The sequence below is a fragment of the Echinicola shivajiensis genome (assembly GCF_018642165.1).
Lineage (GTDB): Bacteria > Bacteroidota > Bacteroidia > Cytophagales > Cyclobacteriaceae > Echinicola > Echinicola shivajiensis.
Genome location: NZ_JAHHZM010000006.1, coordinates 57,672 through 115,342, shown reverse-complemented (window position 1 = coordinate 115,342; position 57,671 = coordinate 57,672). Strand labels below are relative to the sequence as shown.

Genomic DNA, 57,671 nt, shown 5'->3' with positions numbered 1-57,671 from the left:
TTTACTAAGCCGCTAATAGCTATTTCTGGTGGAGAATAGTTTGTGGACGCTTCTGCCTTTCCTTCCTTAATTACTATTAAGGATAGGAACAAGCATAAACAAAAGACCTTTAAAACTGAAGCCGTTTTAAGGCCCAAATCATGAGTAAAGTTTTTCATAGATTCAGTATTATGTTTATCAAATAATTGGGTTCAAATGTAATACTGAACTAAACCTGAGATGGCTGTTTTTCCATTAGGCTTCTATTACAAATCTTGCGAGGCGATAACCAAATAATAACATCGAAATTGGTCAAAACACCTCATTTGTAATTAAAAACCGTAAAATGAAGAACTGGCTTCTATCATAATATCAATAGAATATCTTGGGCTTAATTGCAAAACCAATTTTCCATTTATTTATTTCATAAAAAAAGAAACAGAAGCTTTTTGCTATGCAAAGGTTTGCGCAAAATTCATTTTATAGAAATATTCCAAAAAATTGATATTATTCGCAATCAGATATTATCTGATTTGAATTTAAACCCTATAGAAATCAGGTAAAGGTTTGGAGGATTCTCGAATGATAAGCTCTGGTTTCAATACTTCAAACCGGTAGTTATTATCCTCAAAGTCTTTATCAAGTTGATTCATCAGAATTTTAGATGAGAGCATCCCCAAATCATACACTGGCTGCCAAACGGAACTAAGTGAAGGATGGAAATATTTACTGTAAGGCTCATCGTCAAAACCAACAATTGAAATATCTTCGGGAATTCGAAGCCCACGCTCAAAAATCACAGCCATAGCTCCAATAGCAACAGCATCATTAATCGCAAAAATAGCGTCAGGCGGATTAGGTAAATCCAAAAGCACTTTAGCCGCTTCTTCACCATACTCAGAGGTAAATCCTCCAACAGTTTGAATTAGATCTTCACAGATATCCAAATTATTATCCTCTAGAGCTTTTAAATAGCCAGCCTTCCTGTGTTGACTGGTAGTCAAATTAGTAGGGCCTGCAATATGGGCGAGGCGTTTACAACCTGTCTTTACTAAATAATCTACAGCCTGATAGGCTCCATCAAAATCATCTACCAATACCTTATCAGCTTCAAAATTCGGGCAGTCTCTATCAAACACCACTATTGGGATACCTGATGAACGAAGCTTTTCCAAATGCCCATAGCTCATGGTCTTTGAAGATGGGGAAATCAAAAAGCCATCTACCCTACCAAGTGAAAGCGTTTCAATCAATTTTTCTTCTTCTTCAAAAGATTCATTGGATTGACTTATTATCAATTTATAGCCTGCCTCATCCACCATATCCTGTACACCATTGATTACCATTGCAAAAAAATAACTTGTGATTTCAGGTACTATAACCCCAATGGTTTTAGTCCTTTTTTTCAATAAGCTCAAAGCCAGCATATTGGGCTGATAATTGAGCTCTCTTGCCAAGGTTAATACCTTTGATTTCGTTTCTAAACTTATAGAAGGGTTATCATGTAAGGCCCTTGAAACGGTAGAAGCGGAAATATTGAGGGCTTTAGCAATATCAGTAATGGTACTCGGTCTTTTTTTCATGCTTAAGGGCAATTTAGGAATAAATTCTAAATCCTAATTACGCCCAAATAATTTATTTACTAGAAAGAATAGAGGCATTATAGGGCATCTAATCTTATCATTTAAAATCTTTACAATCCCATAGTGAAGCATTAAACTTAGCCATTGAATCTTTTCGCTGAAATTATCAATAATCATTAAATAAAAAGAGCCGGTATAAACCGGCTCTTCCGTGATAAATCTACATCAAAAAATACTTGGTAATTATCTTAAAAGGCTTTTTCTATTATTAGTTTTTAAATTCACCATCTTTCAAGAATAAAGCCGATTCAATATTGGCCAAGAAGCTATTATAAGTTTCTTCGTTGCCATCTTCACCATTTGGACCAACTTCAATGGTACCATCACCATCTCCATCAGAAATAAGGCTTGGATCTACATCTTCGAAGAATTTATCCAAATAAAGACCAAATACGACTTCTTGAGCACCATCTACTTCTATTCCCTGTGGATATAAAATTTTAAAGGTTTCTTCCAAGTCAATGTACATGGTAGCTGGTGTATCAAACCAATTTCCTTTAACAAGTACCGATTTTCCATACATCTCATCATCCTCAGGTACATTCATAGCTTTTACCAGATCGAAATCCAGCTTTCCATAAACGCCATTGGCAGCACTCACGCTTCCCAGAGGACTTACCATTACCTCTCCATCTTCAACTAACTTAATAATTTTTTGTCCTTTGCTATTCACATTGACAATCGTTGGCTTTTTACTGTTGTCGCTAGTTGCTCTAAGATTGAGAAGTACCCTATCTACTGACATGGTAATATCTGAAATAACCAAATTACCATAACCCAAAGTAGCCATCCTAGCATTAGGGTCTGAACTGTTTGCCACGGTAGCTGAAACAGTCACCTGGCTCTCTTGTGTGTCTGGCATTTCATCATTTTGTGAACATGATGCCACAAATGCGGTGATTGAAAATGCCATCAATAAATGTTTAAAAGTGTTTCTACGCCTCATAGTTGTAAATTTTAGTTGATTTTTATAAAACTTGGTTGATGTATTACAATTTTGATACCTAATTTATCAATAATTACTAATTGACTATTAAATAACTATTTTCCCCATTTAACATTTTCAAACTGCCCCTCAGTCACATTGATATTGACTCCTGAGACATCATCCAATGCATCAAAAGAAAAAGTGCCAGAAAATGTCTTTGCTTCGTGATCTACTTCTGTTATTTCCAGGAATATTTTCTTAGTATGATTGGAACTGGCTTTATATATACTTTCATCACTCTGGACCGAAGGTCGCTCTTCCACAGCTCCCATTACACCTACAAAATCTCCAGGACTGTTTTCCAGTTCTTCCCATGTTTCGTAGGTATTTCCTGCTTGTAATTCTTCAATGGATAATCCGCCTATTTTAAAGCCTACAGCCTTAGCTCCGCCGTCATCTAGCAATTCAGCACCATATACAGTAAGAAGAAAGTATTGGTCCTTTTCTACTAGTTCAGCTTTTACCAAATCAAGTACAGATTCATTGTTGTCTGCTGCAAAATTCTCTCCGTTGAGCTTACATGTGATCTTCTCTTCGTTATTGTTTATTAAATCAATGTCAAATGATGGTATACAACTGGTGGTGCCAATTAAATATAACACAAAAAAACCAATTGAAAATCTTATGCTTCTTTTCATAATCGTATAATTAATTTTTAAGGCACTTTGTGTAATTCTATTTTCATTTTGTAGAATTCCACCACAGTTTATTCTACAAATGGTAAAATGGACATCTCTTTTAGGCAGAATCAGAGGTCATTATAAAAGATGAAGCCACCTTCCTGATAGAACACTATTATCTTTTCACATACCATGCCACCAAAAAAGTCAACTGGAAAAAGAAGTGGTAAACCATCAAGGCAATAAATGGGATCAACGCCCTGATTCTGGGGATCAATTGGAAATTAAATATTGAAATCCATGTTATAAAATTTTGATTTCTCCCTAATCTTGAGGTACTTAAAAGAAAAATAAAAATCAATTTATCTATAAAAGTTTTAGATTATATTTTTCCTGAGTTTTATAATATTTAGCAGTACCTATATGATATAGTAAAAATTTTAACTGAAATTATTTATAGATTAAAATACTTTTTAAATATATTGACATTTTAAAACCAAAAAAATCAACAAAAATGAGCAGATTTTCAGAAGCAAAAGAATTAGTAGAGGCTTTAGAAGCAGATTTCGCAAAGTTTTATGAGCAAGGTAACAAAGCAGCTGGAACGAGAATTAGAAAAGGCATGCAAGACCTTAAAAACCTAGCACAAGATGTTAGAAATGAGGTCAGCGCAATAAAGAACGGCGAAAAATAAGAATCAAAAAAAGGGGATAATATCCCCTTTTTTTGTAACAATTGGAATCTAACTTTTAACATTTATTCAATCCCAAGACATAATTAATACCTTGGATTCTCATAGGAATTTTAAAATCTAGCTTAATCGTTTTTTTGAACATCAATGGAAATACTTCTGAAGTAATCATTAAAATTATACTTGCTATACTTCGACAATGCAGCCTGCTCTTTTGGAATAAAGCTTTTTAACAATTTTATTTTCTCATCATACTTTGGATTACCAGCAATATTATCCCATTCATTTGGATCATTCTCAAGATCATAAAATTCAAATGAACCATCTGCATATTCTATCAATCTATACTGTTCATAAGTAACTGCCATGTTTCCCTTTCCATAAGATGTTAGGGCGGGATAATTCCATTCTTTCTCTGGTTCATTCATCAGAGGTACTAAAGACCTCCCATCAAGTTTTGGATTATTATCAAGCCCCGCTAATTCAATCAAACTTGGGTAGATATCCAATAACTGAACAGCCCTTGAGGAAACTTGACCAACCTCTTGGGCTTGCCTATGAATCATCAAAACCGAATGAGTGTCTCTATTCCATAAAGCCTGCTTGGCCATCCTGTTTTTCTCACCCAAATCATAACCATGGTCTGACCAAAGGACAATGATTGTATTATTGGCATAATCACTATCCTTCAAAGCATTCAACAACCTCCCCACCTGACTGTCCGCGAAACTAATGCAAGCTAAATAGGCCTGCACAGCATATTTCCATTGTCCAGAAGCTTTCAACCATTCAGTAGTGGGCATCATGGGGGCATCCGCCACTTTCTTCCCCATGTCTGGAATATCATCCATATCAGTTGGTAAATACGCAGGCATTACCAACGAATCCAATGGATATAGATCAAAATATTCTTTAGGCACATACCAAGGTACATGGGGTCTGTTTAATCCTACCGCAAGGAAAAATGGTTTATCGTGTCGGGCTTTTAAAATTTCACTGGCCCAACTAACAGATTTAAAATCCGGCATCTGCTGAACATCTGAAGGATAAGCCCCCCAATCAGTCTGGGTATTTCCCACTTTATCTTCGAACCAAGCTGGGTCATAATTGAAACGTTTATCTGGCTTTGGACCTGTAACGCCATTATCACCGCCATATAGATCAAATACATGTGCTGCATCCCCCATATGGAAAATCTTGCCAACTCCGAAAGTAGCATAACCATTTTCCTCAAAATAATCAGGCATAAATATGGCTTCCCCGGTCAGATCATTTGATTTTTTAATATCCTTATCATGCAATTGCAGGTAATTTCCAGATCGATGGGGATAGAGTCCTGTCAATATTGAAGCCCTAGATGGCCCACAAATAGGTGCTTGGCAATGGGCATTTGTAAATAAGGTAGAAACCGCTGCAAGGCGATCAATATTCGGCGTCTTTGCCTGATCATTTCCCATACATCCCAGCCAGTCATTCAGATCATCAACAGCTATAAACAAGATATTAGGTTTCTCCTGCCCATAATTAATCAATGGAAGGAAAACTAACAGCATCATTATCCAATATCTACGCATGGCCTATTGTCTTTTTAAAGTAAAAATTTCTGGCAATCCATCTACACATTTCAGACTAATAATAGTCAAATTTTCCTCAACTCTCTGCTCCACTGCTAGCGCATTAACATCAGTACATTCCCACACGCCATTTAAGCAAATACTTAATGGTACTTCTTGACTATAGTTATTAAATCCATTCTTCTTCTCAGGGTTCTCAGGAAAATTCAAATCAGGATTTACAACACTGAATTTCAACACATTACCATCATCATCTTTAACCATAATTAAAGAGGGTGATGATACAGACTTAATCAGCTTATCCCCTTCAAAGTTATTAGCTTCGAAGATGGCATACGCACTGATTCCTGAAGGATCATCCTTAACTATATGTGCATATTCATTAGCCTGCAAAACTTTAAAATCCTTGGGTTTTGACTTTCCAAATATCGCTAGCTCTTCTTTTGTCAAAAATGGATAAATCACATATTGGTAATTTCCTCCTTTTGGTGATATCCCATGGTCTATCCAAGCACTTGCAAAATCACCCTCTGTAACGGTTTCCCCCTTCCCTAGGCTATGCATTTTCCCCGTCTTAACAGAATATTTATTATGATAGGAAGTCTGATGTTCTTTGACAAAATGAATTTCTTGATCATCTAGTAAGTAATAGGCATTCCCATAATTATCTATGATCCATTTTTTACTTTTTCCATTAATTGGCAAACCCATTATTGGACCTTGATCATGGCTTACCAAATTTTGATGCTGGGATCTGATCTGGGCCTGAAAAAGGTTGGTTTGTACTGAATGTCCTGTATCCTTACTGGATATCCCTGTGCCAATACAGATTAATTTGTTCCCAAATGAAAACACTGACTTCCTAGCCATCAAACCTTCCGGTAAAGTAACTGTTCTATCATCCGCCAAGCCGTCCGCATTTTTACCTGAGCTAGAGTTTAATATCATTCCAAACAGCCCATTCCCATCTAAATAAGTCGCTCCAGCAAATGTCTCTTCTGAAAGAAACATCAATAAACTCATATCGGGTTCTAGTTCTTCAAAGGACATATTGAGCACTGTAGTCCCAGGAAAGCGATTCCAATCCCAGCCCTCTTCCACATATCCACTCTCCTTTTGTCCTCCGGACATCAATAGTTCAATACTTCCATTTGCTGGATATCTCCCGTACCTGTTACTGACTGGGTAGATTTCAGAAGACCAAACGTATTTGTTATAGCCCTTGATCAGGGCAGCCCAATCCCCATTTCTATGAATAGCTGTTGCGGCATAAGGCAAAGATTTATAAGCTGGCATTTTGGTGGCTTTGATACCTAACTTCTGAAATTCCTTGGCCTCTTGCACCGCTTCATCCGCCCATAAATATAAAAAGCTTCCCGCCACCTCATGGTCTATAGTCTGATCCCCTTTAGGATTGCCAGAAAGGGCCATTCGGTAAAAGGCTCTTTTTAAATTCCTGATATTATTAGGACCAAAGGGGTGACGCCCTGCATTCCCAAAACCCCAATCATACTTGTGGCTATATTCAGCAGTGGTTAAAAGTGCCCTTCTAAAATTAGCATGTCCCGCTTCACCAATTCTGAATGCTGTACCTGCCAAACAATAAAATATCTTAGGAACCTCACTAAGCGCTCCCATACCATAAGCAGGATAATGTCCACTGTGATGCCATGAGGTTCCATCAGCCTTGAAGCCCCACTCATTATCCTCTTGTGCCAATATCACAGTCATATAGTTGGAAAATGCTGTCAAAAGCGTTCCTATTTCGTCTCTATCTTCAGTTAAAAATATCTGAGCCAGATGGTAAAATGATTGGGTATTGAGATAGTCTATATTAACATTAAAGGCATCCTCATCAGCTAGAATCATCCCCAAATTGGTCAGCCATTTGATACTATTGCCGATCTCAACCAACAAGCCTGCATCCAAAAGTGGTTCACGCATCAAATAAAAAGCAGATATTAATTCCCGGGTTTGGTAGCCAATATGATGTCTGGTGCCACCGCTACTTCCTTTTTGCCAGCCTTGGTCCAAATAATACCTGGCTGATAAATTAAATTTCTCCTCAATAATCGACTTTTTAAGATCATCTTCTTCTAACTGATAGGCCTTGGCAAGACTTAGAATGACCTTACCAAATTCTCTTATAGTATTATGCACCTGGGGTCCTTGTTGTAAAGAATCATAATACACTTCATTCAAATTATAGGTTAAAGGTGGGCCAATTACGCTTTCTTCTTCCTGGGATATTTTCAGTTTTGAGAATTCCCCCTTCCAATCTATACTATTGTTAATTAGATCTTTGAGCTTAAATTCTTCATCCAAACGTTCTTTTACTTCCTCAATATCCCTCTTTTGTAGAGGACTAAAGTCCCCTATTTCCATACTTTCCAATAGTTCCCAGTTATGGATTAAGGGCATCCAATGGTCTAGGCTATGATCTTGATCTTTTTTGATAAAAGGGACCATAAAGTCAGGGTATTGATGCCTGTCATCCTGATATTCAGCAAAAACAATATCATCAATAAAAAGCTTACCATTTGGGGCAGTACTGCTCATTCTCATCCGGTCAAAATCCACCGCTGCAGTTTTGGAAGGTACATTTCCCTCCATTTCATAAAATGGCACTCTCAGTGTCCGCCATCCGTAAAAATTCAAGGGTATGGAAAACCAAAAGGCTTCTTTTTCTCCCAGGAAAAAGGAAATTTTCACCTTTCCTTCTTGAGGTTCTTCACTATAGACTGAAAGGTTGAAAGTTGGGCTTGCAGGGAATAGTTTAATGAAATCCTCCTTTTCAGGATCAGGTTCAAGCAGGGCCAAATTACTGGTTTGAAAATAGCTATCCCTTTTCTCCCAAATCCATTCAAGGGATTGCTTGCCAAACCTCCTTGCTTGATCGGAAATCTTTAGAAAAGAATTTTCAGAAGAATGATAATGAGAAAGCAGCTCTTTATCTTCAAAGGATTCTACAAATGGTTTTTTATTTTGTTGGCTTAAACATGAAAGACTGGTAAAGAGAAAAAATGAAACAAAATGAATTATAACTTTATTGATTTTCATACAAGAGGCAAACTTAGTATCCTATTTTATTTAAATTATCGGCAGCAATGAATGATTCTCAAACTTTAACTAATCATTACACAATCTATTCGATATACCCCCTTCCTCCCAAAGTTCCAGCCAAGGATCTTTCTTTTCCTCTAAGGCCTTAAAAAGGTTTTTACGATATGCGAATGCCAGTTCCTCATTAACTGAAGCAATATTGTGTATTTGGAATGGATCATTGATATTGTCATAAAGGAACTCATGTGACTTTCCTTCTTGATCAAAGGTAATGACATAAGTGGCCTCTTTGGAAGTAATACCCCGATGACCAGAGCTAGGCTGTCCTTGTTTGATATAATAGTAAAGCGCATAGTCACTTCCTGAAGGGGAATTCTCCAAAATCTGTCTGGAAAGGTCTTTTCCATCCAAATTATTGGGCAAACCTTCTGTTGCCCCCATCATATTTAGTACAGTTGGCATTACATCAGTAGCACTTAGGAATAATTCACTTTGCTGCCCTGCCTTTATCTTTTTTGGCCAGCGAATAATAAAGGGAACATTCATGGCTTCATCAAACCAAACATTTTTGGACATCAATCCATGGCTGCCCATCATCTCGCCGTGATCAGAAGTAATTACCACTATGGTGTTTTCTGCCAAGCCCTCATCTTCAAGAGTTTTTAATACCCTACCAATTTGCTCATCCACTCCTGTCACCATGGCAAAATAATCCTTCACATGGTTTTTAGCTAAAGCAGTCTTTCCACGTGTTCCCCCGGGATGGAAGGCCAATTCCTCAGGAGTGTCTCCTAAGATTACATTATCCCGCTGTAACAGATCTTGATAGGTTTTATCCTTGTATGTAGCAACATATTCCTCTGGGACTATCGGGTAAGGTGGATGAGGTGGATTGACTGACCAGAACAGTGCAAAGGGTTTTTCTTTGTTTCTATTATCATCCGTTTTGATATAATCTATAATTATATCAGCCTCATGCTTAGGGGACCATTCATTGATTTCTTTGAGCTCATTTTCAGCTGCATCATTGACCCAATAGTGCGGGCTATTATGCTCATCAAAGGTACCGTAAGCATACCAAAAATTGAATCCATGCCTTTCATCAATAGGTGTATAGGCATCCCAAATAATGGAATCAGATCCCGGAATTGGTGCCGGGGAAGTCAAATGGAGCTTTCCTACATAACCAGCGTCATAACCATTTCCCACCAAAACATCTGAAAAACTGGTATCTTCCTTTTGCCAATTATTGTCATACTGATACCTATTGGAATTACAATTGCTCAACACGGAATTATTATAGGGCAATTTTCCAGTCATCAGCATCGCACGGTAAGGACTACATAAAGGAAAATTGCTCATGGCATTTTGGATAACCATTCCTTCCCGTGCCAGTTGATCCATATTGGGCGTAATTACAGGATCCTCCCCATTAATGCCAATCGCCGCATTTCTAAGTTGGTCTGGAAATATAAAAATCAAATTGGGTTGCTTAGTGGATTCGCTTTGAGTCGTTTCCTGCTTTTTACCACAGGAAACAAAACTCAAAACTAAACCTACAATCACAATTCTTAAATAATATTTTGAAGCTCTCCTATTCATGAATTGGCTTTTTCCTTTAATTTTTTTAATCTATCCAAAGCCTCAATATAATAGTAATCTGCATATATTAACGCAACATCTATTTCATGTCCCAAGGGCTTGGCGCCTGTAGAATGTAATAAAAAGGCATCGGATTTTCCATAGCCTGAATATGAATCAGAGCTTAAAGATTCGAGCATTTTCACAGCCGCAGTAAGGTATTTTTCTTTTAATTCCTGTTCTTCTATCAAAGTACTTAATTCTATCAAGCCAGAAGCTACCACTGCCCCTGCAGAAGCATCCCTTTCTTGGTTTTGTAAATCAGGGGCATCAAAATCCCAATAAGGAATCATATCATCAGGTAAAAGACTTAAGTATTTATCCGTGATCTTTTTTGCAAAATCTAGAAATTTCTTGTCCCCAGTCTCTCTATAGACCATGGTATAACCATAAATACCCCAAGCTTGTCCCCTAGACCATCTACTATCATCTGCATAGCCTTGCTTTGTGTGTCTATTTAGTATTTCACCAGTAAGTGAGTCATACTCCAAAACATGCCAAGAAGTTAAATCATCCCTAAAATGGTTTTTCATTGTAGTTTCGGCATGAGAGACCGCAATATCATAGAATTGCTGGTCTCCCCCATTCTTTGCTGCCCAGAATAGTAATTCTAAATTTAGCATATTGTCAATGATGGTGATATGCTCTTTCCATCTTGGATGCATTTTATTTGACCATGATTTAATGGTTCCCACATTAGGGTTATAGCGGCTTGCAAGAGAAGCTGCGGAAGTCAGCAAAATGTCCTTATATTCTTTTTTATCTCCTAATATATACCCGTTCCCAAATGCAGGAAACATCATAAAGCCTATATCATGATGCTCAGTTATAAACTGAAAATCCTCAAATACCTCAGTCCGTTTAATGGCTTCCTCTTTCCATTTTTCATCAGCAGTAAGGTCATACATATACCATAATATGCCTGGATAAAACCCAGAAGTCCAGACCAATTTACCATTGGGTATTTGCTTCCATTCGCTTCCGCCAGTTTCTATCAACCTAGGGTGTTTTGAAAGGTCCGTGACCCTTGAAATCGTCCCCACCAGTTGTTCTTCACATTTCTCTATCGCCTTGCTTTCATTAAATGCTATTTCATCCACATAATTTAATGAATTTGGAGGCAATGCCCTTTCTCCCTTTCCTTCGCTACATGCCAATAAAGCAAAAAATATACTTGCAAATAGCATTCTAGTTGCAAAAGTTATTACAGCACTATTACACACCTGGACAGTCTTAAACAATTGATCGTACTTTTCCATAAATATTCTGATTTGGCTCTGATTAAAGCCGTATTAATTCCTTTTGATTTGACAGGGCTTGAATTTTGGGATTATTTAACTGCACAATACTTTCATTCTTTTACAATTAGCCTTATAGCTTAAAACCAGTCATTGATGGATATTGTCACATCAATGACTTCTAATTAATAATCAGCTATTTCCCTTCTATAATTATCCATAGAACTATTGCTAAATCTTTCAAATAGGGAGAAAGAAGGATTAACCAAATCCCCCCTTCTCCATGAGCATAGAAGATCTTTTAGATATAATGAGCTAAAACCTAGCTCACCCAACCCAATTTTTCCGTTTGACTATTCTCTTAACTGAGGGGCTTTCGTCAATTCTGCCTCAGGTATTTCTGCGAAATAATTGGCTGGACTTGTATCGCCAGCAATCGGTCCTACCAATTCTTCAGTAGACCTATTGGCCAGCGCATCCGCTACTCTTTCCATCCTGGTCAGGTCATCCCATCTTTTGAACTCCCCTGCCAATTCCCACTTTCTCTCTGTATAGGCCAGCTCAGCTAAATCACCACTTGATAAATCCACAGAAGGATCTGCCTGATCAAAAGGAAGGTCATTTGCTCTTCTTCTTACCATATTAAGGGCTTCCCAAGCTTCCGCACTATTTCCTCCTGACCTTCCCTCTGCTTCTGCATACATCAACAATAGGTCTGCATACCGCATGGAATAAGTAGTTATCATAGTCACTGAATTGGTAGTAGCTATTTCATCCTGATATCCCGTAACTTTCAGGAACAATGGGTGTCTTTCATCCTGAAAATCTTCCCAATGAATGGTATTTCCTTTAAATATCACCTCAGTACGATAGGTCTTATTCTTTCTTGGTCCTTCTGGGAATTCATTAAAAAAGCCAATTTCTGCGAAAATTTCAGCCCAACCTTGCACATCTCCAGGATATCCGCCTCTACCAGCATGTCTATTTGAAAAAGGATTTCCCAAATTCTGGCTATGTGCCAATCCGAAGACAATTTCTGTATTGAAACGATTTTCATCCGTGATGGACCAGAGCGTTGACATATCTGGAACAAGCCCAAAACCGTGTGCATCAGCATTATCAATTACCTGCTTTGCGCTACTTGCAGCCATGGCATATTTGGAGTTATCCTTCAAAGGCCATCCTGCCCAGTGCATGTAAAGTTTAGCCAGATAGGCCCTTGCAGAACCATTGTTTGGGCGAATAGCTGCTGGCGCACCTGGATATTTATCTGGCAATAGACTTTCCGCCATCAAGAAATCACTTTCTATTTGTTGGTAGATTTCTGTAATTTCAGCTCTTCCCTTATTTGCATTTTCAGTAATGTCCGTACTCAATACCAATGGAACCTTACCAAAAGTTCTTGTCAAATGGAAGTAGCAAAATGCTCTCAGAAAATAAGCTTCACCTATCAAGGCATCTAAAGTTGCTGGATCTCCAGTAGCAATATTTTCTTCATTATCGATGATATTATTGGCTTCTTTGATCGTAGCATAATAAGGATCGTAAGCCAACTGGATACCAGGTGTCAAAGAGGTCATTTCCATTCTGTCTGCTTCCCTAAAACCTTGTTTATTTTTACCACTATGTGTCGTAATATCATCGGCACCATAGTATCGCATCCAAGAGTGTGCCCATTGGTTTCCAGCTGTAAACTGGCGGTACATCCCCACAACAGCTGCCTCAAGGGCTTCTTGCGAATTCAATGATCCCGGGTCAAGTCTGGCTTCAGAGGGATCTTCTTCTAAGGTACATGCTGGAATGATTACCAAATTGGTAAGTAATAACAGCAGTGTAGCAAGCTTTATTCTTATATTTTTCATCGTCCAAATCTTTTAATTAAAATCCTATATTGACACCGAAGGTATAGGTACGTGCATTAGGATTAGCACCGTAGTCTATAGAAGATGCTGCACCGCTTCCTGCTCCAATCGAGCTGGCTTCAGGATCGTAGCCTGAATAATTTGTGATGGTAAACAAATTTTGGGCACTGGCATACACTCGGAAGTTCCTGAATAGATTTGTATTCTTTAGGGTATAACCTAAGGACAAATTGCTCAATCTCACAAAATCACCCTTTTCCATGAACCTAGTGGAATTCACTAATAGATTGCCAGATACAGGAACATCCGTCTCATTTTCAAGTGTCCAGTGGTTTCTATATTCTCCATACGTTGGAAGGGATTGTACACCTCCCGCCATAGAGATTTTAGCCCTAGTGAAGTTCATTACATCAAAGCCATGAACCCCACGAATCAAGAAGTTAAGATCAAAACTACCCCAAGTCATGGTATTGTTAATTGCCCAGTTATGCTTTGGATTGCCGTTTCCAATTACATCCAACACTACGTTTCCATCTCCGTCAGTAAGGTATTTTGCATTTCCAGGAGTACCTTCAGCCTCTCCTGTTTTATATGTTCCTAGGAAAGTAGCACCATAGAATTGCCCCATTGGCATGCCCTCTCGAAGTAGGACATAAGCTCCCGTGGTATTGGATACTCCTCCTACAGGGCTAATCAAGATCTCATTTTGATCAGCAGTAAGGCTTTTAATTTCATTATTGTTAAAGAAATAATTGGTATTGACATCCCATTGGAATTTAGGTGTATTGACCAAGTGGGTTTGAAGATTAAACTCCCATCCGCCATTAAATACCTCGCCTACGTTTTGGGTGATAGATCCACCACCAACAAATCCTGGAACCGGTACCGCTAACAATAGATCCACCGTATTTTTCCAATATTTATTGATGCTTAGGTTAAACTTTCCATATAAGAATGTAAGGTCTGCTCCTATATTGCTTTGTTTAGTTGTTTCCCATGTCAAATCCGGATTAGCAGTCGGCCCTACTATCAAGCCTCTTGAAAGTTCAGTTCCATTAATTGGGTAGTCCTGACCTGTAGAAAGTGTATTATAAGTAGAATAAGGAGAGATAGCCTGATTACCCGTTTCACCATATCCTGCCCTCAATTTCAAAGACTCGATCGTCTCCCCTAAAACATTCTCAAACTGGTAAGCTACAGATGCTGAAGGGAACACACCAACTTGATTTTCTGGTCTAAAACGAGAAGAAATATCAGTTCTCAGAGTTGCGGTCAAAAACAACTTTCTCAAGTAGTTGTATTCTCCCCTTCCCATATAGGACACTATCTGGCTCTTGCTGTAAGTAGCGCCTACAGAAGGTGTGGTACCTAAATCCAAAGAATAAAAATTTGCAGGTATTGAGTATTGGCCTGCACTGGCATTGAAGCCTTTGTTGACAAACTGCTGAAATTCAAACAAACCTGTCAATTTCAGATTATGATCTTTAAAGCTTTTTTTCCAAGTAAGTATATTACTGTTTTGTATAGTAGTATTCTGCCTGATAGAACCGCCACCTGTAGGGGCGCTCAATACGGTTCCTGCAGGGATTCCATAGTAACTTTCCCCTAAAATGTTTCTGTGGATCAAACCTCCAATTACCGTAAGCTTCAAATTATCATTAAATTGATAGGCCAAATTCAAATTTGAATTAACAGTAGATGTAGTTGCATATGCCTCTGATTCCAGCCTTTGAGCAATCGGGTTGATCAAACCTGAACCATTTGAGGAAAGCAAATTATAATTTCCGTTTTCATCTTTGATTGGTAAGGCTGGATCCCATCCTAATACTGCAACAATACCTGCCCTGTCATCAGGAGAAGAAGAACTACCTCCACTTACCAGGTTCAGGGTCTTTTCGCTGCTACCGTACATATTCAATTGAACCGAAAATTTATCAGTAATATCAGTATCAATATTCGCACGTAAAGAGTATCTCGAATAATCAGAATTAAGGGCGATACCACTTTGGTCCAAGACATTACCAGAAATAAAATAACCCACTTTATCACTTTTACCACTAACGGATAGCTGAACATTATTGGCTACCCCAGTTTGGAAGTATTGATCCTGATAAACAGTCCCTCCGTCAATCACGGGCAGATTATGAATACTGCCAAACTCCTGAGGAGAAAGCACATCGATTTTTCCAGTTATAGAAGAGACGGAAGTAAATGCACTCAAGTCAACCTTGGCTTTGCCTTCACCTCTTTTTGTGCTTACTAAAATCACCCCATTGGCACCTCGCGAGCCATAAATAGCAGTTGCAGAGGCATCCTTTAGTACTTCCATTGAGGCGATATCATTTGTATTAATGGACCGAAGATCAGCTCCAATCACACCATCAATTACTACTAAAGGCTGATTATTTCCATTGATGGAATTGGCACCACGAATCCTGATCTGCACATCAGAACCAGGAACACCAGAACCTTTGATTACCTGTACACCAGCAGCACGACCTTGCAAGGCATCCTCCACTCTAGTAACAGGTTGTTTTTCAAAGTCCTTAGCACTTACACTGGAGACAGCTCCTGTCAAATCACTCTTTTTTGTAGTACCATAACCAATTACTACCTGTTCTTCAATTGAAAAAATATCTTCTTCCATGTTCACTTCAATGAATTTGGAAGAAATAGGTAACTCTTTTGTTTTCATACCTATAAATGAAAAAATAAGCGTGCTGGCATCATCCGGTATATTGGAAATTGCAAAATTTCCATCCATATCTGTAACGACACCTATACTTGTACCTTTCACCAAGACAGCAACACCAACTAAAGGTGTACCCAACTCATCTATTACCTTTCCTTTAGCTTCCTTCTCAAGTTGATACTTTTCTATTAAGGTATTTGTATTTGCCAATGCAGGGGAAAATATCGCACTGCATATGGAAAGATTTAGCGCAGCTCCCAAACCTATATAATATAGGGGGCGGGTGCTTTGTAGTATTTTTAAAACTTTTACCATAAGAAGTTATTTTGTTTACTTTGATATGAACAAATCTTGGAAAAACAAAGAAAAAACTAGGGGGACAATGCGTTCTAAAAGAGGGGAATAATAGCCCAAAAGGTCCTGAAGAGCCTTTTTCACCTGTTTTTTCTAAAATTCTGATATTGCTATTGATGAAAGCCATATATTAAAAATCATTGCAAATTTTTCTTTGTTATTTTATTTGAAAAAAAGGATAAATAGGGATCGCTTATCACCCCCTTTGAAGTTTACTCCTATGGCAAATAAAGAAACAGGTTAAGAAGTGCAATAAACTTTCTTCCGTTTTACTTAACAATTGGACAACTGCATTGACTAATGGCTGAAAAGCTAATTGAAATTTTATAGTTGGGGTTGTAAATAAAAAAGCCCTGACAACTTACTTGTATCAGGGCTCCTATCAAATTAAAACAGCACTTATTCCTTAAAGAACCTTTCCGTCTCTGAATTGCCCCACTGATCAACTACTTTAAGGAAATAAATTCCTCTCTGTAGTTTGCTTACATCAACCTTCAATTGATCTAAACTTATATCATTTAGGAACAACTGTATATCACCGCGAGAATTATAGATATAGTAATCTCTAATTCCCTTTTTAAGAATATGAAGCTCGGAAACAACTGGATTTGGATAGAACTTCAATTCGCCACTTCTGTCCTCAACGAATACTTGAATAAAATCAGCCTTTCCACTCAAGTCATTCACAAAATACACTTTACTTTTACCCTTATTGATGGCTTTTAAATTACCATTCTGGTCAACTGTAACGATTTCAGGATCCTGGCTACTCCAATCTAAATTCCCTTCCATGGACTGATCCATTAAATTCTTAACTATTGAAAGTTCATCACCCGTTTCTAGGTATATTATTCTATTTTTCCTGACTTTAGCATCTTGTTTAGAGGCTTTAACCAAATCGACCTCTACAGGCATTGCATCAACAATATGGAATTGAAAAGAGGTTGTGCTATCAGTCATTTCCACTAAATTGATATTTGGTATGGATTCACTTAGAAGCCATTGACCTGCCAACTTTAGTTGAATATCTCTTTCCACATTAACCTCACTACCATTTAGTCCAAATCCTAAATCAGGATTATTAACGGAAATTTTCACCGTCTTTTTTCCTTTGCTTTGGTACATCACCAAACAAGGCAAATCATTGGCCTTCACTAAAGATCCAGGGATTTCAATATTCTCCGAGGACTCAAACAATGCCATTCCCCAAAGTCCTGCATCGTGGAAATTTACCACATGACGATCTGATGACTTTTCCATCACGGTATAAGGTTTTTCCATGGCTATTTCCTGCATATCTTCTGCTGTTGCATTTGGCTTAATCACATATTCATAACCCAAATCCTGAGGGGCTGTGCCATGATCCAAATAACCAATGATATAATCCCCCACAGGGTTATCCAAGTAAGCCGTTGGATCAATTTCATTATAGTTTGGAGTCTGCTGGCTTCCCTTCCAAAGCTTCAGCTCTCCACTTCCACTGTAGACATAGATACCGGTATTATAACTATTAACCAACCAATTATCCTGGCTACTTGAAAAGGTATTTTCACCATTACTAGTTAGACTAAGCCCGTTGATATTGGCACCGCTTTCGCTGTCTGCCATTCTTTGATAAAGCGTAGTCACCGTTGGATTATCATTATCATTATTACTTATTCCTGTGGCTAGGCAAACGATGATATCTTTATAGGTGAAATTAGATTTTTTCCATTTAAAACTATCATTATGGGTATTTGGCCCATAGGTAAGTCCGAAGCCCTGATTGGCTACTTCCTGAAAGTCCATGGCAAAAAGACCATATGTTCCATAGTTTTTCTCCAACACCCCCAAGTCTTTCCCTTTATTATCAAATGTCAAGGCCCCTGCAAAACGATAAGCCTGTTTCTCATCGATACGTCCCCTTTCTCCATGAAGCTTTTCCCAAGGCAACACTATAGTAGTCGTTCCAGGGTTATAATTCCAGTCCCAAGTATTTACATCATAACCATTATCATTTAGATCGGTGCCACCTGTATACATTATTTCCAAAGCACCATAAGACTGATATCGGCCATACCTGTTGGTAGTCACATAAAGTTCTGCCCCCCACATATTATCACTGAACCCCTTCATTACTGCTGTCCAGTTATTATGCCTATATGCCCCAGCATGGTAATGGTTAAACTGAATAAAGCCATTTTCATATGGAGTGACCGAGTCATAGTTAAACTCTGTCTCTGAACCCCAATTACGGTTATAAAATCCTGCAAGCAGTGGATCAGCTGTATTTAAGCCTAAAATCTTTCCACCGCTTATCGCCAAACGTTTGATATCATTTTGATTTGTAGACATATACCTAGATTGGGGATTTCTTCCCACTAAAGATAATGCCCGTACATTTCCATCATTTGAAACCATCCTTTGCAAGTAAATGGAATTTCTCAATACCTTATAATGCTCCAAATCAATCTGAAAGGATGTATCATCCATGGTCGATATTAAGAATGCAGCCCTACCGAATGCATACAAATAACCGTCATAGGCTGACTTATGATGAAATCCAGTACCATCAGCCTTGATACCATCGCCCACACCATCAGTTACTGTCAGAAAACGTTCTAGATACCTACTTGCACCTTTCATATAACGGACTTTCTCTTGCCCATCACTTGGAAATCTCCATTCCGCATACATAAATAAGCTTGGAGACAAATTTGAAATCCAATCAGTATTATAATTAGCACCAATTTCATATTGTCCCCAGAAATGCTTAAAGTTTTCAGAATGCGTATAGAGGACATAGCCAAACTGGTCTTTGACTTCATCAGATAAAAAATCCCTGAGGGTCATTACTGGTTGGGAGAAATTCCTAAAACCATATGAATTGTAATCTCTGCTGATCAAGCCACGACAAAAATCCTGGGCTACCTTAGTTATCAAGCGTGTTGCCATCATTTTGGTGGTACTATCCTCTGCATCTACAAAGTGTAAATATTTAGAAAACTGCATTACCATTTCCGCAGCTTCATCAAAGCTTGCAACCTCTCCAGCTATCTCACCATCTTCATCTACAAGATTAAGCAATTGGTAAGATTGGACTGCAGCATCATATTGTTCTTGAAAATCGCTAGGCAATGTGGTGCCAATAACATATTCCACAAGCTTCCCATAAATCTGCTCAACTTCCTGAACTTGATCAACAGTAACCGCTTCCAATGGAATATCAGGGGCAATATTTACCCCCAAAGCGCACTCAGGAGCCAGCGGTGGTGGAATAATATCTATATTTAAAGTTCCTTGGTTAATGGTGACATAATCTATATTGAAAAAGCGGACGGTATTCCCATCATCATTCCTCACCAATCGCAATTCCAATTCATCCCCATCATCGGTAGATTGAGTAAAATAATTTAAGCTTAAAATATCATTAGGGTTCTGGGTTGGGACAAGGGTTTTGGTTACTGAATTCAAGAACACACTGTCGGTTTTATTAAACAATTCCAGCTTTACTTTTACATAAGAGTTTGCCGAATTGTATACATAAGCTTTCACTTCAAGTTGCTGACCTCCAGTCATCAAACATTCAAAAGGATAATATACCCCTTGATAGGATTCATTGGCAGCTGATTTAACAGATAAGGCGCCATCTCCTGCCCCATCTCCATTATCAGGATCATTATTGACTTGGCTAAGATTGATACTACCAATAATACCCCAGCCTTTTTCTTCTCCTGCTTGATCAAAACAGCTTGGTTCAGGATCAGCTTCTGGATATAAATATGCCCCATTCAGAGAGGCATTATCAATGGCAAAAGTACGGGCAGAATTGCCATCATCAGTTCTAATATACCTCACCTCCAAAGCATCACCATCATCAGAAGCTTGAGGCACATAATCCAGCTCAAATTGATAGACAACACCAGAAGTGAGTGAAACTGCCCCTTCGGATACTAAAAGGACTTCATCGGTAATATTGTAAAGTTCTACTTTGAGCCTTACATATGAGATGTTTGGGTTAAAAACATAACTTTTAAAATTTAAACTTTGTCCCTCCTGCATACTGCCTCCAAAGGCATAGGACAAACCATTTCCAACTGTAGAAGCAAGGTTCTGACTTTTTTGCGCTCCGTCTCCTACTCCATCTCCATTATCACCATCTGAGTTAATTGTGACGATTTCACTATTGCCGATAGGCTCCCAATAATTAAGTCCTAGGCCTGTTATTTGAGCTAATAGTAAGTGCTGGGAGAAACAAAAGAAAAGCACTAGAAAAGTAAAGTGTTTCATAGTAAGATTTTTAGGTTATCAAATATGGTTAATCAACTTTCATGGATGTTTTGAATCCTCTCCTCAAGAGATCTAGCAGAAGAGATAATTCTTTCATCCTAATGAACACTTACTAAGTTCAATAGCTAAAAATAAATAAGGGAGGGCTATGGTTTTAATTGAAGGGGGCAAATGGTTCAAAGTGTATGAATTGGGGCCTTAACAGCTAAAAACCCAAAAAAGTTAGGTACAATTGAGTTGATAATTATTTAGGGTATTTCTCTTCTGTGTTTTCTGCAGCTGCATCATATATGGAGATAGTTTGTCGATATTCAGAAGGCAAACAATTAAAAAGTTGCTTAAAGCTTTCCCTAAAATACTTCTGATCATTGAAACCAAGTTCAAACGCGATCTCTGAGATATTTAAATCAGATTTTACTAGTAGCTGAGCAGCACGCTTCAATTTTATGGTCCGGATAAATTCAGAAATGGACTGATCAGTTAAATCCTTTAATTTCCTATATAAAACAGAACGGCTCATCCCCATTTCAGAAACAAGCATAGTAGCATTCAATTCAGGATTTCTCATATGCTGCTCCACTAGAGAAATCGCTTTCTTAAGGAACTCCTCATCTGCCGAACTTACCGTCACCTCTTGGGGCTGTAAAATCACATCCTTTTTGAATTTTTCGATAAGCAGCCTTCTGGACTGGATAAGGTTGCGGATTCTAATTTCCAAAATTTCTGCATCAAAAGGCTTGGTGATATAAGCATCGGCGCCAAATTTATAGCCAGAATTCTGATAATTCTCTGAGGTTTTTGCGGTAAGTAAGATTACCGGGATATGTGAAGTCCTGATATTTGTTTTCAGTTCCTGGCATAATTCCATACCATCCATTTCAGGCATCATCACATCACTGATGACCAAATCCAAGGATTGGCTCTTCGCTACTTTTAAGCCTTCTTTGCCATCAGCAGCTTCTAACACATTATAACTGGCCTGTAAGATATCACAAAGGTGCCTTCTCAATTCCTGGTTATCCTCTGTTACCAAAATAGTTTGCAAGTTAGGATCTAAAGCTTTCTTTTTATCTGTAGCAGCATGATCACCATCTGAGTCATGGTCCAGAATTAGCGGTAAATTAAATTCTGAATCAATTTTAACCTCCTCTTCCACCATTTCTTCTTTATTGAGGTGCTTTTTCCCTTTTGGTAGTACAATTTCAAAACTGCTCCCCTTACCTTCCTCACTTTTTACCTGGATACTTCCGTGGTGAAGCTCTACCATACTTTTACTTAATGCCAAACCTATTCCGGACCCCAACTTTTCGCCAATTTGGTAAAAACGGTCAAAAACATAAGGTAAATGATCTGGGGAAATTCCTGCACCAGAATCAGCTATAACAATTTTCACCCCTTTTGCTACCTTAACCACTTTCAATAATACATATCCCTCATCTTGGGTAAACTTAAAAGCATTGGAAAGTAAATTGAACAATACCTTTTGCAGCTTTACCCTATCAAACCAGAGTAAAATTTCTCCCTCACTATATTCAGTTTCTAAATGGATGTTTCTACGTTTGGCATATTCCAAAAAGGCTTCCTTCACCTCATCAACAAAGGCTATCAAATCATTTTTTGATGCTTTTAACTGAAGTTTTCCCGATTCATTTTTTCTAAAATCCAGTAACTCATTGATCAATTGCATCAACACACTTGCATTTCGGTACATGATCTGATGCTGTCCCTTGATAAACTCATCTCCTTTTTTCTCTTTTATCATCCGCTGAAGCGGCCCTAAAATCAATGTCAAGGGAGTTCTAAAATCATGGGAAATATTGGTAAAAAGCTGGAGTTTTAGCTGGTTGACTTCCTGAATCCTTTCTTTGGCTAATTTCTCCTGCTTTAGTTCTTCTTTTTCTTTGTTGCGGATTTTGTAATACTTATGAGCTAAGAATCCCAGCACTAAGGTTATCAGTGCATAAAGAGAATAGGCCCACCACGTGGCCCATGGAGCTGGATATACAGATATTGGCAACAGTGCTCCTTCTTCATTCCAAAGCCCATCGTTATTCGAAGCCTTTACCTTAAAAATATAATCGCCTGCATCCAAATTCGTATAAGTTGCCGAATGCTTATTACCAATATGATTCCAGTCCTTGTCGAACCCTTCAAGCATATATGCATATTGGTTCTTATTCGCCTGGGAATAGCTCAAGGCAACAAAATCAATATTAATCACATCCTGATCATAATTCAGGTTAATATGTTTGATGGAATCAGTGATATTCAAAAAAGGCTTATTGTGCACACTGATAGAAGTTATACTGATAGGTGGCACAAATGAATTTTCCTTTATCTCCTTTGGGTCAAAAATATTGAAGCCATTGGCCCCTCCAAAAAGTAATTCTCCATGCCTATTTTTTAAAAAAGCACCATAATTGAACTCATTACTTTGAAGACCATCCGACTGATCAAAAGTTTTGACTACATGACTCTCAAAGTTTAATCGAGCCAAGCCGCTATTTGTGCTAATCCATAAATTACCTTCATCATCAGGAACTATACCATAGATGATGTTATTCGGTAATCCACTCTCAATCCCAAAATGCTGGCTTTTTTTGGTCTCAAAATCATAACAAAACAAACCTTCACCTTGGGTTCCTACCCATAGTTTTCCATTTTCTTGTGGTTCCAAGTACAATGAAAGTACACTCTCCAATTTACCAGGCGCCCATCTACCGGAATACACCACAGGAACAATTTCCTTGGTTTTTGTATTTAACTGAACCAAACCTCTGTTACCACCAACTAAAATTATATCAGGATCATCTGTCTTGATCAACGTAAAGACAATCTTACTGATTCTATCGTAAGGATCTTTAATCCTTTGGATTTTTTGGCTTTTCCTCTCCCACAGGTTAAGCCCGCCACCAGATGTCCCTATCCAAATATTTTGTCCCTTTCCTTCCAATAAAGAAATTACACGATTATCACTTAAGCTGTTAGTATCATTAGGGTCTTTGAAATATTTCTTAAATCGATAAGGCTTTACAGAAGTGTCCAAAAAATTTAAACCTCCCTCATGCGTTCCAATCCAAAAATCCCCTTGGTGATCTTGAAGCAGAGCTTTGACATTATTGGTACTTATACTGCTCGGGTCATTTTCATCATGCATAAAATATTCAAAAGTCCCCTTATCGGCACTATAGTAATTTATACCTCCACCTTCTGTACCCACCCACAAATTATCCTCCTTATCTTGAACCAGGGAACTGACCACCTTATAATTTAACTTTGAAGAATTGGTACCTGATGTAAAATGGCGAAACAAGTCAAAACTTCTGTCATAATAACTAATACCTCCAGCATAGGTCCCAATCCATAAATCTCCCTTTTTATCCTCAAAAAGACTATACACAGAATTTTGGCTGAGACTGTTTGGGTTGTTTTCATCATGGACCATTAAACTGTAACCATCCTTATCTGCATGGATCTGATAAAGTCCCTTATAAGTACCAACCCATAAATTCCCTTGAAAATCTTCCTTAATGCTTCTTACTTCATTCCTTATCAAGGCTTGATCATTACCCTCTAAAATTAAAGGCACAAACTCTTTTGTTTGTTTATCCAATACACGTAGCCCCGTTTTATCTCCTAGCCAAACCTTTCCTGTTTTATCCTGATAAATAACACTCAAATGATTGTCATTGGGCTCTTCATCTGGAGAATAAACATATTCCTGAAGCCAATCTTTTTCAGGATCAAAAAAATAAATATGCTGTAAAGTCTTTATCCATATCCCACCTGAAGCAATTTGATGGATTGAACGGATTTTGGCTTGGCTCAATTTCAACTTTATTGAATCATCTGCCGAAACAGGCTTGTACTCCTTTTCTTTTTTATGGTATTTGGCCAATCCATAATTGGTCCCCAACCATAAACAATCCTCATTAGCAGCCAGTATTTGGTTGACATTATAATTACTGGAAAACTTGTCCGATACATGTGGTGTTATCCTTTCAAATGCATCTTTACCAGGAAGGTATTTATTGAGCCCATTTTGAACGCCCACCCATAATACTCCTTCACTATCTTCATGTAGGGATTTTACATAATTATTGCTAATGCTTGAATCATCCTCATAATTATATCTGTAAACTGTAAATGCGTTTCCATCAAAACGGTTTAAACCATCCCTGGTACCTAGCCACATAAATCCCTTATGATCTTGCAAAATGCACAATACCGAACTTTGCGATAGGCCCTCATCAATGCTGATATTTTTGAACTTTACTCGATTATCTGTTTCATATTCCCCCTGTCCGAAAATAGGCTCATTGACGATTGTCAAGATAAAAAACAATAATATGAAAGATCGAAACAACATTTAGAAACTAAAACTCTTTTATATAATTACTTATAAGAGATAAGCAAAGTAGCAAAATAATGAAGAGAACACAAATCGAATAAAGATACTATTTATGGTATTAATTGAATAATGCCTTATATAATATTATACTAATCATCATAAAAGCATATCAGCTCAAAAACAATTAATAGTTGAAAAAAAGAAGTTTTGACAGTATAAAGAAGCTGATAAAAAATACTGTTTATCAGCTGACAAGCATCAATTGTCAATGATACATCAGCTTGAAAATTTGAGAAGTGAAAAAGTTATGGTCCGAATTTATTTCATAAAAAGCAGACCATTAAGGGCAACAGCATTTCTTAAAGGGAAAATCTAACTGAAAAACAAAGTATGTTTAAGTTAACCAGCTATCTTGACCAAATTGAATTGTTCAGATCTTTCATAATATCCAACCAGTTCGCCATAGCCAATGATATGATACCTTATGCCTTCTTCAACATCCAATCGGGAAACATTTTCATGATAGAAATATAAAAAATCATCTAGGGCATAAATTCTAAACAAGTATTTATGCAGTCCATGATCAGGGCAAGGGCCAGTATAACCTTTTTTGTTAAAATCATTCAAACCGCATATACAGTTCTTCTCATTTTCTTTTATTATTCCTACAGCTGGGATATTATAAGCAAGCCAATGAACTGATTCACCTTGAGACATTTCTATATCTTCCATGATCACTGCTATAGACTTGGTATTTTTGGGCAGATTACCTGTCTTAAAGGGAGGATTTACATTATTACCATCACAAGTATAAATGGTTGGAATTCTGTTGTCCTTTAAAATTTTTGAGCATGAAATGTTTAGGGCATGTCTTTTCATGGTTAGTAGGGTTTACATATTGTGTACGAAATAAAGATAAGCAATGAAAAAAATTATAAAATGATGAATGTCATGTAATTAACACATTCTAATTTAGGATTTTATTTCATTTATACAAATGAGTTCGATTTGTTCTCAATCCCTTTATCGATTTACCTAATAGAAAATGATTAAAAAAAATTACATTTATTTACATGAATTCTCTTTTTACCCTCGAAACACCTAGGTATACCTACTAAACTCATTCCTTTTTAGACAATTTTCTCCAAACCAGGGCATTTTAAAAGCTTATTTGAGCCCTATAGTTGCGCATCAAATTCCAATATTTTAATAACAAATCTTCCTCCATAACACACAATGATTTTGGTATTAATTGCTTGACCCTAAGACCGTGAACTTTGGCCCTAATATTTGCTCTAAGACATTTGTAATAAACAAAAAGTGACTGGTCATTAGCTCCCTCTATGATAGGGATATATCGCTTATATTCTTCCAAAAAAGAACGAGATAAATCTTCTCTACCTGCCGATTCCAAATCCATGCAAACAAAGGCGATTTCATACAAAAGATCTATTTTTCTAAACTCATCATTATATTCAATACAATCGAAAATGATCGGTTCGTGATCTATAAATATATTACCTAAATGTAAATCTCCGTGAACATCCCTAAAAAGGCCTTTGTTTACCCTACTTTGAATATCATCCCCATGTTGTAGAAGGAACTCATCGCTCCAATCCGAGAAATCGTAGATCTCTTTCTCCGAGATAATGGTATTGGGAATCAATTGCTCTATATCATTAAAGGTTCCTTTGGTCTTTTCTATATCAAATGGAGGCTTTGCCACTTTGGCAGTCTGATGGAACTGGGCAATCCGAGCTGCCAACTGAATAATATGTTCAACTTTTAATTCATCCTCTGATAAAAGATAATCCATTTTCCTTTCTTCATCTATCCGGATCATCTTTACCGCATAATCTATCAATTGGCCTTTTTGCTCTTCCAAATACCATTTTCCATCATGAAAATACACCGGACATACAGCAAGGTAAATATCAGAATAGCGACTGTTTAAATTGATTTCTTTTTCCGCATTTTCTCTCCGCTTTTCCAGACTGGAATAATCCAAAAAAGATGTTTTTAGGGGTTTCTTAACCTTAAAAGCATATCCATCTGACAGGATAACCCATGAAATATGGGTCTCTATCAGATCTCCATTCAGGGCTTTTCCGTGAAAAATCCCTTCCCTTGCCAATAATTCTATTTCATCTTCACTCATTCTGACTTTATAATGTTTTATTCCGATTTATAATGCATTTATTTAAAATTTAATCTCCCCCATACAAAATGCATGACATAAGCCTAAACTGACTTAATATCAACAATATTGAAAGATTCAACCACACAAAATCGAGTGATTACAATCATAATATCCCTATGATATATAACATCTTAATTTAAAGAATTTATAGGTATTATAGCCTTATGGAAACGATGGAAAATAAAATCCAGCTTAAAAATGAATTACTGGAAGCGTGCCGAAAAAAACAGCAATCATTGATTGATGACTTTCAGCTTAGGCTGCATGAACTTAAGGGCGTTAGAGATTTGGATGATGAAGACATCAATAGCGGTAATAGAAGGGTCTTTGACCAGTCTGAATACAATTCTCTTTTCCAAGCACTCGATTTTGCAGAAGCTGAAATGGGAATTTTATCTTACTTATCATCAAAAGGAGAAAAGCTCAATGAAACAGTTGAACTTGGTTCAGTGGTGATTACCAACCTAGCCACATTTTTTGTATCCGTCAGTATTGAACAGTTTTCTTCACAAGGCAAGGACTATCTGGGCATCTCAACCCACAGTCCTTTGTTTATAGTTATGCGCGGTTTAAAAAGAGGTGACAACTTCCAATATGATGGAAAAGAATACACCATCAAAGATGTATTTTAGAATTATTTAAGCTATGATAGGAATATTGACAAACGACCAAATAAGCCACGTCCTGTATGGACAGAACATTGGCCGCATTGCCTGTCAAAACGATGGAAAAATATATATGGTGCCAATTTCCTTTGCCTTTGATAAAGGATTTATTTACGGACATTCTAAATTGGGAATGAAAATAAAGATGATGCGCAAGGAACCAAGGGTCTGCTTTCAGGTAGACTCCATAGACAATATGACCAATTGGCGAAGCGTGCTCATATGGGGAGAATATGAAGAGCTAACGGATGAAGCCGATTACCAATTTGGCTATAAAATCCTTGAAGATAAACTCGCCCCATTCATACCAAGTACAGCTGTTCAATCACTACCGGAAAAAGAACACAGCCAGCCAGAATTTGTAGAGAAAAGTACTCGCCCCATTGTTTTTAGAATAAGAATACTTGAACAAACAGGCAGGTATGAAAAACACTTTCATTAAGTCATAATAAAATGCACATCATTGGTATTGAATACGAATCAACTTTTCTCTTTCCACTACCTCCAATCCATCCACGCTTATATCAATTAACTTTTCTTCCTTAAAATCTGCCAAAGTTCGATTTAGTGTTTCTGTAGTCGTTCCTACAATATTGGCAATATCTTTTCTGGCAATCTTAATGATACGCTCCTGCACACTTTTCTCCTCCTGAGGACTAAGTTTGAGCAGAACACTTGCCACTCTTTGTCTGACGGAATGATATGCAATTTCCAATAAGCGCTTCTCCAGTTCATCAATTCTATATGAAAGCATTTTGAAAAACTTTTGCGCTACTCCTTTGTTACCGTAAACCATATTTAAAAAATCATCTTTGAGAATAATTGCCAACTCCACTTCTTCCAAAGCTTCCGCGTTTTCAACATAACTGCCGCTTTCCAATAATGCTATGTATCCCAAGAAATCACCAGGTTGGTGAAAACCAGTAATTAACTCTTTCCCAAAAGAATTGATTTTGAATGTCTTTACTCGGCCTTTACGAATCTGAAAAAGCACATTGGGGTTTTGACCTTCCATATAAATAAGATCTTTCTTCCTAAACTTCCTTGATTGCTGTTTTGCCGTTATATTTTCGATCTTTAGCCCTTCATAGTTTATTTTGTCTTCTGCTTTCTGTTGAGTTGCGTGTTGATGACTTTTAGCTAATAATACTTCCCTTTTTTTTAACCTCATTTCTACTACTTTCAACAAATCCAAGCCTTCAAAAGGTTTGGTGATATAATCATCAGCGCCTAAATTCATTCCCTCCCTAATATTCTTTTTATCCGCCTTGGCTGTAAGGAAAATAAAAGGTATATCTGCCGTTTTTGGATTATGAGATAGAATATGCAATACGCTATAACCGTCCAATTCTGGCATCATTATATCACATAGGATCAAATCTGGAGGAGAACTTTGTGCCATCTCCACCCCCTCTTTCCCGTTCTTTGCAAGTTCAACCTGATATTGGGCAAACTTTAGGATGCTTATTATGTTTTCAGCCATCTCCAAATGGTCTTCTATCAAAAGAATCTTGTGGCTCATATTTGATGAATTTTTGACTTAGCGATAAGTTAACCAGTATTTAACTAATAAATCATGACTTTGGTCAGCTATTCCCTTACTCATTTAACCAGTCCATTTAAATGACTTCCATGCTAATTAGGATATTTATAATTTAATGAATCCGGCTGATCAATCACAGCTTAAACTACTTATATTCAGTATTTTAATAAATCGATGAGGAAAATCATCAATTCAAAAAGTCCAAGGCATGGAGAATTGGTGTAAAAGGAATTAGCTTGAAATTAAAAATGAATAATATACTCGTTCCTACAGATTTTTCAGAAGCTAGCAAGGAAGCCCTTCGCTTTGCTGTGCAGATAGCTTCTGTCAATAATGCTATGATAACTTTGGTTCATGTTATCTATACCTCGCCACTTTATAAAAGTGTATATTTCGATGAAATGACCGTCACTCCTTCGGGGCCGAGCATTACACAGCAACTAAAATTAGATGCCTGTAAAGAGCTGGATAAACTCAAAAATGGGTTTGTTCCTTTACCAATTCATATTGAAATTGAAACAAGCACTGGTGACATAGCACCAGCTATATTAATGGTAGCCCAAGAAACCAGAGCTGATATAATCATCATGGGCAGGGCAAGCTCAAGTGGAATTGAAGACTTTTTCCTAGGCTCCATAACAGAAAAAGTTATCCGCAAGTCGAATATACCTGTTTTCGCTATTGAGAAAACGACAGCACTTTCCAAAATTCGTAAAATTTTATGCCCTTCCAACCTTAGAGAAGAGAGGGTGGAATACTTTCAGCAACTTAAGAGTCTACAGAGTTTTTTTAATGCTGAACTACACCTTCTGTTGGTCAATACACCTCAGCACTTTCAAACTGATGAGCAGGCACAGAAAAAGTTTGAAGAATATATACAAGGACATAGCCTGAAGAACTGTACCTCTCACTTTATCAACCACTTTACAGAAGAAAAAGGAATAATTGAATTCCAGTCAAAACATAAAATGGATATGATTGCCATGTCAACTCATGGTAATAAGGGGATTAAACATTGGTTTCATTTGGGTATCACTGAAGAGGTAATCAAACATTTGAATTGTCCCATTTGGACTTTTAATGCGCTTAAAAATTGATGTGAAATATAGTCTTTAAACTAAGTTTTCTGAGCAACATGTAATATATGTCCTAATCATCCAAATATAAAGAGAAAGCTACATACACCCAGAAAAGTAAAACTTAATCTGTCTGAGGAATAGCCCTTACCTCTAAATCATTCACTATGGACGCTATTCCAGGAATACTTCTGGCTGAATCCTCAATATTGTCTCTATCCATCCAAGACTGCACATATCCTCTTAGGAAAAGATTTCCTTCATTGATTTCTATGTGTATATAATTTGGTTCAGCTAAGCCCAACGTTCCCAACATTTGGGATACTTGTCTTTTGGTTACTGCATTTTCCATTTTTTATCTGAATAAAGTATTGATATCTATAAACTAATCCACGTGAGAAAGTCAAAAAAGGACCAGCTCTCATTTTTTAGGATGACTGATCCTTTTTTCAATTTCATCATAATTCAGCTTATTTCACCTCGATCTTATGAACCGGCTTAGCTGGAGTTTCTTTAACTTTTGGAATGATAATTTTCAAAACACCCCTAGTGTACTTCGCCTCGATTTTTCCTTCATCTATATTTTCGGGCAAACCAAAGGTTCTTGAAAAAGAATTAAATGAATATTCTTTGCGAGAAAATTCATCTTCGCTTGCATCTTTTTCTTCTTCCCTTTCTGCACTGACACGCAAAGTGCCATTCTCAATTTCAATATTGAAGTCTTTTTGCTCTAAACCTGGTACGGCTAAGTCAATTTTATATTCTTTTGGGCCCTCTGTTATATTTGCCGTAGGCATGTTGATTCCCAACCTTGATGGCATTAAATCAGAGTCAAAATCAAACAGGTCCCTATTGAACCAAGACATAGGTTTTAGCAGGTCAGAGAAAACGGAGTGACTTCCATTATTTTTTTTAAGTGAAAGAGACATGATTACCTCCTTTTTAACTTTTTAGAATTTGATTAATAATAATGATTGTTTAGATGTGAAATGGACAAAGCCAAATTTCACCTACTTTCTGTACCCCTATTATGGCAGGTAGAAATACCTAAAACGGAATAAAGGGGACAATATGCAAACGCTCCGGTAAGTAATAATATACCACCAAGAATAATCAGAATGGTGCTCCAAAATCCAACTACAAATCCTCCTGATGCAAGAATTATAAGTACAATGGCTAATGACATCCTGATTGCTCTATCTAATATTCCCATATTCGCTTTCATGACTTTTTTCTTCAATCTAAGCCATAAGCTAGATAAAATCAGTGATCGCCAACATGTTCAATTGATGATTCTAATCAAATAAAAAATAAAGTAATAGGATGTTTAAAAATATAAGGTGCTTATGCCATTAAACTGAAATTAAAGTTGTTTGGCATTTTGTAGAGGGATTTGAACTTTAATAACTGTCCCTTTATTTAGTTGACTGTCAACTATAATGTGACCTTTCAATATTTCAACATATCTTTTTACTATGCTAAGTCCGAGGCCTGTACCCTCGATATTAATTGCATTTTTAGCCCTAAAAAATCTTTCGAACAAATGCTTCTTATCCTCTTCTGGAATTCCAATTCCGGCATCTTTCACCTCCAAATCCAGATAATCATCTCGGCAATACACCTTTAATTTTATCTGAGTGTTTTCATCAGAAAACTTAATCGCATTTGCTAGTAAATTTAATATGATATGTCTTATACATTGTTGATCTACAAATTGAAAGCTATCTAAGCCCCTATCATCAACAATAATTTCTTGTCCAGCTTTCTTTAAGATTTCAACATCATCCAAAATACCATCCAAAAATTCCCTCATATTGGTTTCAGTAAAATTGAGAACCACACCTCCTTCATCCAGTTTGCCCAATGAGAAAAAGTCATTAAGTATGGCTGTCATATTGTTTACCGCTCTCCTTATTCGTTGTAAATGGATAATTTTATCATTCGGGTTTTCTTCTTCAACAAAATTCTCCAAGAGAAATACTGAAGACAAAATAGTGCTTAAGGGAGTACGAAATTCGTGTGAAGCCATCGTCAAGAACCTAGATTTCAGCTCACCTAGTTCCCGCTCGTTTTCCAAAGACTTTATTAATTCTGATTCCATCTTTTTGAGGTTTTCATTGTTCCTCTCCAAATCTTCCAAGGCATCCTCAAGATCTGCTGTTCTTTCCAAAACCTTTGATTCAAGTTGGGCATTTAACTTCTGTAATTTAATCTCTGCTTTTTTCCTGGCGGTTATATCAATAATGAATGCGATAACCTTCGTTCTTTGACCATCTTTGAAATATCCTAAGCTGACTTCTACAGGAAATTCAATCCCCTCTTTATCTAGCCCAAAAAGCTCTAATCCTTTTCCCATTGGTCGATTTTTGGGAGATTTAAAATATTCCCGTCTAACACTTGCATGACTTTTAGAAAAATTCTCTGGTATTAGTATTTCCACTGGTTTTCTTAATAACTCCTCCTCGTGGTATTTGAATAACTGCAGACCATGCTTATTGACCATCTCTATTTCCCCTTCTTCATTTACCATTACAATTGCCTCTGAAGCATTCTCAAACATGGCAAAAAGCCTCTTCCTCTCCTTCCGTATATTTCGTATTTCCTTTTTGTGTCTATAATGAAAACAGAGAAAAATTAATATTAATATTATCCATATAAATGCTGGATAAAAGTTGATTAATTCTAAACCATCATCGGCAAATATCCACAAATAAGATAATAAGATAACAAGGCTAGACCCTAACGCATAAATAATTAAATGGCCTTTCTTAGCACCCATCCAATATGGGTAGATCACCATTAAAAGAAAAAGTGCATACCAAGGCTGCTCAGGCTTCCCAAAAAGTATAATGACAAACAATATCAATAAGTTGAACAACAGCCCAACAAAAATATTTTGATAAAAAGGGGTCCTGTATTTATCCATTTCTATCCCTTATACTAAAATAAAAAGAATAGGTTTAAATGCTGATATTGACCTAAATAGTCATAAGGAATTTAACAAAATTATCCTTGGTATAAAAATCTATAGCTAATCACAAAAGACCAGATTAATCGGACAATTAAGGATAAAAGTATCAAACTGGTTTTAATAGGCGGCCAAACTTGACGCCTTTGAATTGATCCCAACCCAAAATGCTGGTAAATCGGTCTGCACCATATTAGCTCCCATGCTGATCCAAATTTTTGCTTTTTCCTTATCCTTGGATTTATCTAATTCCTTATCCAAATCTCCCAAAGCATTGATCCAAATCCTGAGCTTATACTTTTCGGCTAAAGCAATGGTCTTAGGGCTATAAAAAGTCGGGTCTATATGAACAATACTTGGCTTAAGCAGTTTGACCATTTTCTTTATATCCTTGGGCTTATGTGCTCTGGGCATTAATATAGCTTCCGGAATGGAAGCCTTTATGGCTGCCAATACTTCCCAATCTGAATCAAAAAATATCAAATCCTCTTCCATTTCCAATTCTCTGACCACTTCCAGCACAGCTTCTACCTGATCAGTTTTCATATCCATATCAACCATTATTTTCCCTTTACACACCAATAGTGCTTCTCTTAAAGTTGGGATTTTTGAAGAGCTTGGTGTTCCTTCAAATTTCAGGTTAAGGCTCTTTAAATAATCCCATTCCAAAGACGCTACATCCCCACTTCCTGTAGTGGTCCTATCAACAGTTTGGTCATGCATGATCAAAGGCATTCCGTCCTTACTCACCCTAATATCCAATTCCACTATATCAACACCCAGCCGGATAGCCTCCTGAATTGCTCCCAAACTATTTTCAGGATAAAATTGATGCGCAGCCCTATGCGCAGCCACCATTAGTTCGTCTGACCTATGAAAACGATCCTTAATAGCCTCAACTTGGGCTTGGCTTGACATTACAATTAAACACGCAAAAAAAGATAGCGTCAGTCCTTTTAAAATTCTAAGGTTGATCATAACAAAATTATTTTACTGCTTGAATTCTTTCCGTTGTTCTCGGTATATGATTGACCAATTGGTTTTTCCCTGAAGCTTCTTTTTCCAAATCAAAAGCATCATAAAGTTCCCCAGTAGCCGTAAAAGCTTTAAACTCTAATTTATTTCCGCTCACCTCTACCCAGTGAAAAAGTTGGGTATTATAAGCTTTCCTATCCATCCATGCCTCATCTCCTATGTCATACATTTTGGGCCCACTTACAGAAACCACATACATTGGCCCTTCTCCTAAAATTTCATTGCCTCCATTGTAAAGCATTCGTCCCCGGGCATAGGCATGATCATGACCTTGTAGTACCAAATCTACATTAAATTCTTCAATAATCGGACGTATAAAATCCTGCATATCTTCATTATTTCTATTAGGTTTGGTAGAATATATAGGGTAATGAAAAGTAATTACCGTCCATTTCTTAGGATCATTTTTTAATACCTTCCTTAGCCATTGCACCTGCTTAGTTCTCTTATCTGGAATTTCATCTATCAACTCAGCATCTAGAGAGATTACCTTCAGGTCCTTATAGTTCACTTCATATACTACTTCCTCCATGCCCTCAGGGCCATTCTTGGGAAGATTAAATTGGGGATTCCAATGCTTGGAGAGCGTCACTGGAGCTTTTGCATATTCATGGTTTCCTGGGCTCATTAATATTGGAGTAGACGAATGTATAAAACCTCCCGCCTCAAACCAGCCACCCCATTCGAAATCAGCCTCTTCTCTATTGATCAAATCACCAGCATAAATCATGAAATCGACCCTGGGAAACTGAAAATAAGTTTCCCTGATTACCCTGCTCCACATTGATAAAACATCATTTTGGGCGTCTCCAAAGAAAACAAACTGGACTGGTTCTTCTTGCTTGGGCATCTCAAACTGGAACCATTCACTCCAAGCTTTCTCTGTTCCCACACGATAAACATAATCCTCTCCAGGTTTCAACCCTTCAATATTTACCTCATGGTAATGCGCCTCGATTTCGGGTTCTCCATCATGCTTAGTTTTCAAATAACTGGTTTCTGCTCCAATCCTTCTTGTTTTTGACCTAAACTCAGGCCCTGCGCTGGCTATTGCAAATTCTAAAAAAGCTTCCTTTACTTCTACAGATGTTCTAAAGTTCACTCCTACTGACACGTAGGGGGTTTCGCTTGGGTGCAAAATTATCCTGTCTGGCTTAACTGAAGGTAGCATATGAACATTGTTTTCATTTATTAAGCTGTCCATATGTGGATCCCAGCTGAAATCATACGCAAAAAGCCCTTTCTGACAATTTATCCCTAAAAATAGGCCGAATGTTAACAAAATATAATATTTCATAACAGATGTTTTACATTATTTAAAGGAGTTATTCCTATATTTATCAAAGTCTTTTATTTGATTCACCCAAATATAAATAAAGACTTAAATTCCCTTCGAATGGGCTATTGTACCATATTAACTCATTAAAAAAATGTTTAGATCTACTTTTAAGTTAACTATTGTCGTTCTTTTTATATTTATTTTAAGATCAAACGCTCAGGGAAACTCCGAGGCAATCGATAATTACCTCAACAAATCCACCCCGGAATTTTATGTGGAGTGTATGGAAAAAATGGTGTATAAAAAACATACACAGTATGAATTGACACTCACCTCTCAAAAGTGGATGGATTACACTTGGAAACACCGGCTCGTTATCCTTACCCCCTCCAAAATCAATTATGACAAATCTCTTCTCTATATTGGTGGAGGTAAGCTTGAAAATGGAGAACCGGTAAAAAGAGATAAGGATAATCAAATTGTTGAGGAGCTCGGAAAAATGGCCATCAACAATAATTGTTTGGTAGCAGCCCTCTTTCAAGTTCCAAACCAACCTCTATTTGATGGAAGGACAGAGGATGAAATTATTTCCCACACCTTACATCAATTTCAAGAAACCGGAAATGAGGAATGGCCTTTATTATTTCCTATGGTTAAATCCGTACAAAAGGCCATGGATGTAGTCTCAAAATTCTCCCTTTATCAGCTGGATATTGAAATAAATAATTTTGTTCTCACTGGACGCTCAAAAAGAGGTTGGACCACTTGGCTCACAGGAGCAAAGGACAAAAGGGTTAGCGGTATAGCTCCTATGGTAATAGATGTACTTAATATGCCAAAGAGCTTACAATATCAAATCGAGATGTGGCAAGATTATAGCCCCGAAATACAGGACTATGTAGATTTGGGCATTCCGCAACAAGCAAGCACTAAAGCCGGTAAAGCTATCACAAATATGGTCGACCCATTCACATACAGAAAGCTCTTAACCATGCCAAAAATGGTATTCATGGGTACCAATGATCCATATTGGCCCATAGACGCAGCCAAAAACTATTGGGATGAAATCCCTGGAGATAATAGACTAATCTATATTCCAAATGTTGAACATAGTTTAGGAGATGGATTAGCAGCCTTCCAAAACCTAAGCGCATTTCTTGAATTGCAATTAATCGGTGTAAATCTACCTAAACCTATTTTGTCACTGGAAAAATCGGGTGATAAGGAGATTTTATTAACAAATATTGAAGAAACAAAAAAAGCCGATTTCATTGAATTATGGGAAGCTTATTCTCCAGAAGACATGGATTTCCGAGAAGAGAAATGGAACTCGATTAAAATAAAAGAAAGTAATCTGATAGTTCCCCTACCAAATTCCGGCCAAAAAGCATTTTACCTAGCTTATCACTATACCAGCCCAAAAGGTAAATCCTATTATATTTCAAGCAAGATAATTCGCTGTGACCAATATGGTATTGTACATTAAAACAGCTTATTGACAAAAGAGGTTATCATTAACCTTAGCATATTATCCTATCATAAAAAACACTTACCCGCAAAGGAAAATCTCAGAACTTTCCTTGAAAAGTCAATACGCTTTTAAAGCTATCCAACCAAAAAAATATTTATATTTCTCTATATAACTTAGATTTTAGTATGCTTATTTTATATCAGAAAAAAACTAAAAAATAGCATAAATCACTCAAGTTTTCGTTTGACACTATAACTTAAATAAAATTTTTTAAACACATTTAAAGTTATTTTTTATACAGTTTATTTAAATTTTAACACATTTAAAACATATATTTAATTTATTTTTTTATTATATTTAACAACCTATAATAATTTATCATATATCATCTTATAAACTGCCGATGTACCAAATCGGGCTATTATTTTACATAAAATTTAACAAGATGATACGAACAAGAATTACAATACTTATATCATTTTTCCTGCTACCTTGGTGCTTTAGCCTTGAAGCACAATCCACCAAATACGCACTGAAAAATTATCTTAACCAAGAAAGCCCTGAATACAGTTTCAAACTTCAGGAAAAAGTACAACTGAAAGGTCTTACCCAATATGAATTTCAATTGACTTCACAGAAATGGAAGGATTATATCTGGGAACATCGCTTGGTGATTTTGGTACCAAAAGAAGTTAAATACAACCAGGCACTTCTTTATATAGGCGGTGGTAAATTGGAAAATGGCTTGCCGGCCAACAGAAATATTGACAACGAAGTAATCAAATCATTTGAAAAGCTAGCTGTGGAAAACAAGGCAATAGTGGCCTTGATTTTCCAAGTCCCAAATCAGCCGATTTTCGATGGTAGGACGGAAGATGAAATCATATCCTATACCTTACATCAATATCAGGAAACTGGTGATGAGACTTGGCCCCTACTCTTTCCTATGGTGAAATCCGTTCAAAGAGGCATGGATGCCATCATTACATTTTCTTCACAAGACCTCGGCCTGAACATTAACAATTTCATGCTTACTGGCCTTTCTAAAAGGGGTTGGACAACTTGGCTTACAGCTAGCCAAGACAACCGAGTCAATGCCATAGCCCCAATGGTAATAGATGTATTGAATATGCCTGTAAGTCTACAGTATCAAATAGAAATGTGGAATGCCTACAGTCCTGAAATCCAAGACTACGTTGATTTAGGAATACCACAGCAGGCCAATACACCAGCTGGAAAAGCAACCATTGAAATGGTAGATCCTTATTCTTACAGGGATGATCTAACCATTCCAAAATTAGTATTTATAGGAACCAATGATCCTTATTGGCCGATAGATGCTGCAAAGAACTACTGGGATCATCTTCCCGGAGAAAACAACTTGGTTTATATTCCTAATGTCGAACATGATCTTGGAGATAGAAAAGCTGCCCTTGCTAATCTTAGTGCCTTTTTTGAGCTTCAGTGCAAGGGACTAAAAATGCCAAATGTAAATCTTGCTATTCTAAAAACCTCACAGGAAGCATTAAAAATCAAGCTTTCTGCAAGTGAATTAAAACCAAAGAGTATTTCAGTATGGGAATCGTATTCTGAGGAAGACATGGATTTCAGGGATGAATTATGGAATGAAAAGGTTTTGGAAGGAAATACAGCAAAAATTTCACTCCCTAAAAAGGGACAAAAATCTGTTTATTTCGCCTTCCATTTCATTACACCTGAAGGGAAGTCATTTTATATCTCAAGCAGAATAATAAGATGCGATAGGAATGGAGTGATAAAATAATCAACTCCAAAATATATATTCTCAAAGCTTCTTCTAATAGCTAACTATTGGAAGAAACTATACTGTAGGATAGAAACCTCCAGACACGTACAATATGAGCACTTTGAAGTTACTTCTTTTTGTCTGTGACAGCATAGCCTGTCAAGCCAAGTTCTTTATAAATGAGCTGGTTGAATCACATAAACTCTGGAAATGAATTTTTTAATCAACTAGCATTGTTTCTTAATCTTAATAGTTTATCTCCTAATTGAAATAAAATAAGGCCATCATTTGATGGCCTTATAATTAGTTGGAGTTTAAAAAGTCAGTTATATTCTATCCAAATCCACCTAAAACTACCAAGGTTTACCAGTACCTTGAAGTAACCAGAATTTAGACCAAGCACTATTTTCTTCTTCTGCCTGGGAATATGGTGTAGTTTCAATTTTGCTCAAAGCAGAACTCGCATTTGAACCATTGATATCCAATTCTTCTTGCATATAATAGAACCTAACAGGTAAAACATTTCTTCGAGCATAGGGCCCAGCGACCAAAGTTGGAAAGCCTGTCCTTCTGAAATCACACCATGATTCCGCAGCTGCAGTCCATGATGCAATCCATTTTTGCTCCATAATTTTCTCCAAACTGCCATCATAGGCAGCGCTCCCTGCAATGTAGCTATCATAGCTATCTTCCACTCCCCAAGCCTTCAAAGACTCCATTACGCCAGAGTTATAGGCCTCCGCAGCACCTATGCCTGAAACCAGTCCTTTTAACGCGGATTCAGCTAAGATAAAATTAACCTCAGCAGCACTTATCAAACGAACTTGCAGCATATCTCCTAAAGGTTCAGTATACATTTCATTCAAGAAAGAAACATGTGGATTATAAGACAATTGCCCAGGTGTCGGATTGAGGTTATATTCACTAGGAATGGGTGAAACCGAAGGTGGGATACCTACAAACTCAGGATCAGTATCCACATCTTTCCCTTCTGCTACATCTGGAGCAATATATCGAACTCCATCTACAATTTGGTCTGTACCACTGGGTAAATTCGGATCAATCTCGATTGGAATTTGAACCTTTGAAGCCCAAACGCCCAGCCTTTCATCTCCTAAACCCTGAAGCTTTTCTACCAAAATAGAGCACATTTTAATCCTTCTATAGTTGCTACCATTGGTGCCATCAAATTCAGTGTTAGAGGGCCAAGAAGTATCAGCTGAAGTTCCTGCAAATCCAAGATTGGCATCATCTGCCTGGTCAAGAATCAATGGATATTGACTTGGATTATCCAGTATAGCTTGAATTCCCTGAGAGGCGAATTGAGGCATTTTTTCCGAAACCCTCAAGTAGTACCTCAGCTGAAGGGAATTAGCAAATTTCCTCCATTTCATGGTATTGCCATTGAACAACAAATCCTGTGGAATATTATCACCGCCAGAAATCCCTGCAAACAATTGGTTGGCATCCATCAACAAAGAAATGATCCCTTCATAAATTTCCTGTTGGGAATCAAATTTAGGCAAAAGGTATTGCTCTCCTCCCAAATCACCTTTCAATGCGTCATTAAAAGGTGCATCCCCCCATAGATCGGCAATTCTACCAAAGTTGTAGGCTTTAATTACTTTAGCAACGGCCTGGTAAAAAGGTAAATCTAATTCCATTGCCCTTTCTTCCATCAACCTACTATCTTCCAAGATATTGTAGTATCCGCTCCAACTTTGGTTGGACCAATCATAATCATTATGAGCACTAAACCATGCATCCTTTTGGGTATGCTGCATTACACCCGCTATTTCCCCAAATCCTAAACCTAACTCCTCATTGGATGTTTCAGAGATTACCGAAGCAATCAACAGGTTCGGGTGAACAGTCTCTGGATCAATACCATTTGGGTTGACATTCAAGTCTGTAAGGTCTTGACAGGACGTGAAAGTGAGTGCAACTAAGACTACCAAAAATGATAATCGACTATATATTCGAGAATGTATCTTTTTCATAATTTCCATACTTTTTTCAGGTTCCACATGATTAGAATTTAGCATTCAATCTAAACCCGATTGGGATCACCCATGGATTTACATTGTACCTTTCTATACCTTGCTTGAAGGATCCACCAGATGGCTGGAACGCATTTTCTGGATCCACGTTGATTTTGGCCTTGGTCCATAAAATAAGGTTGCTGGTATAGAGTCCCAGATTAATGGCCTGTATTTTCAACTTGCTGACCACAGAATAGGGGATATCATAGTTGATAGAAGCATCTCTAAGCTTAACATATGAAGCATCAAACATTGCAGCCTTGGTAAAGTCCCACGGATAATTGTCTGCATAAGGAATAATCCTGGTTCCTTCTCCTCCCAAATTCTCTTCATAGCCGGTAATTTCTCCTTGATCGTTATATATGGCCACTACTCCTGGATTGAAAACACCATCATTTACAGTTACCCCATATTCAAATGGAAATCCTCCACTTTCCGCAGTTGGTCCACCCACGACATTAATTCCATCCTTGATATATATATCCTCATTTGCTACCAAATAATCTCTCAGCGCTTGACCGCTCATACCATTTGGATTGATGATCTGATCCAACCAACGTTGGGTCTTCAAGTCCGATTCAGAATACCTGAAAGTTTGGGAAACAAAATCGCCACCATTTCTCCAATCAAGTGTCAGGTTCAAACTCCAGTTTTTATAAGAAAGGCTTGCAGACATGCCCGCTATGAAATCAGGGTTAAAGTTGCCAATTTGATTTCTAGCGCTTGATTCATTGATGGCCTGCCAACTACCATTTTCATCAAGTATAGGATAGCCATAATAAGGTGACTCCTTGTCCTCAACAGTTACCAACTTACGATCGTAAATTGCTCCAATCTGGTCACCTACATAAGTCCAGGAACCTCCTTTGGCATCAGTCCAGAGGGTGTATCTTTCCACTTCATCAGTAAGTTCTACGACAGTACTTCTATATCTGGAAAGATTGAAATTCAAGTCCAAAGTAAATTCCTTATCGATCGGTGTCACACCCAAAACCATCTCCCAACCTTTACTGTTAACCAAACCTGCATTAACGAATTTGCTTGTAAAACCTGAAGAAGGAGGCAAAGTCACTGGAAGTATTTGGTTCTTGTTGTCTGTATTGAAATAAGTCAAGTCAAAACGTAACCTGTTTTGGAATGCGGCCGCTTGCAGACCAAATTCATAAGATGTGGCGATTTCCGGCTTCAAATCCGGGGTTTTCAAATTATTAGGTACTGTCAAACGCGTTTGACCGTCCCATTCTCCCATATTGGACAAAGTTTGCAATAAATTATAGGGGTCTGTATCATTACCTACCTGAGCCCAGCCTCCTCTAATTTTCAACAAGTCAATCTTATTGCCCATTGGAATGATATCACTAATGATGGCACTCAAAGATGCTGATGGATAAAAATAAGACCTATTTGACGCTGGCAAGGTGCTAGACCAATCATTTCTGGCAGTAATATCCAAGTACAATAAATCCTTATAACCTAAGTTAGCCAAGCCATAAACACTGTACACAGCTTTTTCTGACATGCTGCTGGAATAAACCAAATTATCAGAACGTGTATTGCTCAAGGTATAAACACCTGGTACAATCAGACCGGATCCTCTCCCCTTTGTGGCAGTTGTGGTATTATAATTCTTATTATAACGTAGGTTACCACCAGCTGAGTAGGTCATGCTAAAGTCCGTCAAATCCTTTTGATATGTAGCCAAAAACTCAATATTCCTTTCTGAAAGATCCATATTGGTAATCCCATAACCACCATTGGGATCTCTGGTATAGCTCAATGGCAGTTTAGTTTCTCTTCGCTCGGAATAGGTATCCAACAAGTATTTTCCAGATAGGGAAAAGTTCTCATTGATTTGATAATTAAGCCCCAAATTCCCAAACACCCTATCTCTACTAAAGCTATTGATAACTTCATATGCTAAAAAATAAGGATTGTTATAGTCGCCAATGGCCTGTGATTTTTGTTGGATACCTTCCTGTCCAGGCAACCAATAATCTCTCAATTCATTAATGTCAATATGCGGTGATACTTTTATTGCTGCCTCTAATGGGTTAGTCCCTCTATCTCCTGCGGGTCTATTATCTGAACCACTTCTGGTAAAGTTAAGATTGGTACTTAATGTCAATTTTTCAGACACGTTTAGATTTGAGCTTAAAGAAAGATTATTTCTTTTAAGATCAGAGTTGGGTATTACGCCCCTATTGGACATATTGGTATAACCTATTCTGTAATTCATTTTTTCATTGCTGTTGGCTACTGAAACCCCATTAGTAGTGGTAATTCCAGTTCTAACGAAGTCAGCAAAGTTGTTAGGATGGGAAACCAGGGGAAGCGGAACCAAATTGCCATTGGCATCTCTAGGACTGTTCCATTGAATAGCATTATAACCTTTGTCCAACTCCGGTCCGGCACCAGCAGCAGACCCTTCCTCAATAATGAGTACACCTCCATCATAAGGATTGTTGTCCGGAGTATAAGGCCTTACACCAGTTGCAAAGCGGCTGTGCATTGGTAAATACTTAAATGGTACCTCCGCCAAAGTATTGCTGGTTATACCTACTGTAACTTTATCGACATTTTTTCCTGTTTTGGTGGTGATCAAAACCACACCATTTCCAGCACGTGAACCATAAAGCGCAGCCGCACTAGGGCCTTTTAAAACAGAAATACTTTCTATATTCTCAGGATTGATATCAGAAAGTGCATTACCATAATCCACATTATTTCTATCTCCTATTTGACTCACATTATTCAGGGTGTTGATTACAGGCACCCCATCAACCACAAACAAAGGCTGATTATCTCCACTTAAGGAATTCATACCTCGGATAACCATGCTGACTGATGACCCAGCCCCGCCAGTAGAGTTAATACTTACACCTGGAACACGGCCTGCCAATGACTTTAGCATATTATCCTGGCCACCTCTTTCAAAAGACTCTCCTTTTATTTCAGATACAGCATAGCCCAATGACCTCTCTTCCCTTGTGATTCCCAAGGCAGTAACTACAGCTCCTTCCAAGTTTTGATAAGCGGATTCCAAAACAATTTTCAATTCACTTTGATTGCCTACAATAATCTCTTTGCTATGAAAACCTACATAACTAACTACAATGACCGTATTGTTATCAGGTACTTTTAAGCTGAACTTACCATCTAGATCAGTGATTGTTCCAGATGAAGCCCCTTTAATTTTTACAGTGGCCCCCGCAAGCCCCACTCCTTCTTCATCTAATACGGTACCTGAAATTTCAATAGCTACATTCGCTTCTTTTAATTCTTGATAACTTAGTCCAATTTTCTCGGTTAAAGGATCGTTTTCCTTATCTGTTAAGGCCAATAGCTCACCTGAGAGCTGCATGCTACACAGGAGTACAAATACCCGCCTGAGCCAGAGGCCAAGTGGAATTCCATTTGTAATTTTAATTTTCATATTGTTTAAGTTTTAAGTGGTTATAATTATTTGGTTATTTATGGACATGCATCAATCATTATAATGGGTGCTTATCACATGTCCGTTATTTATCATCTCTCAAAACCATATTCATTTGAAATCAAACTCAATTTTTCATTGAACGGAATTCAATTATTACCCCTCGATTTTCATACCTTTCCTTCATTCCCACATGTATATTCTTTCTTAAAAAAATCTAAAGGATCTATTATACTCAATTAACTAAAACTCATTAAACACCTGAAACAGAAGATGATGCTTATTTTATTAAAGACTCAGAAAAGTTAAAATCAGGCTATTGGCTAAAGATGAACTTTATGTGAAGAGAGCGAAAAATTTACAAAACCCACAAAATGACTTTTCTAGGCTGAATTATTGATAAAAAAATATTTTAATCTCTATATTTTGCAACATATCAATCATAATTTGCAATTTCGGGACTTGATATTACACCTAAATATCTTCCCATCCAGTAAGGCAAGAGCCAAATATCTCCCGCGCTACTCTCTTGCCTTCCATCAGATCCACCATCCAGATTAAAGCGATTGGCATTATGTCGACGGATCATCAATTCATCTGGGGGAAGTACTGATGCTGTACTTTGCTGTCTAAAATTATTTTCCAGCATTTTTATATCCTTTCTATGACTATTGACCATTGTCCAGTTGATTAAATCAAGAGGATATTCTTTTAAATACCAGATAGCCTCTTCCCTATCAAAATCCTCTGGGCTAACCATAGCAGTAAAAATATTCCACAAACCTTCCTTTTCCGGTCTCTCAGCTCCCCAATGGTCTTTGATTGCCAGTTTGTATTTTGTTTTTAAACTATCATTAAAAGCATACCTATATAATCCCCAATATCCCAAAAAGTACATTTCATCATCAGAATGGTTCCAGGCTTCTGAAAGCATGGCAGCCCATTTGTCCGCATCTTCTGGCACCTTACCAATATTTTCCATAGGAACCATTAAGTTCTCCAAATACCCATGCTTTTCCATTAATTCAAATGCTTTTTCTTTATAGATTTCCTTATTGGTAAAATGATAAGCAGTTTGAAGCATGGCAATAATATTGGAAGAATTCAGTTTTCTATCTCCCACTATATTTGGGAAATTGTTGACATAATCTGGATGCCATTTTCCCCATAAGGTAGGCTTTCCATCATAGTCAATCAAGTAAAAATCATTATCAACAATATGTTGCATCAATGCATCCAATAAACTAATGGCCTGCTTTTTAATATCCGGATCATCCACCAGTTCAGCCAAAACGCCAAAAGCAAATACATGACCGATAGCCTCATCACTACTGGTTGTGGCCTTCCAGTCCCATTCAGGATGATCTGTATGTTGCCACCTTTCGGGATCTGAAAGTACATCTATATAGCCTGATCGGTTAAAGGACCTGGAGGGAAACCCTTTGACAGGGTTTATGGTATAGAGCCTCTCCATAGCATCTAACGATTCTTTACAGTTTTGCAGAGCTTCAAGATCTCCTGTCACCGCGTAGCGAAAGCCCTGACCTCCCAAATACATCGCCGTCCAAAGTCCATCATTATCAGAATCCTTCAACATGCCAGAGTCTATATTCCCTTTTTCCATACTGGAAAGTGATGAGTTAAACCCATATCGGATATGTCGCTTCCTCACTTGTTGCTCATAATACATGGCCTTATCATACAATGTCAAAGGCTCAAATACCAACTTGCTTAGTCCCTTCTCCGTCAATACCAAAACCTCCTCATGATTCCCTTTAGCAATATCAATAACTTCATCCCCTAACAACCATCGCTCTCCAAAATAATAATCATAAGTACCATCTGACTTAAGCCTGAATGCACCCTTAGTTGTACCAAACCATATATTGCCTTTGATCTCTTTAACACAAGTTATATCGGTCCAAGGCAAGTCTTTCTTTATATTACTTGCCTTATTACTCCTCAGATCAAATTCAAAATATCCATTTGTAGTACCTATCATAGCTTTCTCTCCACCGGTCAAAACCACCAAACTGGTAAAACCTTGTCCTTCCAAGAGCTGTCTTAACTTTTCAGATTTAACATCAAACGAATAGAGCCCTTTCGAGCTAGCAATGAAATACTTTCCCTGATCATCAGAATAAGTGATATCATTGATATCTTCTCCAAGGTGGTTACTCCATACTTTCTTTGAATCCTTAATATAACTTAAGGATTTGCCATTGCTTATTAAATAAGCATAGCGGGATTCAGCCACAAATCCCTGTACTTTATTCATTCCATGCTCTACGTAAAGAGCACCAGCCCAAGCATTGGAAAGCACTGCCTTTGTGTCCAAAAACATAAATTGCTCCTCTTCGACCTGCATATCTTTTAATGATTTATCCGTAATTCCCCTATAGCTATGGTCAGGGACCAATGTTCCTGGGTACAAAAAGTCCCCTGCATGAGGTTGGTATAATCCTTCTTTTGTCAAAACTTTAATCACACCGTTTCGGTCACTGCCAACTTTCAATGGTTCTACATCCGCTTTGAGGAAATATTTGATACTATAATCCTGCATGAAGACCTCATCGATATAAACATTGGTCGACACGGTGCTTTCAGTGCTTCCTTCACTCGTGCAGGACCACTCAGAAAGAGAAATAGCCAATAAGGTGAGTATAAATATATTCTTTTGCATATGATGAAATTTTACATGGTAAGTGGGTTTGTATGCATAATACTTTAGTATATCGGAAAAGGGCTACCTATGTCTACTTCAAAAGCACTTCTGGATCCAGTATTTGATATTTAATGGACTTCTCGCCTCCGCTTAAATGGCTGGAGTAGGTAATATGTAATTTACCGTCCCTTCCTTTTATCATACAAGGATAGGAGTATCGATCTTTCTTATTCTCATCATTTTCTAAAAAGCAGATTCTGGACCAAGTATCCCCTTCATCTCCCGACATAAATAGACTCAACTGATACCTACCATCCGAAATATCATTTCCCAGGAACAACCAGTGCTCCTTATCCCATTTCAATAGTTCTACACTGGCTGTATTGGGCATATCAGTCTTTAAGGATGCTGTCCAGGATTTCCCTCCATCGCTAGAAATGCTTTTTTGCACCCTACTCGGAGCACCACCACTATCCCTCATTAAAGCCACCAAATCTCCATTTTCCTTTTGTGCTAATGCTGGTTGTATGGGACCTCTACCAACTAAGGGGAGGCTTGGTCTCCATGTATCACCATCATCTTCTGAAATAGCCATCAAAGAAAAATTAAATCCGTCCGAATACAGGGGAAGAATAATTTTCCCATTTTCCATCAATAATGGCTTGATTCGTGTCATCCATCCAGTACTCCGCTTACCCTTATCCTCACTCGCAGATGCAATATGCTCATCATAGGGGCGGGCATATTCCGACCATCCTGAGTGGTCCTTGGGCAAATCTTTTGTTTTTTCTCTCACCTCCTCGGCAAATTCATCTCCTGGTTTTAATAGGATATTATCTTGCCATTCCCACTTAGGAGCACCTGGCTCACTATAGTCCAGAGAAGTCCTAAACCTTAAAATAGATTCCTCCCATTGATTGGCTTGTACGGCTATCCAAACCAAAAACAATTTGTTATTATTATTCAAGAATAACACTGGATTACAATCAGGCAAACCAGGAGTATCGGCCATTAAAAAAGGGATTGACCATTTATTCTTTCCCTTTTCTAACCTTGCCCCCATGATCCTGACATCATCTGACTTTCGTTCCCCTGAACCTTGAAACCAAACAGCCAGCATGTCTCCATTAGGTAAAGACACTATGCTGCTACCATGTACATGCTGGGATTGCAACGGAAATATGAGTTGTTCCTTTAATTGAATTTTGTTCAATGCCAATTCTTGAGCAATTGCAAAATCCATCAAACTGAAAATCAAAATGATGACCACAATAAATAGTCTTAACTCTATTAAGGAGAATCTTTTAAACATAAATTTTGGGATTAAAACCTACCCCCGCTAAACAATATGCGGGTTTCGTTATAAATTACTATTTTATGTTCAATAAGGCTATTGGGCAAAATTGAACTTGATTCAGTTGAAGTCTTTAAGATACATGACTCATCAGCTAAAATTCGATTACTCCAATTTATCAATAGCCCAAAAATGTAAAACCAAGTATTTCTAAAAATAATATCAAGACCACTATTACCTAATTAACTTTCACATATGAATATAGGCGTTGATTTAGGCGGAACCAAAATCCAAGTTGGGCTGGAAAACAATGGTATCATTTCCAACCAAACCAAGGCTCTCCTGACTAATAAAGACTCTCTTTCTTCTACTCTGGATCAAGTAAAAACTCTTATCCATCCCTTTGTGAATTCTGATGTCACTGGAATAGGGATAGGAGTTCCATCCGTGGTCGATACAGAAAAAGGCATAGTTTATAATGTAACCAACATTCCTTCGTGGGAAAAAGTCAACTTAAAGGATATACTTGAAGCGGAGTTCAAGCTACCTGTTAAGGTCAATAACGATGTAAACTGTTTTGTACTTGGAGAACACCAGTTTGGTCAGGCAAAAGGGTTCAGTTCAGTAGTGGGAATGTCGGCTGGAACAGGATTAGGAGCAGGGCTAATCATGAACAATCAATTATTGACAGGGCATAATTGTGGTGCCGGAGAAATTGGACTATTACCTTATTTGGACCAGAATATTGAGTACTACGCTAGTGGGAATTTCTTTAGTACTTTTCACGGGACAAGTGCTTTATTAGCTTTTGAGGCTGCCCAAAAAGGAGACCCACAAGCTTTAGCACAATGGCAGGAATTTGGGAAACACTTCGGGAAAGCAGTGACCTGTGTACTTTATGGCTACGATCCAGAAGCAATTGTCATAGGCGGATCCCTTTCCAAGGCTTTTTCCTTCTTTGAGGAGAGTATGTATGAAAGTCTCAAGGATTTTATATTTCCCAAGTCGCTCAATAGATTACAAATCAAAGTCAGCAATAACGAAAACATAGCCCTTTTGGGAGCTGCAGCATTGATCAACCAAAAACCACACAATTAAAATGTCAAAAAAACCACTACTTGTACTACTCATAATGCTGATTTTCTTCGTCATTTCATTTCTGACAAACATCTTAGGCCCTATCATTCCTGACATTATTGATAGTTTTTCCTTAAGCATTGGTCTAGCGGGTTTTCTACCCTTTTCATTTTTTGTGGCTTATGGAGTAATGTCAATTCCTTCTGGCCTTTTGGTCGAAAAATACAAGGAAAAAAAAATTTTAGTGGCTGCTTTTCTAATGGCTTTTATTGGAGCCCTTAGCTTTGCCTTGTTTCCGAGCTTTAAGATTGCCCTGTTGTCCTTGTTTATTATCGGAATAGGAATGGCTATGCTTCAGGTGGTAATCAATCCACTATTAAGAACCGCTGGAGGGGAAGAGCACTTTGCCTTTAATTCAGTTATGGGACAATTAGCATTTGGTGCTGCATCATTCCTCAGCCCAATGCTTTACAGCTATTTGGTCACCAATATTCATTCAGGGCATACCCATGGAATAATTGTTTTTTTGGAAGGTCTTGTTCCTGAAAACTTAAAATGGGTTTCCTTATATTGGGTATTTGCTGGCATTTCCCTGTTGATGTGTCTGGCTATTTTCTTTATAAAATTCCCCAAGGTAGAGCTGAAAGAAGATGAAAAAATGGACATTAAGGGCTCTTTCAAATCCCTCCTGACCAATAAATACGTCCTGCTCTACTTCTTAGGAATTTTTTGCTATGTAGGATCTGAGCAAGGCATTGCCAATTGGATCTCAAAATTCCTTCAAACTTATCACGGCATAGATCCCGCCAAAGAGGGAGCCCAAGTCATTTCCTATTTTTGGGGACTACTGACCGTAGGCTGCCTTTTAGGACTGGTATTATTAAAATTCCTTGACAGTAATAAGGTCCTAGTGGCATTTAGCACTGCGGCCATCATTAGCCTTTTATTCGGCCTGTTTGGGACAGCAGAAATCTCATTAATTGCTTTTCCTTTGACAGGTTTTTTCGCATCAGTCATGTGGTCAATCATCTTTTCATTGGCACTAAATTCCGTTCCGAAAAATCATGGCACATTCTCAGGCATATTATGTTCTGCCATTGCGGGTGGGGCTATAGTTCCACTGATCATAGGAGGAATCGCAGAACTATTGGGACTGCAATTGGCCATGCTTTTTTTATTAATTACTTTGGGATATGTCCTAAGCATTGGTATTTGGGCCAAGCCGCTGGTCAAAAATGCCACTGTAAAAAGTGTCAAAGAGTTGTTTCAAACTGCAGGCTGATTAAATGTATAAAGTAATCCTACTATTAGATTTCGCTGAAGAATACAGTAAAAGTCTCCTTAAAGGTGTTTCTAAGTATTCATTAGAACATGGTCCTTGGACTTTTTGCAGGATGCCTTTATACTATAGGGAGACCATAGGCATTGAAGGCATCTTGGATTGGGCCAAAGACTGGGGCGCTGACGGTATCATTGGACAGCTGTACAACGATATGGATCTTCAGAAAATTAAAGACTCAGGTATTCCTGTTATTGCACAAGACTTTAAAGAACGATTTGATGAACTTCCCAATATTACTGGTGATTATAGGAAAGCCGGTAAGTTAGGGGCAGACTATTTCCTAAAAAAGGGCTTTAAACAATTTGCTTTTTATGGATTTAACAATATCGTTTGGTCTAGGGAAAGAGCCGAGGGATTTGAAGAAAGGTTAAATGAACAAGGTTATAAGGTACATTATTTTGAACACCGAAAGGCCCGTTCAACTGACATTTGGCATTATAAAAGTATTTCTCTGAGCCGATGGTTACTCTCTCTCCCCAAGCCCATTGCACTTATGACCTGCGATGACAACCAAGGGCTTCATATCACCGAGGCCTGTCAACAAAATAATATCAGGATTCCTGAAGATATTGCCGTGCTGGGTGTGGACAATGATGTAATGCTCTGTGAACTGTCTGTTCCTCCCCTTTCAAGTATCGCCATGGATATCGAAAAAGGAGGTTATGATACGGCTAAATTATTGGAACATATGATAAAAAACGGTAATCAATCATTCTACGATATTATTGTGGAAGCTACCCAGATTATTACCAGACAGTCTACCGACATTTACGCCACTAATGACGAATACATCGCTTCTACCCTTAAGTATATTCACCAGAATATTGAGAACAATCTACAGGTTAATGAGGTAGTCAGACAAGTTCCCCTATCCAGAAGATCCTTAGAAAAGCGCTTCCTTCAGATCACAGGCTATCCAATATACAAATACATCTATAATTTGCGAATAGAAAAGTTCACCCAGAAACTGTTAGAAACAGATTTGACAATTTTCGAAATTGCCTTAGATCTTGGACTAAATGACAGTAAGAATATTGCAAGGCAATTCAGGCAAGTAAAAGGCTGCAACCCTATTGAATACCGGAAAAAGTACCTTGCGGGAAAATAGTTTATGTTTCTTTCTTTTTAACATTCAAGCTATTTTCCTCTTTTTCCTTGCCCATCCACTCCTCCATAAACTTATCGAAATGCTCTCTCAAAGGTTCTTCAAACTGGCCTTGTTTATCCTCTTCACTCATCCCTTCAATTAGCTGGTCAAATTCCTCCCTGCTGATTTTATTATCTATCAATTTTTGGAGCAATTTTTCCGGACTCTGCTCTTTTTTCATATCTTCCCTACTCTATTTTACAATGAATTCAATCCACAAAAGACCTTTCAAAACTAAATATCGTTCATTATCTAAAACCAAATTGGTTTATAATTTGATGAATATCTTCTTTTTATACAACCAATAAACAGGGATATAATTTATACCCACGAAGATGATGGCATAAAACATACTGGCCATATTTGCAGCCATCCCCAATCCAATCATAATGGACATAAAATGCCCACTTAAGGTATCTCCACCTATGTTTATGCCATAAAAAGGTAAAGATAACAAATCCGCAAGGACATATGCTGTTATTGCATTAGAACCAAAAACTATCCAGGGTTTGGTGCCTTTAGAATGCCCCTTTAAATCCACCCAGTAATAGGAGGCCCCCAAGAAACTAAATCCTGCTCCACCAGTTACCAAGACAAATGAACTTGTCCATAGATTTTTGTTAATGGGGAAGAACAAATGCCAAAACATGCCTAACATCACTAGAACCAATCCCTGAACCAATAACTTATTAGCTTTTTCATTTCCATCCAGATCCGAAAGTAGGGTTCTACCAGCCAACATGCCCAAAATCCCGGTAGAAATAGCAGGGATGGTACTGAAAAGCCCTTCTGGATCCCAACTTCCTTGCCACATCATACCCGGCAATAATATCTGATCGATCCATGCAGCAAGGTTCTTCCCAGGTTCCAACATTACCATCCCCTCACCTGGCGTAGGTATTAGAGTCATGGCCAACCAATAGCCAATCAAAAGCCCAAATGCCAAGTAGCCCTGTTTCTTCCATTCTATATTGATATAAATGAAGGTACAAAGCACAAAAACTATTGCAATCCGCTGAAGCACCCCAGCTACCCTAATATCACTAAAGTCAAAATCGGGAAACATCCCCAAGAAAATTCCCAAAAGAAATATTTTAAGCCCTCTGAAAAGTACCTTTTTATAAATATCCTTTTTGGATGCTCCTCTATCCAACCTCTTAGAATACGCAAGACTAATAGACACCCCCACAATGAATAAAAAGAAGGGAAAAATGAAATCCGTAGGAGTGATCCCATGCCAATCTGCATGTAATAATGGGCCAAATACATGGTCCCAACTTGCTGGATTATTTACTAAAATCATGAAGGCAATGGTCAGCCCTCGAAGGGCATCCAAAGAAATTAAGCGTTTACTTTTTAAGGTCATCCTCTATTTTTTTCATCTTGTTGTAAATAATACTTATAGTCGCCTGCTCGGGCTATTCTTTATCTAATTTTTTTAAGTATTTCTTATACTTTTTTCAAGGCTCTGCGAAAGACCTATCCATCAAACAGGTGATTTCCAATAGAATCCATTTTTATTTCTTAAGCACTCACATCTTATACATAAAATGAATGGAAGAAATATCATTTTCGTATTTTGAGGATTTTAATACGTGATATACGCAATAACAATTATAATAAACTTGGATATTTAAACAGTTGGAACATAAAATTTTATATCATGGAGCAACCTAACAAACAAATTTTATTACAATTCATCCAAGGAGATCCAAACGCTGCAGATCAAATTTATCGATTTTATAGAACTCCTGTAATAAGGTATGGAATGGCCATTATCAAAGATGCAGAGGAGGCTGAAAATATTTATCACGAGGTATTTGTTAAGATAATGAAGAGAAGTTACAAGATAAACCCTGATATGAATTTCAATGCCTACATCTTTACTGCAATAAAAAATGAAATTTTTGATTATTTCAAAAAGGTCAAAAAAAATAATGAGCTAAAAGAACAATATTGGAACAACATCTTCCAAGAAGACCAACAAGAGATTATCGAAAAAGAAACAAAGTTCAATAAATTGGAAGAGCTCATCGGGGACCTATCCCCTAAAAGAAAATTGGTTCTGGAGAAAAACATATACGAAGAAAAGTCCTATCAAGAAATTGCGGATGAACTATCTATCTCCAAAAACACTGTGAAAAACCAACTTATTAAGGCAAAGGCCTTACTCCGACAGTCATTCAATTAAAAGGTATTAACCTATAAGCTCAAGTCATTAAAACCAATTGCAATGCTATTATTAGAATTACTATGATATCCTTTTTACAATTAACTTGTAAAGTTCACCTGCCCATAGAATTGAAGAGGAAACTAGAATCAAAAAAAGGAATTCATAAAGTCCTAATTGTTCAAAGTCAAAGATCTCTTGGAAAAAAGGGATTTCAATTATCGATATTTCAATAGCAAGTGAGATAAAAAAAGTAAGCAGCACCAGCTTATTGCTTAAAAACCCAATATCAAAAACCGAACGGTACAGGGATCTCATATTGAACAAGTTGAACAACTGCGTGGTGGCCATGGTGACAAAAACCGCAGTCCGTACTTTTTCAATACTTTCATTGAATTGCCAAAAATAAATAGCTACACAAAGCCCAACCATAATAACAGACATTATCATCAAAAAAGGCAAAACCTCTTTATTCAGAATATTTTCATGACGGGGAATCGGTTTCCTTTTTAATTCGTCCCCATGCCCCTTTTCAGCTGCCAAAGCCAAATCCCCAAACCCATCAGTAACCAAGTTAAGCCATAAAATTTGAATAGCGGTAAGTGGAAGTGGGTAGCCCATTAAAACCAAAACAACCATGGTAGCTACCTCGGCAAAATTTGTGGTTACCAAAAAAAAGCTGGTATTCCGAGCATTATTAAAAACAATCCTTCCTTCTTCAATAGCACTGACAATGGTGCTAAAATTATCATCTGCCAAAACCACTTTGGACGCCTCCCTGGCCACGTCCGTCCCCATTTTCCCCATTGACACTCCTACATCGGCCTTTTTCAGCGCTGGTGCATCATTTACGCCATCCCCGGTCATGGCGATCAATTCTCCTGCCTCCTGCAAGCTTTTTGCTATCTTAAGTTTCATTAATGGACTTAAGCGAGCATATACCTGAACTTCCTGAATAGCCTGTTGAAAATTCTGGTCATCAAGTTGTTCCAAGTCATTTTCAGTAAGACTGAGGCCTTCATTTCCCTCTTGATCTATAATTCCTGCCCCTTTCGCAATAGCTATAGCTGTATTAATATGATCCCCTGTGGCCATTACCACCCTTATTCCGGCTTCTTTGCACTTTTGAACAGCCTCTCTAACTCCCTGCCTTATTGGATCCACAATGCCTACTATTCCCAAAAATATTAATTCTTGATGAGCCGCTGAACCTAAATCATACTCTCTGGCCAAATCGGTTTTATAGGCCACTCCAATTACCCTCATGGCATCAGCCGACCAATCGTTAATGGTCTTGTTGATGCAATCCTTATCTTGACTTTTCAGGTATAATGTTTTTTCTGAATTTTGGTATCTATTGGATAATGCCAGTATTTTCTCTGCTGCTCCTACCACAAATAACTCCTTCTGCCCTTCTACCTCACATAATGATGCCCTAAATTTTTGCTTTGAATTAAACGGAAAATCATCCAGTCTCTTGATATGGCCACTTCCTCTTTGTCCATAAATACCTGCCTTTTTTGCTAAAACCAAAAGCGCTCCTTCTGTAGGGTCTCCAATGATCTCATCAGAAACCACTTCTCCTTTTTGTTTAAAGTTGGCATTATTACTGGTCCCTACTACTTGGAGTAATTTGTATAATTGATTAAATGATCGGGGATTTACTGTTTGATCCCCTTGGAAAAAATCACCTACGGGAATCCAACCATCACCCTGCAGGGTAAACTCCTCTTCATCCATAACTTTAATTTTCTTGGCCGTAAGAATATTCTGAGTTATGGTACCGGTTTTATCAGTAATAATTGTACTTACAGCACCCAAGGTTTCTACCGAAGTTATTTCCCTTATTATCGCATTTTTTTTAGCCATACGATGGGAGCCGATTGCTAATACAATGGATAATACGGCCGGCAAACCTTCGGGAACCGCCGCCACCATCATAGCCAAAGAAACCATAAGTAATTCTGAAAGCACGAAATCACTAAAAAAGTATCCCACAACAAACAATAATAAGGTTCCCCCAATTGCCAAAAAGGCCATTTGACTAGCTAACTTATCCGTTTTGACCTGAAAATTGGTTTTAGTGGCTTTGATTTCGGTGATCGCCTGGGCAATCTTCCCCAACTCCGTCTTGCCTCCGATAGCTGTAACCAAGCCCACTCCAAAACCTGAAGAAATAAAAGTACCCTTCCAAAGCATGTTTTTTCTTTCAGACAAAACAGTCTCTTGAGTCAATGCCTCAATATTTTTTTCAACTGGAATAGACTCCCCAGTTAGGGCAGATTCATTTACTTGAAGACTTTTGGATTCAAGGATCCGCGCATCTGCAGGAATATTTTCCCCTTCCTCTAAAATTAATATATCCCCCGGCACCAAATCTTTGGAGGGAATAAGCTGTGAAAAACCATCTCTAATGACCCTAGCTTTAGGTACCAACATCTTTTTAAGTGAATGAATCGCACTTTCAGCCCTTACCTCTTGTACAAAACCTATTGCGGCATTTATTAATACTACAATCAATATCACATAGGTATCAACCCTGTGCCCAGTAAAAAATGAAATCAGCGCGGCCATAAGCAATATTATAACCAACCAACTCTTGAACTGCTTAAAGAATTTACTCAGCAAGGAGCTTCCTTTTACCTGCTCAAATTCATTCCATCCGTAAACCTTTCTTCTTACTAAAACCTCCTCGGAACTTAATCCCTCATCCATAGAGCTTTTAAGTTCTGTTAAAACTTCATTTCCTGACAGTTGATAAAACAGTTTCATATGGTTATCAGCAGCTTAATAAAAAACCAAAGTACTGATAATATTTAATCATAATAATAAATCAACTGGTATGAATACTTAAAATTGGAAGCGCTGTTTTAAATAAAACGGTGTCCGTAACTCCAATTTGGTAACTACTGTTTTCACCTTTATGGTCTGAAACAATCGTGATCCAACCTATATTTCTAGACTTACAAAATTCCACAATCCCATTTTCGACTTCGGGATGGTTATAAATATGTTGATGGACTGTAAATCCATGGAACTTACTCGCCAATTCCTCCAGTAAGGTTTCTGTTTTTTTGCTGGGCATAAAGTGCTCTGGAGTATTTACATATAATAAATGAAGTGAAGGTTGAAAACCATTGAATAGAGGAATCAGTTTATCCAAATTACCGTCAAGCTGACTATTTAAAGAAGTTGTTATGGCCATTTTTCTCCAAGAATTCCCGTCAATAGCATGTTTAACGGCCAGAACTGGGCACTCCGCTTTGCGCATCACTTTTTGAATATTTGAGCCTATAAACTTCTCTCCCTCAGTGCCCCTTCCATAAGCACCAATAATGATCAATTCAGCAGCAATTTTTTGAGCTAGCGACAGTATCTCTTCGTAAGGAACACCAACTGCTACTACGATATCTACAGGAACTTTTCCAATATTGTGCCTCTGTACAAAGGCATCCAATTTATCTTTAGCTTCAACCTCCTGATCAATAATATCTCTATGCTTGGTCTTTTCGTTTGTTGAAAGTTTATCCCATT

39 protein-coding genes (2 of these 39 cut by a window edge) are annotated in these 57,671 nt (G+C 37.6%); 10 read left to right on the top strand and 29 right to left on the bottom strand.

The annotated features are described in order from the left end of the window. The 4 genes from KMW37_RS12290 to KMW37_RS12275 form a co-directional block, all read right to left on the bottom strand. Positions 1-158 carry the 5' end (the start) of a SusC/RagA family TonB-linked outer membrane protein gene (locus tag KMW37_RS12290; RefSeq protein WP_215224931.1) on the bottom strand. It extends 2,872 nt beyond the left edge of the window, so the window shows 158 of its 3,030 coding nt (coding positions 1-158); its start codon is at positions 156-158; the stop codon falls past the left edge of the window. Positions 159-518: 360 nt separating this feature from the next. After that, positions 519-1,562 (bottom strand): LacI family DNA-binding transcriptional regulator, encoded by a 1,044-nt coding sequence (locus KMW37_RS12285; RefSeq protein WP_215224930.1) that lies wholly within the window; start codon positions 1,560-1,562, stop codon positions 519-521. A 268-nt stretch (positions 1,563-1,830) separates the two neighbouring features. Then, positions 1,831-2,535, bottom strand: coding sequence for a hypothetical protein (locus KMW37_RS12280; protein ID WP_215224929.1), 705 nt, complete (start codon positions 2,533-2,535; stop codon positions 1,831-1,833). Positions 2,536-2,663: 128 nt separating this feature from the next. Then, entirely contained in the window at positions 2,664-3,248 is a 585-nt protein-coding gene (locus KMW37_RS12275; protein ID WP_215224928.1) for a hypothetical protein, read from the bottom strand. Positions 3,249-3,744: 496 nt separating this feature from the next. Between KMW37_RS12275 and KMW37_RS12270 the strand changes: the two genes are divergently transcribed. After that, complete coding sequence (locus KMW37_RS12270; RefSeq protein ID WP_215224927.1) at positions 3,745-3,924, top strand: histone H1; 180 nt, start codon at positions 3,745-3,747, stop codon at positions 3,922-3,924. Between the two features lie 122 nt (positions 3,925-4,046). Here KMW37_RS12270 and KMW37_RS12265 read toward each other — a convergent pair whose 3' ends face one another. From KMW37_RS12265 to KMW37_RS12220, 10 genes are all read right to left on the bottom strand, one after another. Next, complete coding sequence (locus KMW37_RS12265; protein ID WP_215224926.1) at positions 4,047-5,495, bottom strand: sulfatase; 1,449 nt, start codon at positions 5,493-5,495, stop codon at positions 4,047-4,049. 3 nt (positions 5,496-5,498) lie between these two features. After that, a complete protein-coding gene (locus tag KMW37_RS12260) occupies positions 5,499-8,555 on the bottom strand; it encodes a chondroitinase family polysaccharide lyase (RefSeq protein WP_215224925.1) in 3,057 nt (1,018 codons plus the stop codon). Positions 8,556-8,624: 69 nt separating this feature from the next. Then, a complete protein-coding gene (locus KMW37_RS12255; RefSeq protein ID WP_215224924.1) occupies positions 8,625-10,160 on the bottom strand; it encodes a sulfatase family protein in 1,536 nt (511 codons plus the stop codon). Further along, a complete protein-coding gene (locus KMW37_RS12250) occupies positions 10,157-11,458 on the bottom strand; it encodes a glycoside hydrolase family 88 protein (protein WP_246581465.1) in 1,302 nt (433 codons plus the stop codon). The genes KMW37_RS12255 and KMW37_RS12250 overlap by 4 nt, the downstream gene beginning before the upstream one ends. A gap of 332 nt (positions 11,459-11,790) precedes the next feature. Then, positions 11,791-13,299 (bottom strand): RagB/SusD family nutrient uptake outer membrane protein, encoded by a 1,509-nt coding sequence (locus KMW37_RS12245; protein WP_215224923.1) that lies wholly within the window; start codon positions 13,297-13,299, stop codon positions 11,791-11,793. Between the two features lie 16 nt (positions 13,300-13,315). Continuing rightward, positions 13,316-16,306, bottom strand: a complete 2,991-nt coding sequence (locus KMW37_RS12240; RefSeq protein WP_215224922.1) for a SusC/RagA family TonB-linked outer membrane protein — start codon at positions 16,304-16,306, stop codon at positions 13,316-13,318. Between the two features lie 438 nt (positions 16,307-16,744). Beyond that, positions 16,745-20,614, bottom strand: coding sequence for a chondroitinase family polysaccharide lyase (locus KMW37_RS12235; protein ID WP_215224921.1), 3,870 nt, complete (start codon positions 20,612-20,614; stop codon positions 16,745-16,747). A 244-nt stretch (positions 20,615-20,858) separates the two neighbouring features. Then, positions 20,859-24,947 (bottom strand): hybrid sensor histidine kinase/response regulator transcription factor, encoded by a 4,089-nt coding sequence (locus tag KMW37_RS12230; RefSeq protein ID WP_215224920.1) that lies wholly within the window; start codon positions 24,945-24,947, stop codon positions 20,859-20,861. A 417-nt stretch (positions 24,948-25,364) separates the two neighbouring features. After that, the gene (locus KMW37_RS12225) at positions 25,365-25,844 is read right to left on the bottom strand and encodes a YbhB/YbcL family Raf kinase inhibitor-like protein (protein ID WP_215224919.1); all 480 of its coding nucleotides are present in this window, start codon (positions 25,842-25,844) and stop codon (positions 25,365-25,367) included. Between the two features lie 280 nt (positions 25,845-26,124). Continuing rightward, a complete protein-coding gene (locus KMW37_RS12220; RefSeq protein ID WP_215224918.1) occupies positions 26,125-27,123 on the bottom strand; it encodes a phosphotransferase in 999 nt (332 codons plus the stop codon). 215 nt (positions 27,124-27,338) lie between these two features. Between KMW37_RS12220 and KMW37_RS12215 the strand changes: the two genes are divergently transcribed. Both KMW37_RS12215 and KMW37_RS12210 read left to right on the top strand, forming a co-directional pair. Next, positions 27,339-27,797 carry a hypothetical protein gene (locus KMW37_RS12215; protein ID WP_215224917.1) on the top strand — a complete coding sequence of 153 codons (459 nt, stop codon included), beginning with the start codon at positions 27,339-27,341 and terminating at the stop codon, positions 27,795-27,797. A 13-nt stretch (positions 27,798-27,810) separates the two neighbouring features. Further along, entirely contained in the window at positions 27,811-28,272 is a 462-nt protein-coding gene (locus KMW37_RS12210) for a pyridoxamine 5'-phosphate oxidase family protein (RefSeq protein ID WP_215224916.1), read from the top strand. An 18-nt stretch (positions 28,273-28,290) separates the two neighbouring features. Here the strand turns inward: KMW37_RS12210 and KMW37_RS12205 are convergent, their stop codons facing one another. Next, positions 28,291-29,352 carry a response regulator gene (locus KMW37_RS12205; protein ID WP_215224915.1) on the bottom strand — a complete coding sequence of 354 codons (1,062 nt, stop codon included), beginning with the start codon at positions 29,350-29,352 and terminating at the stop codon, positions 28,291-28,293. Between the two features lie 269 nt (positions 29,353-29,621). Between KMW37_RS12205 and KMW37_RS12200 the strand changes: the two genes are divergently transcribed. After that, on the top strand, positions 29,622-30,470 hold the full coding sequence (locus KMW37_RS12200) for a universal stress protein (RefSeq protein ID WP_215224914.1): 849 nt from the start codon (positions 29,622-29,624) through the stop codon (positions 30,468-30,470). A gap of 103 nt (positions 30,471-30,573) precedes the next feature. Here the strand turns inward: KMW37_RS12200 and KMW37_RS12195 are convergent, their stop codons facing one another. From KMW37_RS12195 to KMW37_RS12170, 6 genes are all read right to left on the bottom strand, one after another. Further along, positions 30,574-30,801 carry a BON domain-containing protein gene (locus tag KMW37_RS12195; RefSeq protein WP_215224913.1) on the bottom strand — a complete coding sequence of 76 codons (228 nt, stop codon included), beginning with the start codon at positions 30,799-30,801 and terminating at the stop codon, positions 30,574-30,576. A gap of 118 nt (positions 30,802-30,919) precedes the next feature. After that, positions 30,920-31,315 carry an Hsp20/alpha crystallin family protein gene (locus KMW37_RS12190; RefSeq protein WP_246581464.1) on the bottom strand — a complete coding sequence of 132 codons (396 nt, stop codon included), beginning with the start codon at positions 31,313-31,315 and terminating at the stop codon, positions 30,920-30,922. A 140-nt stretch (positions 31,316-31,455) separates the two neighbouring features. Continuing rightward, positions 31,456-31,662, bottom strand: a complete 207-nt coding sequence (locus KMW37_RS22660) for a YgaP family membrane protein (protein WP_394369621.1) — start codon at positions 31,660-31,662, stop codon at positions 31,456-31,458. Between the two features lie 150 nt (positions 31,663-31,812). Further along, positions 31,813-33,228: a PAS domain-containing sensor histidine kinase gene (locus KMW37_RS12180; protein ID WP_262898200.1), complete on the bottom strand. Its 1,416-nt coding sequence runs from the start codon at positions 33,226-33,228 to the stop codon at positions 31,813-31,815. A 309-nt stretch (positions 33,229-33,537) separates the two neighbouring features. Beyond that, positions 33,538-34,395, bottom strand: coding sequence for a glycerophosphodiester phosphodiesterase family protein (locus KMW37_RS12175; RefSeq protein WP_215224909.1), 858 nt, complete (start codon positions 34,393-34,395; stop codon positions 33,538-33,540). A 7-nt stretch (positions 34,396-34,402) separates the two neighbouring features. After that, on the bottom strand, positions 34,403-35,749 hold the full coding sequence (locus KMW37_RS12170) for a purple acid phosphatase family protein (protein WP_246581463.1): 1,347 nt from the start codon (positions 35,747-35,749) through the stop codon (positions 34,403-34,405). 133 nt (positions 35,750-35,882) lie between these two features. Between KMW37_RS12170 and KMW37_RS12165 the strand changes: the two genes are divergently transcribed. Then, positions 35,883-37,217: a PhoPQ-activated pathogenicity-related family protein gene (locus KMW37_RS12165; protein ID WP_215224908.1), complete on the top strand. Its 1,335-nt coding sequence runs from the start codon at positions 35,883-35,885 to the stop codon at positions 37,215-37,217. A gap of 430 nt (positions 37,218-37,647) precedes the next feature. Next, positions 37,648-38,985, top strand: a complete 1,338-nt coding sequence (locus KMW37_RS12160) for a PhoPQ-activated pathogenicity-related family protein (RefSeq protein WP_215224907.1) — start codon at positions 37,648-37,650, stop codon at positions 38,983-38,985. Positions 38,986-39,320: 335 nt separating this feature from the next. Here the strand turns inward: KMW37_RS12160 and KMW37_RS12155 are convergent, their stop codons facing one another. From KMW37_RS12155 to KMW37_RS12140, 4 genes are all read right to left on the bottom strand, one after another. Continuing rightward, positions 39,321-40,967, bottom strand: a complete 1,647-nt coding sequence (locus tag KMW37_RS12155) for a SusD/RagB family nutrient-binding outer membrane lipoprotein (RefSeq protein ID WP_215224906.1) — start codon at positions 40,965-40,967, stop codon at positions 39,321-39,323. Between the two features lie 31 nt (positions 40,968-40,998). Continuing rightward, positions 40,999-44,442 (bottom strand): SusC/RagA family TonB-linked outer membrane protein, encoded by a 3,444-nt coding sequence (locus tag KMW37_RS12150; protein ID WP_246581462.1) that lies wholly within the window; start codon positions 44,440-44,442, stop codon positions 40,999-41,001. A gap of 436 nt (positions 44,443-44,878) precedes the next feature. Then, positions 44,879-47,125, bottom strand: coding sequence for a ligand-binding sensor domain-containing protein (locus KMW37_RS12145; protein ID WP_215224905.1), 2,247 nt, complete (start codon positions 47,123-47,125; stop codon positions 44,879-44,881). A 73-nt stretch (positions 47,126-47,198) separates the two neighbouring features. Beyond that, positions 47,199-48,419, bottom strand: a complete 1,221-nt coding sequence (locus KMW37_RS12140; protein WP_317195570.1) for a sialidase family protein — start codon at positions 48,417-48,419, stop codon at positions 47,199-47,201. A 237-nt stretch (positions 48,420-48,656) separates the two neighbouring features. On the opposite strand from KMW37_RS12140, the gene KMW37_RS12135 reads away from it, so the two are divergent. From KMW37_RS12135 to KMW37_RS12125, 3 genes are read left to right on the top strand one after another with little or no spacing between them, the layout of a single operon-like run. Continuing rightward, a complete protein-coding gene (locus KMW37_RS12135; protein ID WP_215224904.1) occupies positions 48,657-49,499 on the top strand; it encodes an ROK family protein in 843 nt (280 codons plus the stop codon). 1 nt (position 49,500) lies between these two features. Continuing rightward, complete coding sequence (locus KMW37_RS12130; RefSeq protein WP_215224903.1) at positions 49,501-50,760, top strand: MFS transporter; 1,260 nt, start codon at positions 49,501-49,503, stop codon at positions 50,758-50,760. 4 nt (positions 50,761-50,764) lie between these two features. Next, complete coding sequence (locus KMW37_RS12125) at positions 50,765-51,928, top strand: AraC family transcriptional regulator (protein ID WP_215224902.1); 1,164 nt, start codon at positions 50,765-50,767, stop codon at positions 51,926-51,928. Position 51,929: 1 nt separating this feature from the next. On the opposite strand, the gene KMW37_RS12120 is transcribed toward KMW37_RS12125, so the two are convergent. Then, entirely contained in the window at positions 51,930-52,148 is a 219-nt protein-coding gene (locus KMW37_RS12120) for a hypothetical protein (protein WP_215224901.1), read from the bottom strand. A gap of 87 nt (positions 52,149-52,235) precedes the next feature. Further along, positions 52,236-53,333, bottom strand: coding sequence for an acyltransferase family protein (locus tag KMW37_RS12115; RefSeq protein ID WP_215224900.1), 1,098 nt, complete (start codon positions 53,331-53,333; stop codon positions 52,236-52,238). Positions 53,334-53,630: 297 nt separating this feature from the next. Between KMW37_RS12115 and KMW37_RS12110 the strand changes: the two genes are divergently transcribed. After that, positions 53,631-54,158 carry an RNA polymerase sigma factor gene (locus tag KMW37_RS12110; protein ID WP_215224899.1) on the top strand — a complete coding sequence of 176 codons (528 nt, stop codon included), beginning with the start codon at positions 53,631-53,633 and terminating at the stop codon, positions 54,156-54,158. A gap of 60 nt (positions 54,159-54,218) precedes the next feature. Here the strand turns inward: KMW37_RS12110 and KMW37_RS12105 are convergent, their stop codons facing one another. Both KMW37_RS12105 and KMW37_RS12100 read right to left on the bottom strand, forming a co-directional pair. Then, positions 54,219-56,909, bottom strand: a complete 2,691-nt coding sequence (locus KMW37_RS12105; protein WP_215224898.1) for a cation-translocating P-type ATPase — start codon at positions 56,907-56,909, stop codon at positions 54,219-54,221. 61 nt (positions 56,910-56,970) lie between these two features. Continuing rightward, positions 56,971-57,671: the 3' portion of a universal stress protein gene (locus KMW37_RS12100; protein WP_215224897.1), read on the bottom strand. The gene runs 127 nt beyond the window's last position; the window shows 701 of its 828 coding nt (coding positions 128-828); its start codon lies off the right edge, out of view; its stop codon occupies positions 56,971-56,973.

Excerpts from the sequence above, each read along its gene's own strand:
- KMW37_RS12135 (WP_215224904.1), top strand. The coding sequence starts at position 48,657 with ATGAATATAGGCGTTGATTTAGGCGGAACCAAAATCCAAGTTGGGCTG.
- KMW37_RS12260 (WP_215224925.1), bottom strand. The coding sequence starts at position 8,555 with ATGAAAATCAATAAAGTTATAATTCATTTTGTTTCATTTTTTCTCTTT.
- KMW37_RS12105 (WP_215224898.1), bottom strand. The coding sequence starts at position 56,909 with ATGAAACTGTTTTATCAACTGTCAGGAAATGAAGTTTTAACAGAACTT.
- KMW37_RS12240 (WP_215224922.1), bottom strand. The coding sequence starts at position 16,306 with ATGGTAAAAGTTTTAAAAATACTACAAAGCACCCGCCCCCTATATTAT.
- KMW37_RS12180 (WP_262898200.1), bottom strand. The coding sequence starts at position 33,228 with ATGGGTGCTAAGAAAGGCCATTTAATTATTTATGCGTTAGGGTCTAGC.
- KMW37_RS12170 (WP_246581463.1), bottom strand. The coding sequence starts at position 35,749 with ATGAAATATTATATTTTGTTAACATTCGGCCTATTTTTAGGGATAAAT.
- KMW37_RS12155 (WP_215224906.1), bottom strand. The coding sequence starts at position 40,967 with ATGAAAAAGATACATTCTCGAATATATAGTCGATTATCATTTTTGGTA.
- KMW37_RS12220 (WP_215224918.1), bottom strand. The coding sequence starts at position 27,123 with ATGAGTGAAGATGAAATAGAATTATTGGCAAGGGAAGGGATTTTTCAC.
- KMW37_RS12215 (WP_215224917.1), top strand. The coding sequence starts at position 27,339 with ATGGAAAATAAAATCCAGCTTAAAAATGAATTACTGGAAGCGTGCCGA.
- KMW37_RS12255 (WP_215224924.1), bottom strand. The coding sequence starts at position 10,160 with ATGAATAGGAGAGCTTCAAAATATTATTTAAGAATTGTGATTGTAGGT.
- KMW37_RS12160 (WP_215224907.1), top strand. The coding sequence starts at position 37,648 with ATGATACGAACAAGAATTACAATACTTATATCATTTTTCCTGCTACCT.
- KMW37_RS12145 (WP_215224905.1), bottom strand. The coding sequence starts at position 47,125 with ATGCAAAAGAATATATTTATACTCACCTTATTGGCTATTTCTCTTTCT.
- KMW37_RS12205 (WP_215224915.1), bottom strand. The coding sequence starts at position 29,352 with ATGAGCCACAAGATTCTTTTGATAGAAGACCATTTGGAGATGGCTGAA.
- KMW37_RS12275 (WP_215224928.1), bottom strand. The coding sequence starts at position 3,248 with ATGAAAAGAAGCATAAGATTTTCAATTGGTTTTTTTGTGTTATATTTA.
- KMW37_RS12225 (WP_215224919.1), bottom strand. The coding sequence starts at position 25,844 with ATGAAAAGACATGCCCTAAACATTTCATGCTCAAAAATTTTAAAGGAC.
- KMW37_RS12280 (WP_215224929.1), bottom strand. The coding sequence starts at position 2,535 with ATGGCATTTTCAATCACCGCATTTGTGGCATCATGTTCACAAAATGAT.
- KMW37_RS22660 (WP_394369621.1), bottom strand. The coding sequence starts at position 31,662 with ATGGGAATATTAGATAGAGCAATCAGGATGTCATTAGCCATTGTACTT.
- KMW37_RS12210 (WP_215224916.1), top strand. The coding sequence starts at position 27,811 with ATGATAGGAATATTGACAAACGACCAAATAAGCCACGTCCTGTATGGA.
- KMW37_RS12165 (WP_215224908.1), top strand. The coding sequence starts at position 35,883 with ATGTTTAGATCTACTTTTAAGTTAACTATTGTCGTTCTTTTTATATTT.
- KMW37_RS12110 (WP_215224899.1), top strand. The coding sequence starts at position 53,631 with ATGGAGCAACCTAACAAACAAATTTTATTACAATTCATCCAAGGAGAT.
- KMW37_RS12235 (WP_215224921.1), bottom strand. The coding sequence starts at position 20,614 with ATGAAACACTTTACTTTTCTAGTGCTTTTCTTTTGTTTCTCCCAGCAC.
- KMW37_RS12195 (WP_215224913.1), bottom strand. The coding sequence starts at position 30,801 with ATGGAAAATGCAGTAACCAAAAGACAAGTATCCCAAATGTTGGGAACG.
- KMW37_RS12120 (WP_215224901.1), bottom strand. The coding sequence starts at position 52,148 with ATGAAAAAAGAGCAGAGTCCGGAAAAATTGCTCCAAAAATTGATAGAT.
- KMW37_RS12150 (WP_246581462.1), bottom strand. The coding sequence starts at position 44,442 with ATGAAAATTAAAATTACAAATGGAATTCCACTTGGCCTCTGGCTCAGG.
- KMW37_RS12250 (WP_246581465.1), bottom strand. The coding sequence starts at position 11,458 with ATGGAAAAGTACGATCAATTGTTTAAGACTGTCCAGGTGTGTAATAGT.
- KMW37_RS12245 (WP_215224923.1), bottom strand. The coding sequence starts at position 13,299 with ATGAAAAATATAAGAATAAAGCTTGCTACACTGCTGTTATTACTTACC.
- KMW37_RS12265 (WP_215224926.1), bottom strand. The coding sequence starts at position 5,495 with ATGCGTAGATATTGGATAATGATGCTGTTAGTTTTCCTTCCATTGATT.
- KMW37_RS12175 (WP_215224909.1), bottom strand. The coding sequence starts at position 34,395 with ATGATCAACCTTAGAATTTTAAAAGGACTGACGCTATCTTTTTTTGCG.
- KMW37_RS12200 (WP_215224914.1), top strand. The coding sequence starts at position 29,622 with ATGAATAATATACTCGTTCCTACAGATTTTTCAGAAGCTAGCAAGGAA.
- KMW37_RS12285 (WP_215224930.1), bottom strand. The coding sequence starts at position 1,562 with ATGAAAAAAAGACCGAGTACCATTACTGATATTGCTAAAGCCCTCAAT.
- KMW37_RS12130 (WP_215224903.1), top strand. The coding sequence starts at position 49,501 with ATGTCAAAAAAACCACTACTTGTACTACTCATAATGCTGATTTTCTTC.
- KMW37_RS12125 (WP_215224902.1), top strand. The coding sequence starts at position 50,765 with ATGTATAAAGTAATCCTACTATTAGATTTCGCTGAAGAATACAGTAAA.
- KMW37_RS12140 (WP_317195570.1), bottom strand. The coding sequence starts at position 48,419 with ATGTTTAAAAGATTCTCCTTAATAGAGTTAAGACTATTTATTGTGGTC.
- KMW37_RS12190 (WP_246581464.1), bottom strand. The coding sequence starts at position 31,315 with ATGTCTTGGTTCAATAGGGACCTGTTTGATTTTGACTCTGATTTAATG.
- KMW37_RS12115 (WP_215224900.1), bottom strand. The coding sequence starts at position 53,333 with ATGACCTTAAAAAGTAAACGCTTAATTTCTTTGGATGCCCTTCGAGGG.
- KMW37_RS12270 (WP_215224927.1), top strand. The coding sequence starts at position 3,745 with ATGAGCAGATTTTCAGAAGCAAAAGAATTAGTAGAGGCTTTAGAAGCA.